50 protein-coding genes, 2 pseudogenes and 1 riboswitch (2 of these 53 running past the window's edge) are annotated in these 57,376 nt (G+C 72.2%); of the genes and pseudogenes, 39 read left to right on the top strand and 13 right to left on the bottom strand.

What is annotated here, in order from left to right; all coding sequences use genetic code 11:
- Nucleotides 1-1,934, bottom strand: partial view of a M4 family metallopeptidase gene (locus tag IH00_RS0114915; protein ID WP_031073645.1) — the 5' portion only. It extends 100 nt beyond the left edge of the window; 1,934 of the gene's 2,034 nt are visible here — the first part of the coding sequence; the start codon lies at nt 1,932-1,934; its stop codon lies beyond the left edge, outside the window.
- A 484-nt stretch (nt 1,935-2,418) separates the two neighbouring features.
- Here IH00_RS0114915 and IH00_RS0114910 point away from each other — a divergent pair, with 484 nt between their 5' ends.
- The gene (locus IH00_RS0114910) at nt 2,419-3,720 is read left to right on the top strand and encodes a Kelch repeat-containing protein (RefSeq protein WP_031073644.1); all 1,302 of its coding nucleotides are present in this window, start codon (nt 2,419-2,421) and stop codon (nt 3,718-3,720) included.
- Between the two features lie 55 nt (nt 3,721-3,775).
- On the opposite strand, the gene IH00_RS0114905 is transcribed toward IH00_RS0114910, so the two are convergent.
- The 3 genes from IH00_RS0114905 to glgX all read right to left on the bottom strand — a co-directional run bounded on the left by IH00_RS0114905 (nt 3,776) and on the right by glgX (nt 9,778).
- On the bottom strand, nt 3,776-5,698 hold the full coding sequence (locus IH00_RS0114905) for an ABC transporter ATP-binding protein (RefSeq protein WP_039946965.1): 1,923 nt from the start codon (nt 5,696-5,698) through the stop codon (nt 3,776-3,778).
- An 11-nt stretch (nt 5,699-5,709) separates the two neighbouring features.
- Nucleotides 5,710-7,485 carry an ABC transporter ATP-binding protein gene (locus IH00_RS0114900; RefSeq protein ID WP_031073640.1) on the bottom strand — a complete coding sequence of 592 codons (1,776 nt, stop codon included), beginning with the start codon at nt 7,483-7,485 and terminating at the stop codon, nt 5,710-5,712.
- Between the two features lie 91 nt (nt 7,486-7,576).
- The gene (glgX, locus tag IH00_RS0114895) at nt 7,577-9,778 is read right to left on the bottom strand and encodes a glycogen debranching protein GlgX (RefSeq protein WP_052411398.1); all 2,202 of its coding nucleotides are present in this window, start codon (nt 9,776-9,778) and stop codon (nt 7,577-7,579) included.
- Nucleotides 9,779-10,152: 374 nt separating this feature from the next.
- On the opposite strand from glgX, the gene IH00_RS0114890 reads away from it, so the two are divergent.
- The 5 genes from IH00_RS0114890 to IH00_RS0114870 all read left to right on the top strand — a co-directional run bounded on the left by IH00_RS0114890 (nt 10,153) and on the right by IH00_RS0114870 (nt 15,999).
- Nucleotides 10,153-11,388: a L,D-transpeptidase gene (locus IH00_RS0114890; protein WP_107064462.1), complete on the top strand. Its 1,236-nt coding sequence runs from the start codon at nt 10,153-10,155 to the stop codon at nt 11,386-11,388.
- A 200-nt stretch (nt 11,389-11,588) separates the two neighbouring features.
- Entirely contained in the window at nt 11,589-12,860 is a 1,272-nt protein-coding gene (locus tag IH00_RS0114885; protein WP_031073634.1) for a L,D-transpeptidase, read from the top strand.
- A gap of 85 nt (nt 12,861-12,945) precedes the next feature.
- Nucleotides 12,946-13,713, top strand: a complete 768-nt coding sequence (locus tag IH00_RS0114880) for an enoyl-CoA hydratase/isomerase family protein (protein WP_031073631.1) — start codon at nt 12,946-12,948, stop codon at nt 13,711-13,713.
- A 246-nt stretch (nt 13,714-13,959) separates the two neighbouring features.
- A complete protein-coding gene (locus IH00_RS0114875; RefSeq protein ID WP_234334855.1) occupies nt 13,960-14,475 on the top strand; it encodes an ATP-binding protein in 516 nt (171 codons plus the stop codon).
- Nucleotides 14,476-14,823: 348 nt separating this feature from the next.
- Nucleotides 14,824-15,999 carry a YncE family protein gene (locus tag IH00_RS0114870; protein ID WP_031073627.1) on the top strand — a complete coding sequence of 392 codons (1,176 nt, stop codon included), beginning with the start codon at nt 14,824-14,826 and terminating at the stop codon, nt 15,997-15,999.
- Nucleotides 16,000-16,053: 54 nt separating this feature from the next.
- Here IH00_RS0114870 and IH00_RS0114865 read toward each other — a convergent pair whose 3' ends face one another.
- Entirely contained in the window at nt 16,054-16,692 is a 639-nt protein-coding gene (locus IH00_RS0114865; protein ID WP_031073626.1) for an N-acetyltransferase, read from the bottom strand.
- 93 nt (nt 16,693-16,785) lie between these two features.
- Here IH00_RS0114865 and IH00_RS0114860 point away from each other — a divergent pair, with 93 nt between their 5' ends.
- Together IH00_RS0114860 and IH00_RS0114855 are read left to right on the top strand one after the other, a co-directional pair.
- The gene (locus IH00_RS0114860; protein WP_031073624.1) at nt 16,786-17,001 is read left to right on the top strand and encodes an EF-hand domain-containing protein; all 216 of its coding nucleotides are present in this window, start codon (nt 16,786-16,788) and stop codon (nt 16,999-17,001) included.
- Nucleotides 16,998-17,957, top strand: coding sequence for a CopD family protein (locus IH00_RS0114855; RefSeq protein ID WP_031073622.1), 960 nt, complete (start codon nt 16,998-17,000; stop codon nt 17,955-17,957). The genes IH00_RS0114860 and IH00_RS0114855 overlap by 4 nt, the downstream gene beginning before the upstream one ends.
- Here the strand turns inward: IH00_RS0114855 and IH00_RS0114850 are convergent, their stop codons facing one another.
- The 4 genes from IH00_RS0114850 to gcvT all read right to left on the bottom strand — a co-directional run bounded on the left by IH00_RS0114850 (nt 17,958) and on the right by gcvT (nt 22,311).
- Complete coding sequence (locus tag IH00_RS0114850) at nt 17,958-19,325, bottom strand: L-serine ammonia-lyase (protein ID WP_031073620.1); 1,368 nt, start codon at nt 19,323-19,325, stop codon at nt 17,958-17,960.
- A gap of 157 nt (nt 19,326-19,482) precedes the next feature.
- Nucleotides 19,483-20,742, bottom strand: a complete 1,260-nt coding sequence (gene glyA / locus IH00_RS0114845) for a serine hydroxymethyltransferase (RefSeq protein WP_031073618.1) — start codon at nt 20,740-20,742, stop codon at nt 19,483-19,485.
- Between the two features lie 17 nt (nt 20,743-20,759).
- A complete protein-coding gene (gcvH, locus tag IH00_RS0114840; protein ID WP_031073616.1) occupies nt 20,760-21,137 on the bottom strand; it encodes a glycine cleavage system protein GcvH in 378 nt (125 codons plus the stop codon).
- A 58-nt stretch (nt 21,138-21,195) separates the two neighbouring features.
- On the bottom strand, nt 21,196-22,311 hold the full coding sequence (gene gcvT, locus IH00_RS0114835; RefSeq protein WP_031073614.1) for a glycine cleavage system aminomethyltransferase GcvT: 1,116 nt from the start codon (nt 22,309-22,311) through the stop codon (nt 21,196-21,198).
- A gap of 168 nt (nt 22,312-22,479) precedes the next feature.
- A riboswitch (glycine riboswitch) is annotated at nt 22,480-22,571 on the bottom strand.
- A gap of 165 nt (nt 22,572-22,736) precedes the next feature.
- Between gcvT and IH00_RS0114830 the strand changes: the two genes are divergently transcribed.
- The 10 genes from IH00_RS0114830 (at nt 22,737) to IH00_RS0114785 (ending at nt 33,344) form a co-directional block, all read left to right on the top strand.
- Nucleotides 22,737-23,498, top strand: coding sequence for an AAA family ATPase (locus IH00_RS0114830; protein WP_420710877.1), 762 nt, complete (start codon nt 22,737-22,739; stop codon nt 23,496-23,498).
- Between the two features lie 76 nt (nt 23,499-23,574).
- Entirely contained in the window at nt 23,575-24,315 is a 741-nt protein-coding gene (locus IH00_RS0114825) for an enhanced serine sensitivity protein SseB (RefSeq protein WP_031073610.1), read from the top strand.
- Between the two features lie 46 nt (nt 24,316-24,361).
- Nucleotides 24,362-25,159: an enhanced serine sensitivity protein SseB C-terminal domain-containing protein gene (locus IH00_RS0114820; protein WP_031073608.1), complete on the top strand. Its 798-nt coding sequence runs from the start codon at nt 24,362-24,364 to the stop codon at nt 25,157-25,159.
- 286 nt (nt 25,160-25,445) lie between these two features.
- A complete protein-coding gene (locus IH00_RS0114815; RefSeq protein WP_031073606.1) occupies nt 25,446-26,444 on the top strand; it encodes an ABC transporter permease in 999 nt (332 codons plus the stop codon).
- A 64-nt stretch (nt 26,445-26,508) separates the two neighbouring features.
- Nucleotides 26,509-28,266: an ABC transporter substrate-binding protein gene (locus tag IH00_RS0114810; protein ID WP_031073604.1), complete on the top strand. Its 1,758-nt coding sequence runs from the start codon at nt 26,509-26,511 to the stop codon at nt 28,264-28,266.
- Between the two features lie 84 nt (nt 28,267-28,350).
- Nucleotides 28,351-29,358, top strand: coding sequence for an ABC transporter permease (locus IH00_RS0114805; RefSeq protein WP_031073602.1), 1,008 nt, complete (start codon nt 28,351-28,353; stop codon nt 29,356-29,358).
- On the top strand, nt 29,355-30,446 hold the full coding sequence (locus tag IH00_RS0114800) for an ABC transporter ATP-binding protein (RefSeq protein ID WP_031073600.1): 1,092 nt from the start codon (nt 29,355-29,357) through the stop codon (nt 30,444-30,446). The genes IH00_RS0114805 and IH00_RS0114800 overlap by 4 nt, the downstream gene beginning before the upstream one ends.
- Nucleotides 30,443-31,645 (top strand): ABC transporter ATP-binding protein, encoded by a 1,203-nt coding sequence (locus tag IH00_RS0114795; protein ID WP_031073597.1) that lies wholly within the window; start codon nt 30,443-30,445, stop codon nt 31,643-31,645. The genes IH00_RS0114800 and IH00_RS0114795 overlap by 4 nt, the downstream gene beginning before the upstream one ends.
- Before the next feature lie 172 nt (nt 31,646-31,817).
- On the top strand, nt 31,818-32,498 hold the full coding sequence (locus tag IH00_RS0114790; protein WP_031073595.1) for a trimeric intracellular cation channel family protein: 681 nt from the start codon (nt 31,818-31,820) through the stop codon (nt 32,496-32,498).
- Between the two features lie 27 nt (nt 32,499-32,525).
- Nucleotides 32,526-33,344: a thioesterase family protein gene (locus IH00_RS0114785; protein ID WP_031073594.1), complete on the top strand. Its 819-nt coding sequence runs from the start codon at nt 32,526-32,528 to the stop codon at nt 33,342-33,344.
- A 116-nt stretch (nt 33,345-33,460) separates the two neighbouring features.
- Here the strand turns inward: IH00_RS0114785 and IH00_RS0114780 are convergent, their stop codons facing one another.
- Nucleotides 33,461-34,156 carry a TetR family transcriptional regulator gene (locus IH00_RS0114780; RefSeq protein WP_031073593.1) on the bottom strand — a complete coding sequence of 232 codons (696 nt, stop codon included), beginning with the start codon at nt 34,154-34,156 and terminating at the stop codon, nt 33,461-33,463.
- Nucleotides 34,157-34,256: 100 nt separating this feature from the next.
- Here IH00_RS0114780 and IH00_RS43365 point away from each other — a divergent pair, with 100 nt between their 5' ends.
- The 3 genes from IH00_RS43365 to IH00_RS0114765 all read left to right on the top strand — a co-directional run bounded on the left by IH00_RS43365 (nt 34,257) and on the right by IH00_RS0114765 (nt 36,043).
- Complete coding sequence (locus IH00_RS43365) at nt 34,257-34,412, top strand: hypothetical protein (RefSeq protein ID WP_199819758.1); 156 nt, start codon at nt 34,257-34,259, stop codon at nt 34,410-34,412.
- 80 nt (nt 34,413-34,492) lie between these two features.
- Nucleotides 34,493-34,762 (top strand): hypothetical protein, encoded by a 270-nt coding sequence (locus IH00_RS0114770; protein ID WP_031073592.1) that lies wholly within the window; start codon nt 34,493-34,495, stop codon nt 34,760-34,762.
- A 111-nt stretch (nt 34,763-34,873) separates the two neighbouring features.
- Complete coding sequence (locus IH00_RS0114765) at nt 34,874-36,043, top strand: cysteine desulfurase family protein (RefSeq protein ID WP_031073591.1); 1,170 nt, start codon at nt 34,874-34,876, stop codon at nt 36,041-36,043.
- Here the strand turns inward: IH00_RS0114765 and IH00_RS0114760 are convergent.
- Nucleotides 36,036-36,731 (bottom strand): N-acetylmuramoyl-L-alanine amidase, encoded by a 696-nt coding sequence (locus tag IH00_RS0114760; protein WP_052411387.1) that lies wholly within the window; start codon nt 36,729-36,731, stop codon nt 36,036-36,038. The two genes, IH00_RS0114765 and IH00_RS0114760, sit on opposite strands and share 8 nt — an antisense overlap.
- Before the next feature lie 72 nt (nt 36,732-36,803).
- Here IH00_RS0114760 and mnmA point away from each other — a divergent pair, with 72 nt between their 5' ends.
- On the top strand, nt 36,804-37,934 hold the full coding sequence (gene mnmA / locus IH00_RS0114755) for a tRNA 2-thiouridine(34) synthase MnmA (protein ID WP_031073589.1): 1,131 nt from the start codon (nt 36,804-36,806) through the stop codon (nt 37,932-37,934).
- 437 nt (nt 37,935-38,371) lie between these two features.
- On the opposite strand, the gene IH00_RS0114750 is transcribed toward mnmA, so the two are convergent.
- Nucleotides 38,372-38,695 carry a DUF427 domain-containing protein gene (locus IH00_RS0114750; protein WP_031073588.1) on the bottom strand — a complete coding sequence of 108 codons (324 nt, stop codon included), beginning with the start codon at nt 38,693-38,695 and terminating at the stop codon, nt 38,372-38,374.
- A gap of 71 nt (nt 38,696-38,766) precedes the next feature.
- On the opposite strand from IH00_RS0114750, the gene IH00_RS0114745 reads away from it, so the two are divergent.
- From IH00_RS0114745 to IH00_RS0114690, 13 genes and pseudogenes are all read left to right on the top strand, one after another.
- On the top strand, nt 38,767-39,306 hold the full coding sequence (locus IH00_RS0114745; RefSeq protein ID WP_031073587.1) for an LOG family protein: 540 nt from the start codon (nt 38,767-38,769) through the stop codon (nt 39,304-39,306).
- Between the two features lie 18 nt (nt 39,307-39,324).
- Nucleotides 39,325-40,023 (top strand): SDR family oxidoreductase, encoded by a 699-nt coding sequence (locus IH00_RS0114740; RefSeq protein WP_031073585.1) that lies wholly within the window; start codon nt 39,325-39,327, stop codon nt 40,021-40,023.
- A 12-nt stretch (nt 40,024-40,035) separates the two neighbouring features.
- Nucleotides 40,036-41,988 carry a tetratricopeptide repeat protein gene (locus IH00_RS0114735; protein ID WP_031073583.1) on the top strand — a complete coding sequence of 651 codons (1,953 nt, stop codon included), beginning with the start codon at nt 40,036-40,038 and terminating at the stop codon, nt 41,986-41,988.
- Entirely contained in the window at nt 41,985-42,989 is a 1,005-nt protein-coding gene (locus IH00_RS0114730; RefSeq protein WP_031073581.1) for a methionine synthase, read from the top strand. Before IH00_RS0114735 ends, IH00_RS0114730 begins: the two co-directional genes overlap by 4 nt.
- A 21-nt stretch (nt 42,990-43,010) precedes the next feature.
- A complete protein-coding gene (gene ligA, locus IH00_RS0114725) occupies nt 43,011-45,194 on the top strand; it encodes an NAD-dependent DNA ligase LigA (protein ID WP_031073579.1) in 2,184 nt (727 codons plus the stop codon).
- Between the two features lie 239 nt (nt 45,195-45,433).
- Nucleotides 45,434-47,536 (top strand): putative bifunctional diguanylate cyclase/phosphodiesterase, encoded by a 2,103-nt coding sequence (locus IH00_RS0114720; protein WP_031073578.1) that lies wholly within the window; start codon nt 45,434-45,436, stop codon nt 47,534-47,536.
- Between the two features lie 225 nt (nt 47,537-47,761).
- Complete coding sequence (gene gatC / locus IH00_RS0114715) at nt 47,762-48,058, top strand: Asp-tRNA(Asn)/Glu-tRNA(Gln) amidotransferase subunit GatC (protein WP_016642027.1); 297 nt, start codon at nt 47,762-47,764, stop codon at nt 48,056-48,058.
- Nucleotides 48,059-48,065: 7 nt separating this feature from the next.
- Nucleotides 48,066-49,559 carry an Asp-tRNA(Asn)/Glu-tRNA(Gln) amidotransferase subunit GatA gene (gene gatA / locus IH00_RS0114710; protein ID WP_031073575.1) on the top strand — a complete coding sequence of 498 codons (1,494 nt, stop codon included), beginning with the start codon at nt 48,066-48,068 and terminating at the stop codon, nt 49,557-49,559.
- A complete protein-coding gene (locus tag IH00_RS0114705) occupies nt 49,556-49,795 on the top strand; it encodes a hypothetical protein (RefSeq protein ID WP_031073572.1) in 240 nt (79 codons plus the stop codon). The genes gatA and IH00_RS0114705 overlap by 4 nt, the downstream gene beginning before the upstream one ends.
- A 16-nt stretch (nt 49,796-49,811) precedes the next feature.
- Complete coding sequence (gene gatB / locus IH00_RS0114700; RefSeq protein ID WP_031073570.1) at nt 49,812-51,323, top strand: Asp-tRNA(Asn)/Glu-tRNA(Gln) amidotransferase subunit GatB; 1,512 nt, start codon at nt 49,812-49,814, stop codon at nt 51,321-51,323.
- Between the two features lie 141 nt (nt 51,324-51,464).
- The gene (locus tag IH00_RS0114695; RefSeq protein WP_031073568.1) at nt 51,465-52,016 is read left to right on the top strand and encodes an SRPBCC family protein; all 552 of its coding nucleotides are present in this window, start codon (nt 51,465-51,467) and stop codon (nt 52,014-52,016) included.
- Between the two features lie 52 nt (nt 52,017-52,068).
- A pseudogene (locus IH00_RS43360) lies at nt 52,069-52,179 on the top strand (IS5/IS1182 family transposase); the annotation flags it as partial.
- Nucleotides 52,180-52,934: 755 nt separating this feature from the next.
- Complete coding sequence (locus IH00_RS0114690; RefSeq protein WP_031073566.1) at nt 52,935-53,486, top strand: EF-hand domain-containing protein; 552 nt, start codon at nt 52,935-52,937, stop codon at nt 53,484-53,486.
- A 457-nt stretch (nt 53,487-53,943) separates the two neighbouring features.
- Here the strand turns inward: IH00_RS0114690 and IH00_RS40230 are convergent, their stop codons facing one another.
- Nucleotides 53,944-54,117, bottom strand: a complete 174-nt coding sequence (locus IH00_RS40230; RefSeq protein WP_078887752.1) for a CsbD family protein — start codon at nt 54,115-54,117, stop codon at nt 53,944-53,946.
- Nucleotides 54,118-54,290: 173 nt separating this feature from the next.
- Here IH00_RS40230 and IH00_RS0114680 point away from each other — a divergent pair, with 173 nt between their 5' ends.
- The 4 genes and pseudogenes from IH00_RS0114680 to IH00_RS0114665 form a co-directional block, all read left to right on the top strand.
- On the top strand, nt 54,291-54,461 hold the full coding sequence (locus tag IH00_RS0114680; RefSeq protein ID WP_031073563.1) for a DUF5670 family protein: 171 nt from the start codon (nt 54,291-54,293) through the stop codon (nt 54,459-54,461).
- A 10-nt stretch (nt 54,462-54,471) separates the two neighbouring features.
- Nucleotides 54,472-55,419: a polyphosphate kinase 2 gene (ppk2, locus tag IH00_RS0114675; RefSeq protein ID WP_031073562.1), complete on the top strand. Its 948-nt coding sequence runs from the start codon at nt 54,472-54,474 to the stop codon at nt 55,417-55,419.
- Nucleotides 55,420-55,614: 195 nt separating this feature from the next.
- A pseudogene (locus IH00_RS44055) lies at nt 55,615-55,806 on the top strand (phospholipase domain-containing protein); the annotation flags it as partial.
- A 176-nt stretch (nt 55,807-55,982) separates the two neighbouring features.
- Nucleotides 55,983-57,376 carry the 5' portion of an MMPL family transporter gene (locus tag IH00_RS0114665; protein WP_031073558.1) on the top strand. Its footprint extends 817 nt past the window's final position, so 1,394 of the gene's 2,211 nt are visible here — the first part of the coding sequence; it begins with the start codon at nt 55,983-55,985; its stop codon lies off the right edge, out of view.

Raw genomic sequence — 57,376 nt, 5'->3', positions numbered from 1 at the left:
GCGTTGACCGTGTACGTGGCCTTCACGTTGTCCGCCGAGTCGGAGGAGCTGAACGGCTTCAGGTTGTAGACCGAGCCGTCCGGGGCCACCAGGTCGACGACCAGGTCGCCGCGCCAGGTGTGGACGATGTCCACGTCGACCTTGAGGGCCGACGGGGCGTTGCCGGCGATGCCGGTGACGTTGACCGTCGAGGTGACCGCCGCGCCGTTGTCCGGGATGGACACGTCCGCGGTGTTCTCGAAGATCTTGCCGGTGCCGGGGTCGCCACCGCCCGGGCGGGAGCCGACGTTGATGCCGGCCCAGGCGTGCTCGACGGCCTTGACCTCGGCGCTGCCGGCGCCGTACAGCTCGGTGGCGACGGCGACCGTGCCGGTGCGCGCGCCCGCGTAGTTCGTGGTGCTGGTGAACTTGGTGGTGAGCGCCTTGAACCAGATCAGCGCGGCCTTGTCCCGGCCGATGCCGGTGACCGCCAGGCCGTCGGAGGTCGGCGAGTCGTAGGTGACGCCGTTGATGGTCTTGGTCCCGCTGCCCTCGGAGAGCAGGTAGAACCAGTGGTTCGCCGGCCCGGAGGAGTAGTGGACGTCGATGCTGCCGATGCCCGAGTACCAGAAGTCCTTGGAGGAGCCGTCCTTGCTCGGCTTGTCCATGTAGCGCAGCGGGGTGCCGTTGCCCCGGATGTCGATCTTCTCGCCGACCAGGTAGTCGCCCTTGTCCTGGGTGTTGTTGGCGTGGAACTCGACGGCGGCCGCGAAGATGTCGGAGGTCGCCTCGTTGAGGCCGCCGGACTCGCCGCTGTAGACCAGCTTGGCCGTGACGGAGGTCAGGCCGTGGGTCATCTCGTGGGCGGCGACGTCGATGGACGTGAGCGGCTTGGCGTTGCCGGAGCCGTCGCCGTACGTCATGCAGAAGCAGCTGTCCTGCCAGAAGGCGTTGACGTAGTTGTTGCCGTAGTGGACGCGCGAGTACGCGCCGACGCCGTCACCGCGGATGCCGCTGCGGCCGTGGACGTTCTTGTAGTAGTCCCAGGTGAGCGCCGCGCCGTAGTGGGCGTCGGCGCCCGCGGTCTCCAGGTTGGCCGGGGTGCCGTCGCCCCAGACGTCGTCGGAGCCGGAGAAGAGCGTGCCGGTGCCCGAGGTGCCGCGGTTGAGGTTGTACGTCTTGTGGTTGCCGCGGGTGGTGTCCGTCAGCGTGTACGAGGGGGCCGTGCCGAGGGTGACCTGGCCGCTGTACTGCGTGTTGCCCGTGCCGGTGTGGACGGCCTGCCACTCGAAGAGCTTCTTGCCCGTGGTGGCGTCGGTGACGACGTGCAGCTCGTTCGGGGTGCCGTCGTGCTGGAGCCCGCCGACGACGGTCTCGTACGCGAGGACCGGCGTGCCCTGGCCCATCCAGACCACCTTGCGCGGCGCGCGCTCGGCGTCCGTCGCCTTGGAGCCCTCGGCGCGGGCGGCGCTCAGCGCCTGCTTCTCCGCGGCGGCCGGGGCGACGTCCGCGCTGGTGTCCACGCCCTTGAGCACCGCACGGGAGGCCTTGACGACGCCCTCGGTCCGGCCCGCCTTCGTCTCGGTGACGACGAGGTCGCCGCCCAGGACGGGGAGGCCGGCGTAGGTGCGCTCGTAGCGCGTGTGGGTGGTGCCGTCGCGGTCCTGGACGACGTCGCGGACGACGAGCTTCTCCTGGCTGCCGAGGCCGAGCTCCTTGGCCTTGGCCGCCTTGTCCGCGTCGGCGGCGCGTATCAGCGCGGTGCGCTGGGCGGGGGAGAGGTCGGCGGGCAGGGCGCCGGGGTCGGCCTTGCCGGCCGACTGCGCCTTCGGGGCGGCCGTCCACGGGTCGTCGGCGGCGGTGGCGGCACCGGTCTGCACACCCACGGTGAGCATGGCGGCGGCGGCGATCAGAGCACCCGTCGCGGTGGCGCGACGGCTAGGCGTGGATCTCACGCAGACTCCTTTTGCGAGGGGGGTTACGGGCGGCTGGGTGGGCCGCCCGGCGGAGCAAACAGAGCTGGTGGAACAGGTGTGCGGAGAACGCTGGAAGAGTGGCAGCAGCGGAGGCTCCCTGTCAGGAGCGCGTCAACAAGTTGGCCGGAAATCGTCCGTTGCCCGAATAGCCATGTTCGTTAAGCGGACGTTTCGCCGGACGCCGCCGCACTGCCGTCCGCTGTTCGCGGACGCCCCGGCGCGCCCGGCGTCCGCCGTCCGGCCCGCATGTTGGCCGTGTGAACGGCGTGTTGAGCGCCGCGAGGACCCGCCCCGCGCGGCCGCCCGGAACTGTGGCTCGTTCCGGGCCCGTCCGTTCCCGGTCGGACGCGCCGGTGTCCGGCGGTACCGCGTCAGTCGTACGGTCGCCACCGGTCCGCGTGTCGCGGAGCGTGATGTCTTAATGGTCCCGAATGTCGAGATCACTGAAAGGCAGGGACCACAGGTGCGGATCTTCTCCAGACCCGACGGACGCCCCCCGACCACCACACGCGGCCACCGGCGGAGCCGGTGGCTCGCCGCCGCCGCGCTGACCTCGGCGCTGGCCGCCCCGGCCGCCCCGGCGCATGCCGCGGCCGACCCCGGCTGGGTGCCCGTCCCGGACATGACCATGGCCCGCACCGGGCACGGCACCACCACGGCGCCCTGCCCCGATGACATCGACGCCCTCGGTGACGACGGCGTCTGCGTCTACGTCGTCGGCGGCCATCCCCTCGAAGCGGCCCTGTCGGCCCACGCGTACAGCCCCGTGACGAAGAAGTGGGCCAAGCTGCCCTCGATGTCCGTGGGCCGCTCGGGGCTCTCGGCCGTCACCGCGCCGTGCCCGCGGGACAGCGAGGCGCTGCACGGCATCTGCGTGTACGCCGTCGGCGGCACCAACGGCGGCGGCTCCCTCACCACCGTCGAGGCGTACAGCCCGGCCACCAACACCTGGGCGGAGGTGGCCCCGATGCCCACCGCCCGCGCGTTCCTCGGCGCCGCGACCGCGCCGTGCCCGCAGGACGTCCAGGGGCTGCGCGGCCTGTGCGTCTACGCCGTCGCGGGCGCCGCCCGCACGGCGGCCGCCGGCTCGGGTACGGGCACGGGCGCGGGTACGGGCACGGGCGCGGGTCATGGCACCGGGACCGGCACGGGCTCCGGCACCGGCACGGGCTCCGGGACCGGTCCCGGCACCGGTTCCGGCAGCGAGACCAGGACGCTCGCCACCGTCGAGGCGTACAGCCCCGCCACCGGCACCTGGGCGACCCTGCCCTCGCTCCCCACCCCGCGCCGCAGCCTCGGCGTCGCCGCCGCCACCTGCCCGCGTGCCGTGGTGTCCCACGCGCCGCTCTGCGTGTACGCCGTCGGCGGCAACGACACGGCCGAACCCGTGAACACCGTCGAGGTCTTCGACCCCGAGTCCCGCGCCTGGGTGAAGCTCCCCTCGGCCCCCACCGCCCGCCGCGGCATGGGCGTCGTCTCCGGCCCCTGCCCCGGCACCTCCACGCTCGCCGGCACCAGCTGCGTGTACGGCATCGGCGGCTCGCCCAGCGCGCAGCTGACCGCCGTCGCCACCACCGAGGTGTTCGCCCCGCGCACCAACGCGTGGTCGGCCCTGCCCCCGCTGCCCGAGGCCCGCTTCGGCTTCACCGCCACGGCGGCCCCCTGCTCCGAGGACCGCTCCCGCACCTGCCTCTACGCCCCCGGCGGCATGGTCGACGCCGCCCCGAGCACCCACATCTCGTCCATCGACCTCTCCCGTCTGTAGGCCCTGCAACCCCTGCGACCCCAGTCCCGGCGCACCGGGGTGAGCCGGAGCGGGCTCACCCCACCAGGCTGTCGCGCCACGCGCGGTGCAGCTCCGCGAAGCGGCCCGTCCCGCCGATCAGCTCGGCCGGCGGGCCGTCCTCCACGATGCGGCCCGCCTCCATCACCAGCACGCGGTCCGCGATCTCCACCGTCGACAGGCGGTGGGCGATCACCACCGCCGTGCGGCCCTTCAGCACCGTGTCCATCGCACGCTGCACCGCCCGCTCGCCCGGGACGTCCAGCGAACTCGTCGCCTCGTCGAGGATCAGCACCGCCGGATCGGCCAGCAGGGCGCGGGCGAAGGACACCAGCTGGCGCTGGCCCGCCGAGATGCGGCCGCCCCGCTTGCGCACATCGGTGTCGTAGCCGTCCGGCAGTGCGGCGATGAAGTCATGGGCGCCGATGGCCTTCGCCGCCCGCTCGATCTCCTCCCGCGTCGCCTCGGGGCGCCCGAGCGCGATGTTCTCCGCGACCGTCCCGGAGAACAGGAACGCCTCCTGCGTCACCATCACCACCCCGCGCCGCAGCTCCGCCACCGGCAGGTCGCGCAGGTCCACGCCGTCGAGCAGCACGCGGCCCCCGGTCGGGTCGTAGAAACGGGCCAGCAGCTTCGCCAGCGTGGACTTGCCCGCGCCGGTCGCGCCCACCACCGCGACCGTCTGCCCCGCCGGGATCGTCAGCCCGAAGCGCGGCAGCACCTCGCCGCCGGTGCGGTACGCGAACCGCACGTCCTCGAAGACCACCTCGCGGCCCGGACTGTCCGCCCGCGCGGGCGGCAGGGCCCGCGGTGCGGCCGGCTCCGGGACCGCCGGCGTCCGGTCCAGCAGCCCCGCGATCTTCTCCAGTGACGCGGCCGCGGACTGGTAGGAGTTGAGGAACATCGCGAGCCGGTCGATCGGGTCGTACAGCCGCCGCACGTACAGCACGGCCGCCGCCAGCACCCCCAGCGCCAGCGTGCCGCTCGCCACCCGGTGGGCGCCCCACAGCACCATGCCCGCGACCGCAGTGTTGGCGACCAGGCGCGAGCCGACGACGTAGCGGGCCATCTCCAGCATCGCGTCGCCGTTGCGGCGCTCGTGGCGGTGGTTCAGCTCCTGGAACCGGGCGTCGTTCGCCCGCTCGCGCCGGAACGCGCGCACCGGCCGGATGCCGTTCATCGTCTCCGCGAACTGCACGATCACCGCCGAGATCGCGGTCGAGCGCTCGCCGAACGCGACCGCGGCGCGCCGCCGGTAGAGGCGTACGAGCAGGTACAGCGGGATGAAGGAGGCCACCGCCACCGCGCCGATGCCCAGGTCGAGCCAGATCAGCAGCAGGGAGATCGAGACGAACGACAGGACGACGCCGACCAGCTCCTGCAGGCCCTCGCTGAGCAGTTCGCGCAGCGCCTCCACATCGGTGGTGGAGCGGGAGATCAGCCGGCCCGAGGTGTACCGCTCGTGGAAGTCCACGCTGAGCGCCTGCGCGTGCCGGAAGATCCGGCCGCGCAGATCCAGCAGGACGTCCTGGTTCACGCGCGCGGCGGTGCGGATGAACGCGTACTGCAGCAGCCCGGCGCCCACCGCGCACACCCCGTACCCGGCGGCGACCACCACCAGTGGCCCGTGCTCCCCGCGGCGCAGCGCCGGTACGGCGGTGTCGATGGCGTACGCGACGAGCAGCGGGCCCGCCTGCACGGCCGCCTGCTGCAGCAGCAGGAGCAGCGCGCTGACGGCGACGCGCAGACGGCGCGGGCGCAGCAGCGACCGCAGCAGCGCCCCGGTCGCCCCCCGCCCGGCCGGCAACGCGTCCCGGTCGAACAGCTCCGCCTCCCCTCCGTCCGCCGGACCGCCCGCGTCCGCGCCCGGCTTCGTCCCCGTGTCCGGCTTCGTCCCCGTGTCCGGCTTCGTGCCCGCGCCCGGCTCCGTGCCGCCGCTGGGCGCCGGGTCGCCCGTCATCGTGCCGTCCGTCATCGCGTACCGCCCGCCGCTCCGTCCGCTCCCGACATCAGCCACGCGTACTGCGTGCTCTCCCGCAGCAGCTCCTGGTGCGTGCCCACCGCGGCGATGCGCCCCTCCGACAGCAGCGCCACGCGGTCGGCGAGCAGCACCGTGGAGGGCCGGTGCGCCACGACCAGGGCCGTCGTGTCCCGCAGGACCTCGCGCAGCGCCGCCTCCACCCGGCCCTCCGTGTGGACGTCCAGTGCCGACAGCGGATCGTCCAGGACCAGGAACCGCGGGCGGCCCACCACCGCCCGCGCCAGGGCGAGGCGCTGGCGCTGGCCGCCCGAGAGGCTCAGGCCCTGCTCGCCGACCTGGGTCGCGGTGCCCTGCGGGAGGTTGTGCACGAAGTCGGCCTGCGCCACGTCCAGCGCCCGCCGCAGTTCGCTCTCGCCCGCGCCCGCCGGTCCCGCGCCCATCAGCACGTTCTCGCCGACGCTCGCCGAGAACAGCGTCGGCTCCTCGAAGGCCACCGCCACCAGTTCCCGCAGCCGCTCCCGCGGCAGGTCCGCCACGTCGGCCCCGTCCAGCAGGATCCGGCCGCCCGTCACCTCGTGCAGCCGCGGCACCAGCGCCGTCAGCGTGGTCTTGCCGGAGCCCGTGGCGCCGACGAGTGCCATGGTCTCGCCGGGGCGCACGTGCAGGTCGATCCCGGCCAGCACCGGCGGCGCGTCGGGCGGCGCGTCCGGATACCGGAAGGTGACGTTCTCGAAGCGCAGGCCCCCGGAGAGCGGACCGGCCGGCGTCCCGGTCCGGGACGCGCCGCCGTCGTCCTCCTCCGGCTCGGCCATCACCTCGAAGTACCGGTCCGCCGCCGTCGCCGCCTCCTGGCTCATCGCCAGCAGGAACCCGATCGACTCCACCGGCCACCGCAGCGCCAGCGCCGTCGTGAGGAACGCCACCAGCGTGCCCGCCGACAGGTCGCCGTCCGCGACCCGGACGGTCCCCAGCACCAGCGCCGCGCCGATCGCCAGCTCCGGCACGATCGTGATGACCGCCCAGATGCCCGCCAGCAGCCGCGCCTTGCCCAGCTCGGTGCCCCGCAGCCGCTCCGCCAGCGAGCGGAAGGCCCGCGCCTGGCTGCGGTGCTGCCCGAAGCCCTTGATGACGCGGATGCCGAGCACGCTCTCCTCGACGACCGTCGTCAGATCACCCACCTGGTCCTGCGCGCGCCGCGCGACCACCGAGTACCGCGTCTCGAACAGCGCGCACACCACGATCAGCGGGACGACCGGCACCAGCAGCACCAGCCCCAGCACCCTGTCCTGCACCAGCAGCACCGCACAGCCCGCCAGCACCGTCACACCGTTCACGAACAGGAACGTCAGCGGGAACGCCAGGAACATCCGCAGCAGCGACAGGTCCGTGGTCGCCCGGGACAGCAGCTGCCCCGACGCCCACCGGTCGTGGAACGCCATCGGCAGCCGCTGCACGTGCCGGTACAGATCGGCGCGCATCGCGGCCTCGACCCCGGCCAGCGGGCGCGCCACCAGCCACCGCCGCAGCCCGAACAGCCCCGCCTCCGCGACCCCGAGCAGCAGCACCATCAGCGCCCCGAGCCCCACACCGCCCGGGTCCCGGTCGGTCACCGGGCCGTCCACCAGCCACTTCAGCACCAGAGGAATGACGAGTCCCAGGCAGGACGCCACGACGGCGATCACCGCCGCGGTGAACCACCGCGCGCGCACGGGACGGACGTACGGCCACAAGCGCAACAGCGAGCGAATGCTTGAACGGTCAGTCATCAGTACCGAGCGTACGGTTCGCCACTGACAACGCTCACGCGGTTTTCGGCCGACCGGCGGCAGGGCCGTACCCCGCCGGCCCGGACGCCGCCTACTCCCGCACGCGCAGCAGCAGCACCGACCTCGCCGGCACCGTCAGCACCTCCCCGCCCGCGTGGACCGTGCCCGGCGCCCCGGACTGGTCCTCCCGCGAGGTGTCCACCACCAGTTCGTACGCAGCGGCCCAGGGCGGCCCGGGGAGCAGGAAGTCCAGCGGTTCGGCGGCCGCGTGCAGGACCGCCAGGAAACTGTCGTCCGTGACCGGCTCGCCGCGCGCGTCCCGCCCCGGGATGTCCCGCCCGGACAGGTACAGCCCGATCGTCGCCGTCCGCGCGTACCAGTCCGCCTCCGTCATCTCCTCGCCGCGCGCGGTGAACCACGCCAGGTCCCGCAGCCCGTCCGCGCCCTGCGGGCGGCCCGAGAAGAACGCCCGGCGCCGCAGCACCGGGTGGGCGTGGCGCAGCGCCAGCAGCCGGGACGTCAGCTCGAGCAGCCCACGCGGGCCCGGCTGCTCCCGCAGCGACCAGTCGACCCAGCCGATCTCGTTGTCCTGGCAGTACGCGTTGTTGTTGCCGCCCTGCGTACGGCCCATCTCGTCGCCCGCGACGAGCATCGGCACGCCCGTGGAGAGCAGGAGCGTGGTGAGCAGGTTGCGCACCTGCCGCCGCCGCAGCGCCGTGACGGCCGGATCGCCGGTCTCCCCCTCGGCGCCGCAGTTCCAGGACCGGTTGTCGTTCGTGCCGTCCCGGTTGCCCTCGCCGTTGGCCTCGTTGTGCTTGTGCTCGTAGCTGACGAGGTCGCGCAGGGTGAAGCCGTCGTGGGCGGTGATGAAGTTGATCGAGGCGTACGGGCGCCGCCCGCCCCACGCGTACAGGTCGCTGGACCCGGACAGCCGGTATCCCATCTCCCGCACGTCGGGCAGGGCGCCGCGCCAGAAGTCGCGCACGGCGTCCCGGTAGCGGTCGTTCCACTCGGTCCACAGCGGCGGGAAGGCGCCCACCTGGTATCCGCCGCTGCCCACGTCCCACGGCTCGGCGATCAGCTTCACGCGCCGCAGCACCGGGTCCTGGGCGATGACCGCGAGGAACGGCGACAGCATGTCGACGTCGTGCATGGAGCGGGCCAGCGCCGCCGCCAGGTCGAAGCGGAACCCGTCGACGCCCATCTCGGTCACCCAGTAGCGCAGCGAGTCGGTGATCAGGCGCAGCACGTGCGGCTGGACGACGTGGAGGGTGTTCCCGCAACCCGTGTAGTCGGCGTACCGGCGGGCGTCCGCGGCCAGCCGGTAGTAGCCGCGGTTGTCGATGCCGCGCAGCGACAGCATCGGGCCCAGCTCGCTCGCCTCGGCGGTGTGGTTGTAGACCACGTCGAGGATGACCTCGATGCCCGCGGCGTGCAGCGCCCGGACCATCCGCTTGAACTCGCCGACCTGCTGCCCCGCCGTGCCCGACGAGCTGTACGCGGCGTGCGGCGCGAAGTAGCCGATGGAGTTGTAGCCCCAGTAGTTCCTCAGCCCCCGCCGCAGCAGGTGGTCCTCGTGCGCGAACTGGTGCACCGGCAGCAGCTCCACCGCCGTCACCCCGAGCCGTACGAGATGCTCGACCGCCGCCGGGTGGGCGAGGCCCGCGTACGTGCCGCGCAGTTCCTCGGGGATGCCGGGGTGGCGCTTGGTGAAGCCCCGTACGTGCAGCTCGTAGATGACGGAGTCGGCCCACGGGGTCTTGGGCCGCCGGTCGTCCGCCCACTCGTCGTCGGGTGCGTCGTCGTGCACGACGACGCCCTTGGGGACGTACGGCGCGGAGTCCCGGTCGTCGCGCACGGTGTCGGCGACGTGCTGCTCCGGCCAGTCCCTGACGTGCCCGTACACCTCCGGCGGCAGCGTGAAGTCGCCGTCCACCGCCCGCGCGTACGGGTCGAGCAGCAGTTTCGCCGGGTTCCACCGGGCGCCCGTCCACGGGTCCCAGCGGCCGTGCACCCGGTAGCCGTACCGCTGCCCGGGCCGCACGCCCGGCACGAAGCCGTGCCAGATCTGGTGCGTCAGCTCGGTCAGCGGTACGCGGCTCTCCGTGCCGTCCGCGTCGAACAGGCACAGCTCCACCGCCTCGGCGCCGCCCGCCCACAGCGCGAAGTTCGTGCCCGCCACCCCGTCCGGTCCGACCCGGAACCGCGCGCCCAGCGGCGTCGGTGCCCCCGGCCACACCGGCGGTCCGGGAGCCGTCCTCGGGCGCCCGTTCAGCTCGCGTACCACCCGCAGTGCGCCCTGTGTGCTCTGCTGAGCACGCCGCACCGCCTCCCGTTCCGCCGCACTCGACACCTGCCGGCTCCCCTTTTTCGTGAGGGCCCGGTCCTCCTCCGGGGCGCCTGTTGGCGGTGCCGGCGGTCGATCGTGCCCGGTTCCCGGTTTCCCGGAGCCCGCGCGCGTTCTCCCTCCCGGCACCGTCGCGCCCCTTCGGCTCACTCGCCCGGGCCCCGTCGGCTCACTCTTCGCACGCGAGCCGCGGCGTCCCGGCCGCGGCTCGCGCATGTGGTCCTCCACCTGTTCTGCCCGCACCGCCCGGCTCCCAACATGCCCCGCGCCGACGTTTCCCCTGGAGGGGGGCAGTCGTTGGGCGGATCGTGAAACACGTGATGAGACGGGCAGGGCTCGGCGCGGTCGCGGCCGTGGCATGGGCAGGACTGATGGCGGGGCTGGCCGGGTGCACGGGGGACAGCGGCCCGCTCCTCGGCGGCATCGGCGCGGGCGACAAGGCCCGGGCGCCCGGTGACACCATCCGGGTGATCCCGGAGGACGGTGCCAAGGGCGTCCCCGCCGACGGCCGCCTGGAGGTGCGGATCCCCAGCGGGCGGCTGGAGCGCGTGCGGGTGATGAAGGTGGAGGACGCCCAGCCGGCCGAGGTGCCCGGTGCCCTCTCCGAGGACGGGCTGCGGTGGCGCCCGGCGCGGGGTACGCGGCTGGCGCTGGCCGCCAAGTACAGCATCGACGCCGTCGCGCTCGACGGGCACGGCCGCCGCTCGGCCCGGCACTCCACCTTCACCACGACGGTGCCCGAGCACCGGTTCATCGGCTACTTCAAACCGGAGAACCGCTCCGTCGTCGGCACCGGCATGATCGTCTCGTTCTCCTTCAACCGGCCGATCGAGAACCGCGCCGCCGTCGAGCGGGCCATCCGGGTGACCTCCCGCCCGCCCGTCGAGGTGGCCGGGCACTGGTTCGGCAAGGACCGTCTCGACTTCCGCCCGCAGGAGTACTGGAAACCGGGCACGCAGGTCACCGTGGACCTGCGGCTGCGCGACGTCGAGGCGGCGCGCGGGGTGTACGGCATCCAGAACAAGACGGTGGGCTTCACCGTCGGCCGTTCCCAGGTCTCCGTGGTGGACGCGGAGGAGCACACCATGGAGGTGCGGCGCGACGGGAAGCTCGTCACCACCCTGCCCATCACGGCCGGGGCGCCCAAGACGACGACGTACAACGGGAAGATGGTGGTCACCGAGCTGTTCGACGTGACACGGATGAACGGTGCCACGGTCGGATTCACAGACAAGAAGACCGGAAAGGGCGAGTACGACATCAAGGACGTGCCGCATGCCATGCGGCTGACCGATTCCGGGACCTTCCTGCACGGCAACTACTGGGCGCCCCCGGCGACGTTCGGCACGGCGAACGTGAGCCACGGGTGCGTGGGGCTGCGCGACGTGAAGGGCGGCAGCGCGGACGCCCCGGCGGGCTGGTTCTTCGACCGCACGCTGATCGGCGACGTGGTGGAGGTGGTCAACTCCCGCGACCGCACCGTCGCCGCCCACAACGGGCTGGGCGGCTGGAACATGGACTGGAAGAAGTGGAAGGCCGGGTCCGCACTGGCCTGAACCGACCCCTCATACCCCCGCCGCATACGGCTGACCTGCGCGACCCGCTCACGTCTCGGACAAGTTGGGACTGAACGGTGACATTCTCGGGCGCTGCGTGGTGCCCGCAATGTGATTATCTATCGCGGTGCGCGCGGTTGGAGCGCGCGGGGGTGCGGGCCTCGGCGATGCCGATGGCCGGTGCGAGGGGAGACAGCATCGTGAACGGGCAGCCGATATCGGGGGCATCGGCCGGGGCGGGCGGTACGCGGCGCGGGGGCGGAAGCGGGGGCGGAACCGGCAGGGGTCCGCTGGCCCTGGTCCTGGGGGTCCTGCTGCTGCTGGTGACGGCGTGCGGGGGCGGTGACTCCGAGAGCGGCAGTGGCAAGGGCGGGGACACGAAGGACCGCGGGAAGGTGGAGAACGCGGCGTCGCAGGCCGTCGTCACCATCGCCCCCAAGGACGGAGCCGAGTCGGTCGCCACCAGCGGCGCCCTGAAGGTCACCGCGGAGAAGGGCACGCTGTCCACGGTCACCGTGGCCGACTCCAAGGGCAACCCGGTCGAGGGCAAGCTGGCGGCGGGGGGCACCAGCTGGGAGCCGGTCCGGCACCTGGCGTCGGGCACCAAGTACAAGGTGCACGCGGTCGCCAAGGACGCCGAGGGGCGCGAGTCCGCCAAGGACACCACGTTCACCACGCTCGTCCCCAAGAACACCTTCATCGGCCACTACACGCCCGAGGACGGCTCGACCGTCGGCGTCGGCATGCCGGTCTCCATCAACTTCACCCGGGGCATCACCGACCCGGAGGCCGTCGAGAAGGCCATCAAGGTGACCGCCGAGCCGTCCGTCCCGATCGAGGGCCACTGGTTCGGCAACGACCGCCTCGACTTCCGCCCGGAGAAGTACTGGGCCGCGGGCACCAAGGTGACCGTGCAGCTGAACCTGGACGGCGTCGAGGGCCGCCCGGGCGTGTACGGCAAGCAGTCCAAGACGGTGAAGTTCACCATCGGCCGCAGCCAGGTCTCCACCGTCGACGCGAGCGCCCACACCATGAAGGTCGTCCGCGACGGCAAGCTGATCAAGACCGTGCCGATCACCGCGGGCGCGCCGTCCACGACGACGTACAACGGCCAGATGGTCATCAGCGAGAAGTACAAGGTGACCCGCATGAACGGTGCCACGGTCGGCTTCGGCGGGGAGTACGACATCAAGGACGTGCCGCACGCCATGCGCCTGTCCACCTCGGGCACCTTCGTGCACGGCAACTACTGGGCGTCCGCCGGCACCTTCGGCTCGGCCAACGTCAGCCACGGCTGCGTGGGCCTGCGGGACGTGCGCGGCGCCTACGACGGCTCGACCCCGGCGGCCTGGTTCTACGACAACTCGATCATCGGCGACGTGGTGGTCGTGAAGAACTCCAAGGACAAGCAGATCCAGCCGGACAACGGTCTGAACGGCTGGAACATGCCGTGGTCGGAGTGGATCAAGTAGGTCCCCGGCATGTACGGGCCCGGTGCCGTCACTGTGACGGACGGCACCGGGCCCGTCGTCGTTAACGGCGGCTAACCTGCCCCGTATGACAGTCACTCTCGAAGTCTCCGAAGGCGTCGGCACCCTCCGCCTGGACCGCCCGCCGATGAACGCGCTGGACATCGCCACCCAGGACCGGCTGCGCGAACTCGCCGAAGAGGCGAGCCGACGCGACGACGTCCGCGCGGTGGTGCTGTACGGCGGCGAGAAGGTGTTCGCGGCGGGCGCGGACATCAAGGAGATGCAGGCGATGGACCACGCGGCCATGGTGCTGCGCTCCAAGGCCCTGCAGGACTCGTTCACCGCCGTCGCCCGCATCCCCAAGCCGGTCGTCGCCGCCGTCACCGGCTACGCGCTGGGCGGCGGCTGCGAGCTGGCCCTGTGCGCCGACTTCCGGATCGCGGGCGACAACGCCAAGCTGGGCCAGCCCGAGATCCTGCTGGGGCTGATCCCGGGGGCCGGCGGTACGCAGCGCCTGGCGCGGCTCGTCGGGCCGTCGAAGGCCAAGGACCTGATCTTCACGGGCCGTCATGTGAAGGCGGACGAGGCCCTCACCATCGGCCTGGTCGACCGTGTGGTGCCCGCGGCCGAGGTCTACGAGCAGGCGCACGCCTGGGCCGCGAAGCTCGCCCAGGGCCCGGCGCTCGCGCTGCGCGCCGCCAAGGAGTCCGTCGACGCGGGGCTGGAGACGGACATCGACACGGGCCTGACCGTGGAACGCAACTGGTTCGCCGGGCTGTTCGCGACCGAGGACCGCGAGCGGGGCATGCGCAGCTTCGTCGAGGAGGGGCCGGGCAAGGCCAAGTTCCTCTGACCACCGCCCTCTTGGGCACCGTTGACCGCCGTGTCAGCCGTGCGGGTGGTTTGGCGGAGCCCGGGGAGGACCCGGCCGCGGCCCTGGCGGCCCCCGGCGGGCGATGCGTGTGACCTGCGTCACCGCAGGTCACCCCCGGGTTCGGCCGACCGCCCTGCCGGAGGCATATGTCACCCGCCTCCCCGGAGTGGCTCGCTCCCCGTGCCGAATCCCGGGGAACCGCCCCGCGGACGCCTCCGGGCGGCCATCATGGTGGGCATGGCGGGGCTGGAAGGTGTGGAACAACCGCGGCAGCGCGGCAGTGCTACGGCCGCCCGGTGGGTGCCGGCCGCGGACGACGAGCGGGCCCTGGAGGCGCTGGAGTTCTTCGGCAATCCCACGGAGGACGAGGTGCGGCTGCCGTCCCGCCCCGAGTCCGCCGCGACGGCCCGGCGGCTGACCCAGTGCGTGGTCCTGCGCCAGTGGGCGCTCGGCCCGCAGATCGCCGAGCACGCGATCCTGCTCGTCTCCGAACTCGTGGGCAACGCCGTCCGGCACACCGGAGCACGGGTCTTCGGGCTGCGCATGCTGCGCCGCCGCGGCTGGATCCGGATCGAGGTGCGCGACCCCTCGCGCGGCCTGCCGTGCCTGATGCCGGTGCAGGAGATGGACACCAGCGGTCGCGGCCTCTTCCTCGTCGACAAGCTCTCCGACCGCTGGGGCGTCGACCTCCAGCCGCGCGGCAAGACCACCTGGTTCGAGATGCGGGTCTCCGACCGCTGAGGCCGGACGCACGAAAGCCCCCTCGCGCCGTGGTACGGCGCCGCGGGGGCTTTCCTGTGGGCGCCGTGGACGGGAAGTGGGGTGTGTCCACGGCGCGAACGCGACCTCGCCCGGGTCAATGGGGGTCGTGCACCGACTATGGCAGACGGGCGGCCTTGCCTCAAAAGACCCTACCGGCTCAAAAGTGTGCAAATCGGGTCAGTGGGGGTTGGAAGTCCAGGTGAGATGGGCCACTGACCTGGAAAACCATGAATAATTATGGGTTCCATCGTAGATTCTTCGGTCTGGCAGGCGGATCCTGAATTCCGGAATCGTTACTGTCCGGGCCTGTCGCGCCATACATCTCGCGTGACCCTCTCGAAGCGATCGAAGAGCCTCCTCGTCGCCGCCGCGCTCGCGGCCCTCGCCGGTTGCGGCGGCGCCGGCCACGACCGTACCGAGGCGCGGTCCACGAAGGCCGCCGTGCCCGCCCCCGTACCGAAGAAGGCCCCTGCCGGACTTCCCGGCATGCCGCCCCTCCTCGACCCCCGGGACGTCTACGCCGCCGACCGGCCCCACATGCTCTCCCCGGTGGTCAAGGGCTTCCCCTCGCGCGTCTACGTGCCCAACACCACCTCTGACACGGTCTCCGTCATCGACCCCGCCACGTACGAGGTCGTCGGGACCATCAAGGTGGGGGTCCAGCCCCAGCACGTGGTCCCGTCCTGGGATCTCAAGACCTTGTGGGTCAACAACAACCGCGGCCACACCCTCACCCCGATCGACCCGCGCACGGGCACCGCGGGCCCACCGGTCGAGGTCCACGACCCGTACAACCTCTACTTCACGCCCCAGGGCAAGTACGCCGTCGTCATGGCCTCCCTCGACCGCGAGCTGGTCTTCCGCGACCCCCACACCATGGAGCGCGTCCACACCGAGCCGGTCTCCTGCTACGGCGTCAACCACGCCGACTTCTCCGCCGACGGCCGGTACTTCATCGTCTCCTGCGAGTTCTCGGGCGAACTGCTGAAGGTCGACACGGAGCGGATGAAGGTGGTCGGCCAGCAGAGGCTGCCCTTCCGGGGCGCGATGCCGCAGGACGTCAAGCTGTCGCCGGACGGGAAGACCTTCTACATCGCCGACATGATGGCGCACGGCATGTGGGTGCTGGACGGCGAGGCGTTCACCGCACCGCGGCTGCTGCCGACCGGCAAGGGCTGCCACGGCCTGTACGTGTCCCGGGACTCCAAGGAGATGTACGTCTCCAACCGCGGCGAGGGGTCCGTCTCCGTCTTCGACTTCGCGCGGGGCGCGCTCACCAAGAAGTGGCACCTGCCGGACGGCGGCTCCCCGGACATGGGCGGCGTCTCCGCCGACGGCAAGGTGCTGTGGCTGACCGGGCGGTACGACGGCGAGGTGTACGCGATCGACACGACGACCGGCAGGCAGCTGGCCCGCATCCCGGTCGGCGGCGGCCCGCACGGCCTCGCGGTCTACCCTCAGCCCGGCCGCTACTCCCTCGGCCACACCGGCGTCTTCCGCTGACCGGCGCACGGCACCGAGCCGGTGCCCGGCCCGCCGGCCACGGCTCGCGGCGGCTCATCCGGCGACGAACAGCGCCTCCGAGCCCACCGGGCGGTAGCCCGCCGCCTGGAAGGCCCGCACGCTGCGCGCGTTGCCCGGCGACTGCTGCGCCCACACCACCGCGTCCGGCACCAGATGCCGGGCGGCGACCGCGAGGGCCCGGCCCAGGCCCCCGCCCCGGGCGGCCTCGTCCACCTCGACAGCGGCCTCCCAGCGGCCCGCGACGCCCCGGCCGAGCACCACCACACCGCCGTCGGCCGCCCAGACCCGTAGGTCGTCCCGGAACTTCCACGCGCGGGCGACACGGGGGTGGTCCGGGTCGGTGATCTCGCGCAGCGCGAGCTGCGGGGCCCCGGGGAGGGCGGGCGCGACCGTCAGCAGGTCGATGGTGTTCATGGAGCGGCCCGTGCGCGCCATGACGGCAGCGAGGAAGGCCGGGTTCATCGCGGCGGAGAGGGCGTCGCTCGCCGTGGCCGCCAGTTCCTGGCGGACCCACCGCGGGTCCTCGTCCAGGAAGACCACCGAATGAGCGGTGAAGGCCAGCACACCGGCGTCCCGCGGGCTCGGCTGCGGCACCACCCGCACCGAGCCGTCGGGCGGGGGGAAGACGCCGCGCGCCGCCGCCGCCAGGATGTCCGCCACCGCATCGCTCATGCCTCCATGGTCCACCACGGCCCCCGGACCGGACACCAGGGCCCTGCCGATAATCTGACCGCCGTCAGTTATGCACCAAGAAGGGGTGGACCTGTGGCGGACATCGAGTCGGCGCGCAAGGCATTCGAGCGGTTCGACGTGAACGGGGACGGGCTGATCTCGGCCGCCGAGTACAAGAGCGTCATGGCGCAGCTGGGTGACTTCAACGTCACCGAGACCGTGGCCCAGGCCGTCATCAACTCCCAGGACGGCAACGGCGACGGCCTGCTCACCTTCGACGAGTTCTGGGCGCACCTCAGCAAGGCGTGACCACGGGCACGGAGGACGGCGCCGTCCGGCGGTCCGGGCGGCGCCGTACGCACGCCCCGCGCGCCCGGCTCGCCGCGGCCGCCGGCCTGCTCGCCGTCCTCGCGGCCGCCCTGTTCGGCCCCGGGATCGCCGCCCAGGGCACGGGCGAGCTGCACATCCCCGCGGCCGGGACCACCACCCTGCTGCGCGTCGCCGTCCTCGCCGCCCTCGCGGTGCACCTCGGCGAACTCGCCGGGGCCCGGCTCGCGGGCCCCGGGCCGCGGCCGTCCCCCTACGCCCTGGGGGCCGCTCTCGGGGGCGCCGCCGCGTCGGCGGGGCAGATCGTGCTGCTCGCCCGCGTGAGCGACCTGGACATCACCGCGGTCTACGGCACGCGGGACGGCGGGCTGCTCCTGGCCATGGCGAACGGCTTCGCCCTCGCGGCCGGCTGCGTGGCGCTGAAGCGGCCCGGGTGGGCCACGGCCCCGCTCGCGCTGGTGATCGGCGCGGAGGCGCTGCGCGCGCACCCCGAGCCGTACACGCCGGAGATCGGCACGGCGCTGACCGTCGTGCACCTGATCGCCGCGTCCCTGTGGACCGGGGGCCTGCTGTACGTGCTGCGCGTGGTGCGGCTGCGCGGCGGGGCGCGGGAGGCGCTGCTGCGGTACGCCCGCCTCGCCAGCTGGCTCTACGCGGCGCTCGCCGTCACCGGCACGTGCTCGGCGCTGCGCCGGCTCCCGGCCGACGTCGTGCTGGGCTCCGCCTACGGGCGGGTCCTGCTGGCCAAGCTGGCGCTGATGGCCGTGGTGAGCGTCCTCGCCGTGGCCGCGCGCCGCCGGCTGGGGCCCCGGGGACGGGACGCGACGGCCCCCGCCCGCACCGAGCTGGCGGTGCTGGCGGGGGTCGTCGTGGTCTCGGCGCTCCTGACGGTCGTACCCGACCCGCACTGGGTCAGTACACGCCTGTCGCTGCGCTGATCAGCACTCGATGATGTTCACCGCGAGACCGCCGCGCGCGGTCTCCTTGTACTTCACCGACATGTCGGCGCCGGTCTCCTTCATGGTCTTGATGACCTTGTCCAGGGAGACCTTGTGGCTGCCGTCACCGCGCATCGCCATCCGCGCCGCCGTGACGGCCTTGACCGCCGCCATGCCGTTGCGCTCGATGCACGGGATCTGCACCAGACCGCCGACCGGGTCGCAGGTCAGGCCCAGGTTGTGCTCCATACCGATCTCGGCGGCGTTCTCCACCTGCTCGGGGGAGCCGCCCAGCACCTCGGCGAGGGCGCCGGCCGCCATCGAGCAGGCCGAGCCGACCTCGCCCTGGCAGCCGACCTCGGCGCCGGAGATCGAGGCGTTCTCCTTGAAGAGCATGCCGATCGCGCCCGCGGCGAGCAGGAAGCGGACCACGCCCTCCTCGTCCGCGCCGGGCACGAAGTTCATGTAGTAGTGCAGGACCGCCGGGATGATGCCCGCGGCGCCGTTGGTCGGGGCCGTCACGACGCGGCCGCCCGCGGCGTTCTCCTCGTTCACGGCCATGGCGTACAGCGTGATCCACTCCATGGCCAGGGCCTGGGCGTCGCCCTCCGAGCGCAGCTTGCGCGCGGTGGTGGCGGCGCGGCGGCGGACCTTCAGACCGCCCGGCAGGATGCCCTCGCGGGACATGCCGCGGTCCACGCACGCCTGCATCACGCGCCAGATCTCCAGCAGGCCCTCACGGATCTCCGTCTCCGTGCGCCAGGCCTTCTCGTTCTCCAGCATCAGGGCGGAGATCGACAGGCCGGTCTCCTTGGTCAGGCGCAGCAGCTCGTCACCGGTGCGGAAGGGGTGCTTCAGGACGGTGTCGTCGAGCTTGATCCGGTCCTCGCCGACCGCGTCCTCGTCGACGACGAACCCGCCGCCGACCGAGTAGTACGTCTTCTCCAGCAGCGTGCCGCCGTCGGCGTCGTACGCCCACAGGGTCATGCCGTTGGCGTGGTAGGGCAGCGCCTTGCGGCGGTGCAGGACCAGGTCCCGGTCGAAGTCGAAGGCGATCTCGTGCACGCCGAGCAGGCTGATGCGCGCCTCGCTCCTGATCCGCTCGACCTGCTCGTCGGCGGTCTCGACGTCGACCGTGCGGGGCGAGTTGCCCTCCAGGCCGAGCAGGACCGCCTTGGGGGTGCCGTGGCCGTGGCCGGTCGCGCCCAGCGAGCCGTACAGCTCGGCCCGTATCGAGGCGGTGTGGGCCAGCAGGCCCTCGTTCTTGAGCCGGCGGGCGAACATCCGGGCCGCCCGCATGGGGCCGACCGTGTGGGAGCTGGACGGGCCGATGCCGATCGAGAACAGGTCGAAGACCGAGATGGCCACGGGGGACTCCTTGGTTGGAAGACGTCGCTGTCTGCCGGGGTGGTGCAGGGACAACGGGTGGGGCGGGATGCGGGGCAAGGGACGGGGCACCGCACTCACTGTCCAGTGTGCGCGGTGCCCCGCAGATCAGTCTGTTGCGTACGTAACGCCGTAAGGGCTACAGACCAGGGTAAAGCGGGTGCTTCGCGGCGAGGGCGGAGACCCGGGCCTTGAGCGCGTCCGCGTCGTAGGACGGCTTCAGCGCCTCGGCGATGATGTCGGCGACCTCGGTGAAGTCCTCGGCCTGGAAGCCACGGGTGGCCAGGGCCGGGGTGCCGATCCGCAGACCCGAGGTGACCATCGGGGGCCGCGGGTCGTTCGGGATCGCGTTGCGGTTGACGGTGATGCCGACCTCGTGGAGCCGGTCCTCGGCCTGCTGGCCGTCGAGCTCGCTGTTGCGGAGGTCGACCAGCACCAGGTGCACGTCGGTACCGCCGGTCAGGACCGACACGCCGTGCTCGGTGACGTCCGGCCGGACCAGGCGCTCGGCCAGGATGCGGGCGCCGTCCAGGGTGCGCTGCTGGCGCTCCTTGAAGTCCTCGCTCGCGGCGACCTTGAACGCCACGGCCTTGGCGGCGATCACGTGCTCCAGCGGGCCGCCCTGCTGACCGGGGAAGACCGCGGAGTTGATCTTCTTGGCGAGCTCGGCGGTGGAGAGGATCACACCACCGCGCGGGCCGCCCAGCGTCTTGTGGGTCGTGGTGGTGACCACGTGGGCGTGCGGCACCGGGTTGGGGTGCAGACCCGCCGCGACCAGGCCCGCGAAGTGGGCCATGTCGACCATCAGGTACGCGCCGACCTCGTCCGCGATGCGGCGGAAGGCGGCGAAGTCCAGCTGGCGGGGGTAGGCGGACCAGCCGGCGACGATCAGCTTCGGCTTGGACTCCTTGGCCAGGCGCTCGACCTCGGCCATGTCGACCTGGCCGGTGGCGTCGTCGACGTGGTACGGGACCACGTTGTAGAGCTTGCCGGAGAAGTTGATCTTCATGCCGTGGGTCAGGTGCCCGCCGTGGGCGAGGTTCAGGCCCATGATGGTGTCGCCCGGCTTGAGCAGCGCGAACATCGCGGCGGCGTTCGCCTGGGCGCCCGAGTGCGGCTGCACGTTCGCGTGCTCGGCACCGAACAGGGCCTTGATGCGGTCGATGGCGATCTGCTCGACCACGTCGACGTGCTCGCAGCCGCCGTAGTAGCGGCGGCCGGGGTAACCCTCGGCGTACTTGTTGGTGAGGACCGAGCCCTGGGCCTCCATGACCGCGACCGGGGCGAAGTTCTCCGAGGCGATCATTTCCAGGGTGGACTGCTGGCGGTGGAGCTCGGCGTCGACAGCGGCGGCGACGTCCGGGTCCAGCTCGTGGAGAGGGGTGTTCAGAAGCGACATCGGGAAGGTCCTTAGCCTTAAGAGCCGGAGAACTCGGTGTACTCGTCGGCGGAGAGCAGGTCCTTCGGCTCCTCGCTGACGCGCACCTTGAAGAGCCAGCCGCCCTCGAAGGGGGCGGTGTTCACCAGCGACGGGTCGTCCACGACTTCCTGGTTGACCTCGGCGACCTCACCGGTCACGGGCGAGTACAGGTCGCTGACGGACTTGGTCGACTCCAGCTCACCACAGGTCTCGCCCGCGGTCACCGTCTCGCCGACCTCCGGGAGCTGGACGTACACGACGTCGCCGAGGGCGTTCGCCGCGTGCTCCGTGATGCCGACCGTCGACACGCCGTCCTCGGCGGCCGACAGCCACTCGTGCTCCTTGCTGTAGCGCAGCTGCTGGGGGTTGCTCATGACTGGGATTCTCCTGTACGCGGGGGAGTGCTGGTGAACGGGGGAGTGGTGCGCGGCGTCACTTCTGGCGCTTGTAGAAGGGGAGCGCCACGACCTCGTACGGCTCATGGGTACCGCGGATGTCGACGCCGACGCCCGGCGTCCCCGGTGCGGCGTGCGCCGCGTCCACGTACGCCATGGCGATCGGCCTGCCCAGCGTCGGGGACGGCGCGCCCGAGGTGACCTCGCCGATCACCGTGCCGTCCGCGACCACCTGCATCCCGGCGCGCGGGACCCGGCGGCCCTCGGCGACCAGGCCCACGAGCTTGCGCGGCGGGGCGATCCGCGCCCGCTCGGCGGCGGCGGCGAGCGCCTCGCGGCCCACGAAGTCGCCCTCCTTCTCGAACTTGACCACCCGGCCCAGCCCCGCGTCGAAGGGGGTCAGGGACGTGCTCAGCTCGTGCCCGTACAGCGGCATGCCCGCCTCCAGGCGCAGCGTGTCGCGGCAGGACAGCCCGCACGGGATCAGGCCCGCGTCCCGGCCCGCCTCCGTCAGCGCCTGCCACAGCTTCTCGGCGTGCTGCGGCTCCACGAACAGCTCGAAGCCGTCCTCGCCGGTGTAGCCCGTCCGGGCGATCAGCGCGGGCACGCCCGCGACGGTGCCCGGCAGCCCGGCGTAGTACTTCAGCCCGTCCAGGTCGGCGTCCGTGACCGACTTCAGGATGCCGGGCGACTCCGGGCCCTGGATGGCGATCAGCGCGTACGCGTCCCGGTCGTCACGCACGGCGGCGTCGAAGCCCGCGGCCCGCTCGGTGAGCGCGTCCAGCACGACCTGCGCGTTGGAGGCGTTGGCGACGACCATGTACTCGGTCCCGGCGAGGCGGTAGACGATCAGGTCGTCGAGGATCCCACCGTCCTCCCGGCAGATCATCGTGTACCGGGCGCGGCCGACGGCTACGCCGCCGATGTTGCCGACCAGCGCGTGGTCGAGCAGGGCGGCGGCCTGCGGACCGGTCACGGTGATCTCACCCATGTGGGAGAGGTCGAAGAGGCCGGCCTTGGTCCGGACGGCGTTGTGCTCGTCACGCTCGCTGCCGTACCGCAGCGGCATGTCCCAGCCCGCGAAGTCGGTCATGGTCGCGCCGAGCGCCCGATGCACGGCATCGAGGGCGGTGAGGCGTGGGGCAGTGCTCATGGATGTGGCTCCCAGGTCCCAGGACGGGCATGGCTCGAAGACGGTCCTCCCCATCTGTCATCGGAACCTGAGAGGTTCACCGTGACCGTACGGAGGTGTGGAGACGCGTGCGGTCCTCGGCTTGCACCTTGGGTGGAGCCGCCGCGGCGGCCCGCTTTTCAGATCTGCCTCATCCGCGCGGTACGGGGCCTGAGAGATTCAAGGGAGGAACTTGCTCCTTCGGCGCCCGGGCGGACCCGGAACTCTCCCGCGCGGATTCAAGCGGCCGGTATGCGGTTGTGGCGGTCGCACACCTGTGTGTGCGCCGGCGCGCACATCATTGCACGCGGGGTCTGATCGGCAAATCGCTTGTGCCTTATTACCCGTTCTTTACACTTCTTGGGCAAGGGTCGGGGTAGGCCGAGCCCGAGCAGGGGGAGTGAGCGATGACGTTGCAGCGGTGGGGTTCCACCCGGCGCGGTCCGGTGGGGAGCGCCTGTGCGGCGACCGGCGCGCACACGGGTGCCATGCCGGGTGCCGTGACCCGGGCGGCCATGCCGGGTGCCGTGCCCCGGGCGGCCGTATCCGGAGTGGTGACCGGTGCCGTGCCGACGCGCCGCCGCCCGGCACCGGCCGCGCCCGTCCTGCGCGACCTGCGGGACCGCGCGGGACGCTGCCCGCGCACCCTCGGCTTCGCCGACGGCGACCTGGTGGTCGTCTCCGGCCTGCCCGGCAGCGGCAAGTCCACCCTCATCGCCCGCGCGGCCGGCGGACGTGGCATCGACTCGCAGGACACCCGCGAGCGCTGGGAGGCCCGGATGCCCCGGTTCCTGCCGTACGCCGTGTACCGCCCGCTCGTCCGCATCGCCCACTACGCCGGGCTCCACCGCGCGCTGCGCTCCGGCGCCGGCGTGGTCGTCCACGACTGCGGCACCCAGGCCTGGGTGCGGCGCTGGCTCGCCCGCGAGGCCCGCCGGCGCGGCAGGGCCCTGCACCTCGTCCTGCTCGACGTCACCGCCGAGGTGGCCCGCGAGGGCCAGCGCCACCGGGGGCGCGGTGTGTCCGGGTACGCCTTCGCGCGGCACCGCAGGGCGGTGGGGCGGCTGGTGCGGGACGCCGAGAAGGGGGTCCTGCCCGGCGGCTGCGCCTCCGCCGTGCTGCTGGACCGCCCGGCCGCGGCGGCGCTGACCCGCATCACGTTCGGCTGAGCCGCGGCCCGGGCGCTAGGGTGCTGGCGCAGACCCCGCGCGGGTGGGACGCGCGGGCGGGGACGAGGGGACACCAGTGGACACTGCCTGGCCGGTCAACGAGCTCGAAGAGGTGCTCGCCGCCTCGCTCGGCAACCCGGCGGCCGGAGGCCGGCTCGTCGAGGTGCTGGGCCGCAGCCCCGTCTGGGTGCCCCTGCCCGAGGGCGGCGGCCCCGACAGCGCCGATCTGGACCTGCCGATGCTGGAGCTCGACGGCCAGGCGTACGTCCCCGTCTTCAGCTCCGAGCAGCAGTTCCTGCACTGCGTGGGCCCCCACATGGCGTACACCGTCGCGCCCGCCGTCGAGTTCGCCCGTGGCCTGCCCCCGCAGGTCGGCATCGCGGTGAACCCCGGCGGGGCCGTCGGCGCGCCCCTCCCGCCGCCCGCGGTCGCCGAGCTGTGCCGGGCCGGCCGCACGCCCCTGGACGGCCCCGCGAGCGGCGGCCGGGTGCGCCTGTCCGAACCGGACTGGCAGGAGGACCCGGTCGACTTCCTGTCCGCCGCGGCCGCCGAGTTCCGTGCCACCGGTACCGTGCTCACCGCCCGTCGCGCCCTCGCGAGCGTCGAGGGGGACGCCCCGTCGCTCTTCATCGGCGTGCAGCTCTCCTCCTGGGAGGGCGCCGACCGCAACGCGCCCATGGACGCGCTCGGCCGGGCACTGGGCCGCGTCCAGGTGCCCTGGCCGGTCAACCTGGTCCTGCTCGACATCGCGCAGGACCCGGTCGGCGACTGGATGCTGGAGAAGGTGCGGCCCTTCTACCAGCGCGAGCAGGTGTAGACGCACATAAGCTGGTGCGGTGGATCGACGAGGGGCGGGACCCAGGGTGAGCGCGCAAGGCACCGCGGCGGCCGGGCAGGCAGCCGGGCGGATCGAGCAGCTGCTGAGCCAGGTCACGCCCGGACGCTACGACCAGTACGAGGCGCTGCTGGCGGCCCTCGCCGACGCCCCGCTGTGGATGCTGCTCTGGCACGGCCGGGCCGGCGCGCCCGACGCGCAGTACGGGAACATGGAGGTCGACGGCCTCGGCTACGCGCCGTGCGTCACCTCCGCCCAGGAGCTCGCCGTCTCCGGCTGGAACCGCGCCCACGAGGTCATCACCGGCCGTGACATCGCCCGCGCCCTCTACCCCGACCGCTGGGGCATCTGGCTCAACCCGCACGCCCCCGGTGGCGGCGTCGGCATCCCGTGGCCCGACCTGCGCCGGATCGCCACCGGGCTGGACCGGATGCCCGCGGGGCCGCTGAAGCTCTCCGAACCCGCCATCCAGATCCCCCAGTTCTACGCCCTGCTCACGCAGAACGCCCACCGCACGCCGGCCGTGCGCTCGCTGCGCCGCGCCTGGGTGCAGCCCGCGCTCGGTTCCCCGTACCTCGCCATCGGCCTGGACCTGTACGACACGACGCAGGCGTCCGTCGACGCGGTGCGCACCATGATGAGCCAGTCGATCGCGGCCGTCCCGGACGGGTTGCCCGTCTCGACGGTCGCCATGTCCGACGAGTACGACCCGGTGACGATGTGGCTGCGGGCCAACGCCCGGCCCTTCTACGACCGCGAGGCCCACGTGACCGCGCCCGTCGCGGGCGGGTACGGCTATCCCCCCGGCGCGCCCCGCACGCCCTGACGCGTGTCCGTTCTGCCGAAATACCGCCCGAGTTGGTCCGCTGAGCCGATCAACCGGTCCGCATAACGGAAGCCACCGGACCGCATCACGGTTGCGCAAACATTCCCCGCCAGGTCTGGCGGGTGATCGCGAACCCATTGAAGACTCCCCCCAACCAGGGGGCGTCGCACATACGTGCAGCGCAACGCGCACCTCCTGAGCACCTGCACCACGGACCGCATCGCAGACCCGGGCGGCCCGTAGAGGCGCTGCCGGCGACCGTCGGCACGGGCGAGCACGAGGGACGATGACCGCACCCATGGAGACCACCGGAGCACAGGCCGAGGCAGCGCCTGAGGCCGTACTCGCAGGCGTCAAGTCCAAGCAGATCGAGGGCCGTTCACTCGGACAGATCGCTTGGACCCGCTTCAAGCGGGACAAGCTGGCCGTCACCGGCGGAGTCGTCGTCATCCTCCTCATCCTGGTCGCGGTGCTGTCCCGGCCGCTCCAAACGCTCCTCGGCCTCGACCCGAACGCCCTCCAGCAGGACCTGATCGACCCGAACACCTCGCTGCCCAAGGGGTCGTTCGGCGGCATGAGCCTGGACCACCCGCTGGGCGTCGACCCGAAGTTCGGCCGCGACATCCTCGCCCGCATCCTCGAGGGGTCCTGGGTCTCGCTGGTCGTCGCCTTCGGAGCCACGGTCCTGTCCAACGTCATCGGCGTGGTGCTCGGCCTGATGGCCGGTTACTACGGCGGCCGCGTGGACACCTTCATCAGCCGGCTCATGGACACGTTCCTCGCGTTCCCGCTGCTGCTGTTCGCCATCGCCATCTCGGCGACCCTGCAGGGAGGTGCCTTCGGCCTGGAGGGCCTGCCCCTCCACATCAGTGTGCTCATCTTCGTCATCGGCTTCTTCAACTGGCCCTACATGGCCCGTATCGTCCGCGGTCAGACGCTGGCGCTGCGGGAACGCGAGTTCATCGACGCCTCGCGCGGGATGGGGGCCCGCGGCCCGTACATCCTCTTCCGCGAGCTGCTGCCGAACCTCGTAGGACCCATCACCGTCTACGCCACGCTGCTCATCCCGACCAACATCATCTTCGAGGCGTCGCTCAGCTTCCTCGGGGTCGGTATCCAGCCGCCGCAGGCCTCATGGGGAGGCATGCTCCGGGAGGCGGTCACGTTCTTCGAGGTCGACCCGCAGTTCATGCTCGTCCCCGGCCTCGCGATCTTCATCACCGTACTGGCCTTCAACCTGCTCGGTGATGGCCTTCGGGACGCTCTCGATCCGCGCAGCCGCTGAAGGCCGCGCACCACCGGGATCGTTCCCGATCAATTGTCGGAACAAAAAGGGGAGTTCGACGAAAATGCGAAGGTCAGCAGTGGCCGCACTCGCGGTCGTCAGCAGTGCGAGCCTGCTCCTCGCGGGCTGCAGCAAGGCGGACGACGGCAGCGGCGAGGACGGCGCCAAGGGCAATGCCAAGGCGAACGCGGCGACGACCGGGGTCGTCAACGTCTCGGACAAGACGGGCGGCACGGTCACCTACGCGATGGCCGACGCCCCCGAGTCGTTCGACCCGGGCAACACGTACTACGCCTTCCTCTACAACTTCAGCCGCCTCTACGCGCGTCCGTTGACGACCTTCAAGCCGGCCCCCGGTGAGAAGGGCAACGAGCTCGTGCCGGACCTCGCCGAGTCGATGGGCGTCCCGAGCGACGGCGGCAAGACGTGGACGTACAAGCTCCGCAAGGGCGTCAAGTACGACGACGGCACGCCGGTCACGGCCAAGGACGTCAAGTACGCGGTCGAGCGCTCCAACTTCGCGCGTGACGTGCTCTCCAACGGCCCCAACTACTTCCAGACGCTGCTGGACGGCGGGGACAAGTACAAGGGCCCGTACAAGGACAAGAGCGACAAGGGCCTGGCGTCCATCCAGACCCCGGACGACCACACCATCGTCTTCAAGCTCAACCAGCCGTTCGCGGACTTCGACTACCTGGTCAGCGCCCCGCAGACCGCTCCGGTGCCGAAGGCCAAGGACAAGGGCGCGCAGTACACCTCCTCCGTGGTCTCCTCGGGCTCGTACAAGTTCGAGACCTACCAGGAGGGCAAGCAGGTCGTCCTGACCCGCAACGAGCACTGGGACGCCAAGACCGACCCGCTGCGCAAGCAGTACCCGGACAAGATCGTCCTGAACATGAAGGTCAACCAGGCCACCATCGACAAGGACCTGATGGCCGGTGAGATCATCGCCGACCTGAAGGGCGCGGGTGTCGACGCCCAGACCCAGGCGCAGGTGATGGCCAAGGAGGACCTCAAGGCCAACACCGACAACGCGTACGGCGGCCGCCTCGTCTACACGGCGATCAACACCAAGGTGAAGCCGTTCGACAACGTCGAGTGCCGCAAGGCCGTGCAGTACGCCATCGACAAGGTCTCCGTGCAGACCTCGATGGGCGGGCCGATCCGCGGCGAGATCGCCTCGACGATCATGCCGAACGACCTCCCCGGCTACCAGAAGTTCGACCTGTACCCCACCGAGGGCAACAAGGGTGACGTGGCGAAGGCCAAGCAGCACCTGAAGGCCTGCGGCCAGGAGAAGATCTCCACCTTCATCTCCGCGCGCAGCGAGCGCCAGAGCGAGGTCGACGCCGCCACCGCCGTCGTCGCGGCGCTGAAGAAGGTCGGCATCGACGCCAAGATCAAGCAGTACCCGGGCAGCAAGTACTTCACGGACTACGCGGGTGTCCCCTCCTTCACCAAGAAGGAGAACATCGGCCTGATGATGATGCAGTGGGGCTCCGACTGGCCGACCGGCTACGGCTACCTGAAGCAGATCCTGCACGGCAAGGCCATCAGCCAGTCCGGCAACACCAACCTCTCCGAGCTGGACGACCCGGCGATCAACAAGCTGTTCGACCAGGCCATCGCGAACACCGACAAGGCGGCGCGTGACGCGGCCTACGCGGAGATCGACAAGAAGGCCATGGAGCAGGCGGTCATCGTCCCGCTGACCTACTTCAAGGTCCTGCACTACCGCTCGCCGTACGGCACCAACATGACGGCCTCCTCGGCCTGGAGCGGTCAGTACGACTACCTCAACATCGGCACCACGAAGAAGTAGCCCCGGAAGGCAGGTGAAGGCATTGGTGCCCGCGGTTCCCCGCGTCCCCCGACGCGCGGCCCGCGGGCACCGGCGCCGGTCCCCGTGATCTCGTACATCATCCGCCGGCTGATAGCAGCGGTGATCCTGCTGCTGGTCGTCACGGCGGTCACCTTCGGCATCTTCTTCGTCCTGCCGAAGCTGGCCGGACAGACCGCCGATCAGCTGGCCCAGCAGTACATCGGCAAGAACCCCACGCCCGAGGACATCGCGGCGGTCAAGCGGAACCTTGGCCTCGACGAACCGGTCTACGTGCAGTACTGGGACTTCGTCAGGGGACTCGTCGGCGGCGCCACCTACGACCAGGGGCCGACCACCGTACGGTGCGACGCCCCCTGCTTCGGGTACTCCTTCAAGACCCACATGGAGGTCTGGCCGGAGCTCGTCGACCGGCTGCCGATCACCATCTCGCTCGCCATCGGTGCCGCGCTGCTGTGGCTGGTCTCCGGCGTCCTGGTCGGCGTGGTCTCGGCGCTCAAGCCCGGCTCGTTCTTCGACCGGGCCGCCATGGGCGGTGCGCTCGCCGGCGTCTCGCTGCCCATCTTCTTCACCGCCCAGCTGTTCCTGCTGCTCTTCAGCTACAAGCTGGAGATCTTCGGACGGACCTACGTGCCGTTCACCGAGAACCCCTCGCAGTGGGCGAACACCCTCTTCCTGCCGTGGTGTTCGCTGGCCCTGCTCTACGCGGCCATCTACGCCCGCCTCACCCGCTCCGGGATGCTGGAGGCGATGAGCGAGGACTTCATCCGCACCGCGCGCGCCAAAGGCCTGCGCGAGCGCCGGGTGGTCGCCAAGCACGGCCTGCGGGCCGCGCTCACCCCGATCGTCACCGTCTTCGGCATGGACATCGGCCTGCTGCTCGGCGGTGCGGTCATCACCGAGTCCGTGTACTCGCTGCACGGCATCGGCGAGTACGCGGTGCAGTCGATCGTCGCCAACGACCTGCCGCCGATCCTCGGCGTCACCCTGCTCGCCGCGTTCTTCGTCGTCTTCCTCAACCTCGTGGTTGACCTTCTGTACGCCGTCGTCGACCCGCGCGTGAGGGTGTCATGACCGAACTGACCAAGAGCGGCGCCGCGGTGGGCGAGCCGGTGCAGAGCCCGCCGTCGCGGGCCTTCCTCGACGTACGCGACCTCAAGGTCCACTTCCCCACCGACGACGGCCTGGTCAAGTCCGTCGACGGCCTCTCCTTCCAGCTGGAGAAGGGCCGCACACTGGGCGTCGTCGGCGAGTCCGGCTCCGGCAAGTCCGTCACCTCGCTCGCGATCATGGGCCTGCACCGGCTCGGCGCACGCGGCAAGAACGTACGGATGAGCGGTGAGATCTGGCTCGACGGCAAGGAGCTGGTGAACGCCGACCCCGACGAGGTGCGGCGGCTCCGCGGCCGCGAGATGGCGATGATCTTCCAGGACCCGCTGTCCGCGATGCACCCGTACTACACGGTGGGCAGCCAGATCGTGGAGGCCTACCGAGTCCACCACAAGGTGCCGAAGAAGGTCGCCCGCGCCCGGGCCGTCGAGCTGCTGGACCGTGTCGGCATCCCCGAGCCCGGCAAGCGCGTGGACTCCTACCCGCACGAGTTCTCGGGCGGCATGCGCCAGCGCGCGATGATCGCGATGGCGCTCGTCAACAACCCCGAGCTGCTCATCGCGGACGAGCCGACCACCGCGCTGGACGTGACCGTCCAGGCGCAGATCCTGGACCTGATCCGGGACCTGCAGAAGGAGTTCGGCTCGGCGGTCATCATCATCACCCACGACCTGGGCGTGGTCGCCGAGATCGCCGACGACATCCTGGTGATGTACGGCGGGCGCTGCGTGGAGCGCGGGCCGGTCGACACGATCTTCTCCGCGCCGAAGCACCCCTACACCTGGGGCCTGCTCGGCTCGATGCCCCGCATCGACCGGGAGCAGACCGACCGGCTCATCCCGGTCAAGGGCCAGCCGCCGTCCCTGATCAACGTGCCGAGCGGCTGCGCGTTCAACCCGCGCTGCCCGTACGCGGACGTGCCGAAGGGCGGGATCACCCGCACCGAGCGTCCGGACCTGCGTGAGGTGGGCTCCGGCCACTTCTCCGCCTGCCACATGCCGCAGGAGGAGCGCACGCGGATCTGGACCGAAGAGATTGCGCCGAAGCTGTGACCAACGAACCGACCAACACGACCGGCACCTCCTCCGACGCCCTGCTGAAGGTCGAGGGCCTGGTCAAACACTTCCCCATCAAGAAGGGCGTGCTGCGGCGGCAGGCCGGCGCGGTGAAGGCGGTCGACGGCATCGACTTCGAGGTGCGCCGGGGGGAGACCCTGGGCGTGGTCGGCGAGTCGGGCTGCGGCAAGTCCACGATGGGCCGGCTGATCACGCGTCTGCTGGAGCCCAGCGGCGGCAGGATCGAGTTCGACGGCACGGACATCACGCACCTGAAGACGGCCGGGATGCGGCCGCTGCGGCGCGACATCCAGATGATCTTCCAGGACCCGTACGGCTCGCTGAACCCGCGCCACACCATCGGCACCATCGTCTCCGCGCCCTTCCGGCTGCAGGGCGTGGAGCCCGAGGGCGGCGTGAAGAAGGAGGTCCAGGGCCTCCTGGAGCGGGTCGGCCTGAGCCCGGAGCACTACAACCGCTACCCGCACGAGTTCTCCGGCGGACAGCGCCAGCGCATCGGCATCGCCCGCGCCCTGGCGCTGAAGCCGCGGCTCGTGGTCGCGGACGAGCCGGTCTCCGCGCTGGACGTCTCCATCCAGGCGCAGGTCGTGAACCTGCTGGACGACCTCCAGCAGGACCTCGGGCTCACGTACGTGATCATCGCGCACGACCTGTCGGTCGTCCGGCACGTCTCGGACCGGATCGCGGTGATGTACCTCGGCAAGATCGTGGAGCTGGCGGACCGGACCTCGCTGTACGAGGCGCCGATGCACCCGTACACCAAGGCCCTGATGTCGGCGGTGCCGGTCCCGGACCCCAGGCGCCGGCACGCCAGGAGTGAGCGCATCCTGCTCAAGGGCGACGTGCCGTCGCCGATCTCCCCGCCGAGCGGCTGCCGCTTCCACACGCGGTGCTGGAAGGCGACGGAGGTCTGCAAGGTCCAGGAGCCCCCGCTGCTGGAGCTGGCCCCGGGCCGCCGGGTCGCCTGTCACCACCCGGAGAACGCCCCCGACCAGGTCCCGGGCGACGCGCTGCTGGCCTCCGCGGGCGAGGCGATCGAGATCGTCCCGGCGACGAAGGCGGTGGCGGAGGCGGCGGAGGCCGGAACCGAGGCCGCGGCTTCCGCTTCCTCTTCGCAGGGCGGGACCCCGGCTTCCGGGGCGTCGCCGCGGGACGAGGCCCCGGAGAAGCTCTGATCCGTCCGGACGCGGTGCGGGGGCCCGGCCCCCGGCCGCGGGTCCGCCTCCCGGGCGCTGCCGCCGCGGCCGGGGCGCGCCCCCGGATGCCGGCGCACCCGCCGGGTGAGGTCGCGGCGGGCCGGACGTCCGGCGGAGCGGAGCCTTCCGCGGGAGGCGGCACAATTGTGCGGTGCTCCAGGAATTGTTCACGCCGTCCGTCCAACACGCGCTCGACCTCGCCGGGATCTTCGTCTTCGCGATCTCCGGCGCGCTCCTTGCGGTCCGCAAGAACTTCGACGTGTTCGGCATCGCCGTCCTCGCCGAGGTCACGGCGCTCGGCGGCGGGCTCTTCCGGGACCTCGTGATCGGCGCGGTGCCGCCCGCCGCCTTCACCGATCTCGGGTACTTCGTCATGCCCCTGGTCGCGACCGTCCTCGTCTTCTTCCTGCACCCCCAGGTCGAGCGCACCCAGACCGCTGTCAACGTCTTCGACGCCGCGGGCCTCGGGCTCTTCTGCGTCTCCGGGACGACCAAGGCGTACGAGCACGGGCTCGGGCTGACGTTCTCCGCCGTGCTCGGGCTCGCCACCGGGGTGGGCGGCGGCGTGTTGCGCGACGTCCTCGCCAACGAGGTCCCGTCGCTGCTCCGCTGGGACCGGGATCTCTACGCCGTGCCCGCCATCGTCGGCGCCACGATGGTGGCGCTCTGCATCCGCTTCGACATGCTGAACCCCTTCACCAGCGGCCTCGCGGCCCTGACCACGTTCGTGCTGCGACTCCTCGCCCTGCGCTTCCACTGGCGGGCGCCGCGGGCCTGGAACCGCCGTTCCGCCCGCTCCGAGGACGAGCTCCCCAGGAAAGCTACCGCTTAGTATTTTTCTGCTGTACGGTTCCGAGCCATGGACAGCGAGTTCGACCGCGACACCGCGGTGACCCTCCGCGAGCCGGGCGTCTACGACGCCGAGCTCTCCGCCGGCTGGACGATCATCTCCGCGGTCAACGGCGGCTACCTGCTCGCCCTGCTGGGCCGCGCCCTCGGGGAGGCCCTGCCGCACCCCGACCCGTTCACCGTCTCGGCGTACTACCTCACGCCCTCCGTGCCCGGCCCGGCCGTCATCCGGACCGAGACCGTCCGCACCGGCCGGACGCTCTCCACGGGTCAGGCGTCCCTCTTCCAGAACGGGCCGGACGGCGCCGAGGTCGAGCGCATCCGGGTCCTCGCCTCCTACGGCGACCTCGACACGCTCCCCGACGACGTCCGCACCTCGGCCAAGCCGCCGGCCATCCCGCCCCGCGAGCACTGCCTCGGCCCCTCGGACGGCCCGGCGCCCATCCCCGGCTCCTCGGCCATCACCGAGCGCCTCGACATCAAGCTCGACCCCGCGACCCTGGGCTGGGCGCTCGGCGCGCCCTCCGGGAAGGGCGAGATGCGCGGCTGGTTCGGACTGGCCGACGGCCGCGACCCCGACCCGCTGTCGCTGCTCCTGACCGTCGACGCGCTGCCCCCGACCTCGTTCGAGCTCGGCCTGACCGGCTGGACCCCGACCGTCGAACTCACCACCCACATACGCTGCCGCCCGGCCCCCGGCCCGCTGCGCGTCGCCATCACCACCCGCAACCTCGCCGGCGGCTTCCTGGAGGAGGACGCCGAGGTCTGGGACAGTGCCGACCGTCTGGTCGCCCAGTCCCGCCAGCTGGCCCGCGCACCGCGCGGGTAGCCGCGCCACCGAGCTCGCCGAGCGCCTCGACGCCCCGTACGCACCACCCGCCGGGACGTCGGGGCGCTCTTCCGCGTCGTGGCGTCCGGGGTGCCGGGCTCGGCGGACGGGGTCGGTCAGTCCAGCCAGTGGCGGCGCCCCAGGGCGACCAGCCGCAGCTGCCGGCGTGCGGTCCGCGCCACGCGCTCGTGCTCCCCGCGGTCCCGTGCCGCCCGGCCCTGCGCCTCGTGGTTCCGGGCGTCGCCGCCCCCTGCCTCGCGGTCGGGGCCGACGGCCAGGAACGCCGAGGCGGTCATCACCATGTGGTCCACGTACAGACCGGCGAGCATGAGCAGATCGTCCCGGTCCCAGCCGCGGGACTCCGGCTGCCGAGCCAGCTCGTCGGCCACCTCCCGGACGAACAGGTCGAGTTGACCGCCGATCGCCTCCCGTACGCGCCGCACGCCGCCGTGCCGCTCGCGGACGATGAACCGGACGTGGGCGGGGTACCCGTGGACCAGGTCGGCGATCAACTCGACTGCCGCGGCGATCCGTTCGCCGCTGTCCCCGGTCGTCGCCAGTGTCGTACGGAGGGTCTCGTGCAGACTGCCGAGGGCCTCGTCGACCAGCGCGACACCGAGGTCGGCGGTGTCGCGGAAGTGGCGGTAGAAGGCGGCCGGGGCGACGCCGACGGCGCGGGTGACCTCGCGCAGGCCGAGGCTGCTCAGGCTCTGCTCCTCCAGCAGCAGCAGGGCGGCGTCCAGCAGGGCCTGACGGGTCTTCTGCTTCTGGGCCCGGCGGATCCCGGTCCCCGTCCCGGCGGCGTGACTCATTCCATGAGTAAACAACCGTTGCCCGCGACGCGACAGTCATCGCATTCGTTAGACTGGGTAGTCAGTGAACAACTGTTTCCGATTCAGGAGGTTGTTTCCGATGCTCTTCCTCGTGGCAGCCCTGCTCCTGCTGGGGGTGCTCATGGGGTCCGTGGCCCATGTGCCCCTGCCCGTCACCGTCGTCGCGGCCGCCGTCATCGGCGCCTGGCTGCTCGTCTTCGCCGCGCGCGAGCGGCGGCGGCACCGCCACCACTGACGCACCGCCACCACTGACGCACCACCACGGAACGTCACCGCGGTGGCTGACGCCACCGTCCTCACCGAAGGAGCGTCGTCATGGAACTCACCGCACCGCCCCGGCGCCGCACCGGCATCCGGGACGCCGACGGCATGGCCGTCGCCGCGTTCGTCCTGGGACTGCTGGGGCTGCTGGTCCTCAACATCATCCTCGGGCCCATCGCCATCGGACTCGCCCTGCTGGCACTGCGCCGCGGTACCGCGCGCCGCGGGCGCGCCCTGCTCGGCCTCGGCCTCGGCATCGCGGACCTGGTGGTCCTCGCCGCGCTGGCCTCGGCCGACGGCACGCTCTCCTGGAACCTCGGCTGACGGCCCCGGGTCCGCCCGCGGCCCCCGCCGCGCGGACCGCGCGCCGACCGGGTGCCGACCGCACCGGGCGGCCTCCGGCGGCCCCGGGGAGCCTCGTAGAATCGAGGCACCATGGCCTACCTCGACCACGCCGCGACCACTCCGATGCTCCCGGAGGCGATCGAGGCGATGACCGCCCAGCTCGCCGTCACCGGCAACGCGTCCTCGCTGCACGCCGCCGGCCGCCGGGCCCGCCGTACCGTCGAGGAGGCCCGCGAGATCCTCGCCGAGGCGCTGGGGGCGCGCCCCAGCGAGGTCGTCCTCACCTCGGGGGGTACGGAATCGGACAATCTCGCCGTCAAGGGCCTGTACTGGGCCCGGCGCGATGCCGACCCGCGCCGCGTGCGGGTATTGGCCAGCCCCGTCGAGCACCACGCCGTCCTCGACGCCGTGCACTGGCTCGGCGAGCACGAGGGCGCGACCGTCGAGTACCTGCCCGTCGACGTGTACGGACGCGTCCACCCCGACGCGCTGCGCGAGGCCGTCGAGCGGGACCCGGAGAGCGTCGCCCTCATCACCGTGATGTGGGCCAACAACGAGATCGGCACCGTCATGCCGGTCGCCGAACTCGCCGCCGTGGCCCGCGAGTTCGGCATCCCCCTGCACTCCGACGCGGTCCAGGCGTTCGGCCAGGTCCCGGTCGGCTTCGCCGCCTCGGACCTCGCCGCCCTGACCGTGTCCAGCCACAAGATCGGCGGTCCGTACGGCATCGGCGCCCTGCTGCTGGGACGCGAGCACAGCCCCGTCCCGGTGCTGCACGGCGGCGGCCAGGAGCGCCACGTCCGCTCCGGCACCCTCGACGTCCCGGCCGTCGCCGCCTTCGCCGTGGCCGCGCGACTGGCCGCCGAGCGCCGCGAGGAGCACGCCCGGGACATCGGCGCCCTGCGCGACCGGCTGATCGACGCCGTCCGCGCGGCCGTCCCGGACGCCGTCCTCGGCGGGGACCCGGACGCGGCCGGCCGCCTGCCCGCCAACGCCCACTTCGCCTTCCCCGGCTGCGAGGGCGACTCGCTGCTGCTGCTGCTGGACGCCCAGGGCATCGAGTGCTCCACCGGCTCCGCCTGCACGGCCGGCATCGCCCAGCCCAGCCATGTGCTGCTGGCCACCGGGACCGACCCCGACCTGGCCCGCGGCACCCTGCGCTTCACGCTCGGCCACACCTCCACCGACGCGGACGTGGAGGCCGTGGCGAAGGCCATCGGCCCGGCGGTGGAGCGGGCCCGCACGGCCGGTCTCAGCTAGGGCCCGTCCTCCGGACCCTCCCGGGCCCGCCCGCCTCGGCCGGCGGCCGCTCCGCCGCGGCCCGTACCAGGCGCATGTACCGGTCCCAGTCCCAGTGCGGGCCCGGGTCGGTGTGGTCGGTGCCCTCCACCTCCACGTGGCCGATGATGTGCTCCCGGTCGACCGGTATCCCGTACCGGGCGCATATCCCCGCCGTCAGCCGCGCCGACGCCTCGTACATCGCCGCCGTGAAGTCCTGCGGGCGGTGCACGAAACCCTCGTGCTCGATGCCGATGCTGCGCTCGTTCATGTCGCGGTTGCCGGCGTGGAAGGCCACGTCCAGCTCGCGGATCATCTGGGCGACGTGGCCGTCCTTGCGGACGACGTAGTGGGTCGCGGCGCCGTGCCCGGGGTTCTTGAACACCTTCAGGGCCGTGGGATAGCTGCCCTGGACGACATGGATCACCACCCGGTCGATCGTGTAGTCGTCCGGCCGGTCGGCCCGCCGCCAGTTCGCCCGCGCCGCCGCCGTCCACTCCGCGCCCTTGTGGTCCAGCTCGCCCTCGACGCGCTTCTTCTCCATGCCGGGCAGCCGCCACCAGGCACGTCTCAGTTCGTCCCGGGCCAGCACGGCCGTACCGACGACGGCCGCGCCACCACCGATCAGCACCGCGCGGCGGCCGACTCCCCGCCTGTGAGCACTCCCCATGTGATCGTCAACGCATGCGCATGCGTATTCGGTTCCCGTGTCCTTCCGCCCGCCCCGTACCCTGGTGGGGCTATGACTGAGACTCCCCAGCGCCCCCTCCGCGTCCTCGCCGCCATGTCGGGCGGCGTGGACTCCGCCGTCGCCGCCGCCCGTGCCGCCGAAGCCGGGCACGACGTCACCGGGGTGCACCTGGCCCTGTCCGCGAACCCGCAGTCCTTCCGCACCGGCGCCCGCGGCTGCTGCACCATCGAGGACTCGCGCGACGCGCGCCGCGCGGCCGACGTCATCGGCATCCCGTTCTATGTGTGGGACCTGGCCGAGCGGTTCCGCGAGGACGTGGTCGAGGACTTCGTCGCCGAGTACGAGGCCGGCCGCACCCCCAACCCGTGCCTGCGCTGCAACGAGAAGATCAAGTTCGCGGCGCTGCTCGACAAGGCGCTCGCGCTGGGCTTCGACGCGGTCTGCACCGGCCACTACGCCACGGTCGTGACCCGCGAGGACGGCAGCCGGGAGCTCCACCGCGCCTCCGACATGGCCAAGGACCAGTCGTACGTCCTCGGCGTGCTCGACGAGCGCCAGCTCGCCCACGCCATGTTCCCGCTGGGCGACACGCTCACCACCAAGGACGAGATCCGCGCGGAGGCGGAGCGGCGGGGCCTGGCGGTGGCGAAGAAGCCCGACAGCCACGACATCTGCTTCATCGCGGACGGCGACACCCAGGGCTTCCTGGCGTCCCGGCTGGGCAAGGCGGAGGGCGACATCGTCGACGAGTCCGGCGCCAAGGTCGGCACGCACGAGGGCGCGTACGGCTTCACCATCGGCCAGCGCAAGGGCCTGCGCATCGGCCACCCGGCGCCCGACGGAAAGCCGCGCTACGTGCTGGACATCTCGCCCGTGGACAACCGGGTGACCGTCGGCCCCGCCGAGGCACTGGACGTCACCGCGCTGACCGCGATCAAGCCCCGCTGGTGCGGCACGGCCCCCTCGGGCCCCGGCACGTACACGGCCCAGCTGCGCGCCCACGGCGGCGAGACCCCGGTGACGGCCTCCCTGGAGGGCGGAGAACTGCACGTCACCTTCGATGAACCGGTCCGCGGCGTGGCCCCCGGCCAGGCGATCGTCCTGTACGACGGCACCCGCGTGGTCGGCTCGGCGACCATCGCCACGACCACGCGGCGCAGCGCGGCGCCGGCCACGGCCTGATCCCGGGGCGGCCGCGGCCCGCGTCGCTCCGCCGCCACTCCGCGCTCGCGGAGAAACGCTCCGGCACCTGCGGCGCCACCGCGTGCACCTGGCCGGTCAGCGTGCGTGCCGCCGGGCGCGGCGCCGCCTCCGCGACCGCGCGCGCCGCGTCGCGTCGCGCGGCTCCGTCCTCGCGCGCCCACGGCGTACGGCCGGTGTCCGCGCTGCCGCCGCGCCCGCGCCGGCCGGAGGTGTCCGCGGTGACGCGCGATGCCGGCAGCCCGGCGAGCGGCGCGTCACCCGCCCCGGTGCTCAGCTCCCCGCCCGCCAGGATCAGCGGCGCTCCCGCTTCCGCGCCCGTGCGCGAGGCGCGTGCCGTCGGCCGACTCGATCGCCCCGCTCGGGTCCTCCGTGCGGGGGCGGACCGGCGCCCGCGGCGGAGCCCCGACGCCGGCCGGTCACACCACGTCGGTCCGGTAGAAGCAGAGGTGGCCGGCGATGGCGGCGACATCCGGCGACGGGTCGGGATACGCCCACGCCACGTCCCTCGCCCCGTCCAGGGACCAGTACGACGCCGTGCCCTTGAACGGGCAGTACGTCTGCGTGTCGGACGGGGACAGCAGGTCCGTGCGGACGTCCGCCACGGGCAGGTAGTAGCGCACGGGACAGCCCGTCTCGCGCAGCACGAGCGGCCGCCGGCTCTCCGCCACCAGCCGCCCGTCGAGGACGACGCGCACATGGTCGGTGCCCGGTTCGATGGTGATGCGGTGTCCTGTCGTCATGGCCGGTGCAACGGCGGTGACCGGCCGTCGATTCCCGGGCCGTGGTGCCGGCAGGCCCGTAGGGTTGCGTCGTGAACATCTGTGTCTTCCTCTCCGCCGCCGACCTCGACGAGCGCTACACGGTCCCGGCCCGCGAGTTCGCCCAGCTGCTCGGCAAGGCCGGCCACACCCTCGTGTGGGGCGGCTCCGACGCCGGCCTCATGAAGGTCGTCGCGGACGGCGTCCAGGAGGCCGGCGGCCGGCTCGTCGGCGTCTCCGTGGAGTTCCTGTCCCACAAGGCCCGTCCCGGGGTCGACGAGATGGTCGTCGCCAAGGACCTCGCCGAGCGCAAGGCGCTCCTGCTGGCCAAGGCCGACGCGATCGTGATCATGGTCGGCGGCACGGGCACACTCGACGAGGCCACCGAGATCCTGGAGCTGAAGAAGCACGGCCTGCACGGCAAACCGGTCGTGCTGCTCAACACCGCCGGGTTCTACGACGGACTGAAGGAGCAGTTCCGGCGGATGGACGCCGAGGGCTTCCTCCCCGTGCCCCTGACGGACCTGGTGTTCTTCGCGGAGGACGGCGTCGCCGCCCTCGCGTACCTGGAGGAGAGCGCCGGGCTCCGGTAGCGGGCCGGGAGTGCGAGCATGGCCCGTATGGCTACACATCTGATCACCGGCGCAGGGTCCGGCATCGGCGCGGCCGTCGCGCGCCGGCTGCACGAGCGGGGCGACGACCTCGTGCTGCTGGCACGTGACGCCGGACGCGCCAAGGAACTGGCCGGCGCCTACCCCGGCGCCCGTACGCTCGTCGGCGACCTCGCCACCCCCGACCGGCTCTCCTGGGCCTTCTCGCACCAGTCCCTCCCGGACCGCCTCGACTCGCTGCTGCACGTCGCGGGCGTCGTCGACCTCGGCCGGGTCGGCGACCTGACCCCCAGGACGTGGCGCCACCAGCTCGACGTGAACCTGGTCGCCCCCGCCGAGCTGACCCGGCTGCTCCTGCCGCAACTGCGGCTTTCCCAGGGGCACATCGTGTTCGTCAACTCGGGCGCCGGGCTCAACGCCCATGCCGAGTGGGCCGCGTACGCCGCCTCCAAGCACGGCCTGAAGGCGCTGGCCGACGCACTGCGCCACGAGGAGCACCCGGCCGGCGTACGGGTCACGTCCGTCTATCCGGGCCGTACGGCCAGCCCCATGCAGGCCAAGGTCCACCAGCAGGAGGGCAAGGAGTACGACGCCTCCCGGTGGATCGACCCGGAGTCGGTCGCCACCGCGATCCTCACCGCCCTGGACCTGCCGCGCGACGCGGAGATCAACGACCTGACGGTGCGACCGGGACGATAGGGGGCCGCGGGGATGGGGGATTTCGTTCGCAACGTCGTCACCGGGGGCCGGCAGGAGACGCTGATCCAGGCGGGCCGCATCGAGCACCTCGTGGTGGGCGATGCCCGCGCGGTGCCCGAGGAGGTGACCGTCGCGCCGCCGTGGGGTGATCGCGGCACCCCGCTGCGCGGTCGCGAGGAACTGCTGGGGCGGCTCATGGCCGAGCCGGGCGTCCACGTGCTGTACGGGCTGGGCGGCGTCGGCAAGACGAGCCTCGCCCTGGAAGCCGCGCACCGCCACCGCGAGCGGGGCGCGCCGGTGTGGTGGGTCGCCGCACAGGACGGCACCCGGCTGTCCGGGGGCATGCGGGCCGTCGCCCGGCACTTGGGGGCGACCGACGACGACCTGGCCGCCGGGCTCACCGCCGACCTGCTGTGGCAGCGCCTGGACCGGCTCGACGGTCCGTGGCTGCTCGTGGTCGACAACGCCGACGACCTGGGCCTCCTGGACGGTCCGGGGCGGCTCGCGTCCGGCACCGGCTGGGTGCGCCCCCACAGCGCCCCGCGCGGGCTGGTCCTGGTGACCACGCGCGACGGCGACCCGGCCGGCTGGGGCCCGCTGCCGGTGCTCCACCCGGTCGGGCCGCTGGCCCGCGCGGAGGGCGCACAGGCGCTGCACGACCGGGCGGGGGAGAGCGCCGGCCGGTCCGAGGACGCGGCCCGGGTGGCCGTACGGCTCGGAGGGCTGCCGCTCGCCCTCGACACGGCCGGGCGCTACCTGGCCTCGGTCAACGAACGGCCCCCGTTCCTCCGGGGCGCCGACGAGCCCGCCTCGTACGCCGCGTACCTGGCGGCCATCGGCAGCGGTGACCTGACCGTCGACGGCGACGGGACGCTGGCCCGTATCTGGGACATGTCGCTCGCCCTCGCCGAGGCCCGCGGGCACACCTGCGCCCGGCCGGTGCTGCGCCTGCTGGCCGGCTTCGCCGACGCGCCGGTCCCGCTGCGGATCCTCGACCCCGCCCGCGTCCCGGGGACGACCCCCGCGGGCCTGTGGGGTGCCCTCCAGGCCCTGGACCGGCTCGGCCTGGCCGAACTGCGCGACGGCGACGGCGACCAGCCGGTCGTCGCCCTGCACCCCCTGGTGCGGGACGCCCACCGGACGGACGCCGCCCGGGCCCTGGCCGAGGACCTGGCGGCGCGCGCCGCCGCCGCCGACCGCCGGCCGGAGGACCCCGCCCGGTGGCCCTTCTGGTCGCTGCTGCTGCCGCACCTGCTGGAGCTCGAACCGGGGGACGGCTCGCCCGAGCACCTGTGGGTGGGGGCGCTGTGCGCGGCCGACCACCTGACGCGCACCGGCGCTCCGGAGCGGGGGCTGGCGGCGGTGCGGCCGCTCGCGGCGCGGGCCCCGCAGATGCTGGGCGCCGCGCACCGGCTGAGCCACTGGGCGCGCTCCCTGGAGGTGAGCGCGCTGCTCGACGCGGGGCAATCCGCGCAGGCGCGGGCGGCGTGCGGGGCACTGCTGCGGGACTGCGAGGAGCACTTCGGCCCGGACGGGCCGGTGACCCTGCGCACCCGCCACCTGTACGCGGTGGCGGCCCAGCAGACCGGCGACATGGCGGCGGCCCGGGACGCCTACGGAAAGGTGCTGGAGGTGTACGTCCGGCTGCTGGGCCCCACCGACCGGCACTCCCTGGCCACCCGGCACAACCTCGCCATGCTGCACCACCTGGACGGTGACCCGGCCGGCGCCCGCGCCGAGTACGAGGCCGTCCTCGCCGCGGAGACGGAGACGCTGGGCGCCGAGCACCCGAGCACCCTGACGACCCGGCACAACCTGGCCACCGCGCTCGCCGACTGCGGGGAGACGGAACGGGCGGTCGCCGAGTACGCAGCCGTCCTGGAGGCCCGCTCCCGCGTCCTCGGCTCCGAGCACCGGGAGACGGAGGCCACCCGCCTCATGCTGGCACGTACGCTGCCGGGGTGAGCGAGAACAACGACTTCAGCTGGGGCCCGGCCACCGGGATCGGGTCCATGCCGGGCGGCGACGCGCGCGAGGCCGCCAAGACGGTCGTGGGGTCCTTCGAGGACTTCCCCCACCTCCCGGAGCTGCCGGCCCGCGGCCCCGGCGCGGACATGGTCGGGCGGACCATCGGGCTGCTGGTGGAGATGTACGCGCACGTCGAGCCGAGCGGCTGGCGGATCAGCGACCGGCCCGGCCGCGACACCCGCCGGGCCAGGTCCTGGATGGGCGAGGACCTGGACGCCCTGGAGGAGTTCACGCAGGGGTACGAAGGCGTCGTGAAGGTCCAGGCCGTGGGCCCTTGGACGCTGGCCGCCGCGCTGGAGCTGCGGGGCGGGGAGGCCGCGCTGGGCGACCCGGGCGCGTGCCGGGACCTGGTCGCGTCGCTCGCCGAAGGGCTGCGGGCCCATCTCGCGGAGGTGCGGCGCCGGGTGCCCGGCGCGCGGGTGGCGCTCCAGCTGGACGAGCCGTCCCTCACCGCCGTCCTGCGCGGGCAGGTCAGGACCGCCAGCGGGTACCGCACCCACCGGGCGGTGGACCGCCAGGTCGTCGAGGGCGCGCTGCGGGACGTCGTCGCGGTCCACGACGGCCCGGTGGTCGTCCACTCGTGCGCGCCGGACGTGCCGTTCGCGCTGCTGCGCCGGGCGGGCGCCACGGCCGTTTCGTTCGATTTCAACCTCCTCACGGAGCGTGACGAGGAGCAGATCGGTGAGGCGGTCGAGAGCGGGACGCGGCTGTTCGCGGGCGTCGTGGCGTCCACCGACGGCCCATTGTCGGACCCTGCCGGTAGCGTCATGGGTGTCAGGACGCTGTGGCGCAGGCTGGGGCTGCCTCCGGGGACTCTCGCCGAGTCGCTGGTGATCACCCCGACGTGCGGGCTGGCGGGCGCCTCGCCCGCGTACGCCCGGGCGGCGCTCGCCCACTGCGTCAAGGCGGCGAGATCGCTCGCGGACAACCCTGAGTAACGTCGTAACGGGAGGAACACGGTGGCTGTCGAACAGCAGGACGCGGTGCCGGCCGAGGCACGGGAGAAGCACGCGCAGCTGGCCGAGCAGGTGGAGGAGCACCGCTTCCGCTACTACGTGAAGGACCAGCCCGTCATCAGCGACGCGGAGTTCGACCGGCTGCTGCGCTCGCTGGAGGCGATGGAGGAGGAGTATCCGGAGCTGCGGACGCCCGACTCGCCGACCCAGAAGGTCGCCGGGGCGTACGAGACGGAGTTCACCGCCGTCCAGCACCGCGAGCGGATGCTCTCGCTGGACAACGCCTTCGAGGACCTGGAGCTGGCGTCCTGGGCGGACCGGGTCGCCAAGGAGGTCGGCACCTCGGACCACCACTTCCTGTGCGAGCTGAAGGTCGACGGCCTCGCCGTCAACCTGACGTACGAGAACGGCCGGCTCACCCGCGCGGCGACGCGCGGCGACGGGCGGACGGGCGAGGACATCACGCCGAACATCCGCACCATCGCCGACGTCCCCGAGCGGCTGAAGGGCGACCGGATCCCGGCCCTCGTCGAGATCCGCGGCGAGGTCTACTTCCCGATGGAGAAGTTCGAGGAGCTCAACGCCCGGCTGGTGGAGGCCGGTGACAAGCCGTTCGCCAACCCCCGCAACGCCGCGGCCGGTTCGCTGCGCCAGAAGGACCCGAAGGTCACGGCGACGCGCCCGCTGCACATGGTGGTGCACGGCATCGGCGCCCGCGAGGGCCTTGAGATCCGCCGCCTGTCGGAGGCGTACGAACTGCTGCGGGAGTGGGGCCTGCCGACCGCGCGGCACAACAAGGTCGTCGACGGCATCGACGGCGTGCGGGAGTTCATCGCGTACTTCGGGGAGAACCGGCACTCCGTGGAGCACGAGATCGACGGTGTGGTCGTCAAGCTCGACGAGATCCCGCTCCAGGGGCGGCTGGGGTCCACCTCGCGCGCGCCGCGCTGGGCGATCGCCTGGAAGTACGCGCCGGAGGAGGTCAACACCAAGCTGGTCAACATCCGCGTGGGCGTGGGCCGTACGGGCCGGGTGACGCCGTACGCGCAGGTGGAGCCGGTGACGGTCGCGGGCTCGGAGGTCGAGTTCGCCACCTTGCACAACCAGGACGTGGTCAAGGCCAAGGGCGTGCTCATCGGTGACACGGTGGTGCTGCGCAAGGCCGGTGACGTCATCCCGGAGATCCTCGGGCCGGTGGTGGACCTGCGGGACGGCACCGAGCGGGAGTTCGTGATGCCGGCGGAGTGCCCGGAGTGCGGTACGCCGCTGCGGCCGATGAAGGAGGGCGACGTCGACCTGCGCTGCCCCAACGGGCGCACCTGCCCGGCGCAGCTGCGGGAGCGGCTGTTCTACCTGGGCAGCCGCAAGTGCCTCGACATCGAGAACTTCGGCTACGTGGCGGCGGCCGCGCTCACCAAGCCGCTGGAGCCCGCGGAACCGCCGCTGGTGGACGAGGGCGATCTGTTCGACCTCACCATCGAGCAGCTGCTGCCCATCAAGGCGTACGTCCTGGACCAGGACAGCGGTCTGCCCAAGCGGGACGCCAGAACGGGTGAGGAGAAGGTCGTCACGGTCTTCGCCAACCAGCAGGGCGAGCCCCGCAAGAACGCGCTGGCGATGCTGGAGAACATCGCGGCGGCCAAGCAGCGGCCGCTCGCCCGGATCATCACGGGCCTGTCGATCCGTCATGTCGGTCCGGTGGCGGCGGAGGCGCTGGCGCGGGAGTTCCGCTCGATCGACCGGATCGAACAGGCCACCGAGGAGGAGCTGGCGGCGGTCGAGGGCGTCGGGCCGACCATCGCGGCCTCGCTCAAGCAGTGGTTCGAGGTGGACTGGCACCGGGAGATCCTGCGCAAGTGGCGGGCGGCGGGCGTCCGCATGGAGGAGGAGAGCTCCGGGGAGGACGAAGGCCCGCGTCCGCTGGAGGGGCTGACGGTGGTCGTCACCGGCACCCTGCAGAACCACACCAGGGATGGCGCAAAAGAGGCGCTCCAGAGCCGCGGAGCGAAAGTGACCGGTTCCGTTTCGAAGAAAACCGCCTTCGTGGTGGTGGGTGACAACCCTGGTTCAAAGTACGACAAGGCCATGCAACTGAAGGTTCCGGTTCTGGACGAGGACGGGTTCGCTGTCCTGCTGGAACAAGGGCCTGACGCGGCGAAGGAGGCGGCGGTACCCGTCGAACAGTAGGCCGGGGACAAGCCACGGAACGACCGGAAAACGTCACCCGTTCAGCGCATACCAGATGGATAAGGGTGGCCGGGTCGCATTCGGGCAAGAGCTGTAGAGCGGTGCCCGTCGGAGCCTTCCGCGGCCTACTGTTGAGACGTGCGTTTGTCGTGCACGGCCGCGGGGTCCGGTTCCGGCCGTGGTGGCATGACGACGGGCCATCACGTGGCAACGGCACAGCCGGCTGTGAGAGGGACGGAATGAAACCGACCGAGAGTGCCGCCCCGGTCTCACGGCCGCGTGCCCGCGCGGCCTGCACGGGTATCGCGGCGCGCCTCCCCGCCACGGCGGTGGCCCTGGCCGCGCTCCTCCTGGCGACCGGCATCACCAGCGCGGTGCGCGAGGGCCACGGACTCTTCCCCGGCGGCACGGCGGGCTGGTCGCTCGCCGTGCTCACCGGCATCATCGTCGCCCACCTCGTGGCCCTCGGCCGCGACCGCTGGTGGGGCGGCACGGGATCGGGCGCCGCGCTGACGCTCGCCGTCCTCCTGCTGTACGGGTGGCTGCCGGCCGGACTGGTGAGCCTCGCCGTCGTCGTGCTGGTCGGCGCGGCGCGACGGCACCGCTGGCGGCAGGGGCTGCTGCACGGCGCCGCGGACATCCTGGGCATCGGTGTGGCCGCGCTCGTGCTCGCCGCGTTCGGGGACGTGCCGAGCGTCGAACGACCGTGGCAGCCCCTCGAATGGGGGATCGAAGCCGTACCGGAAGTGGCGCTGGCGGCGGTGGCGTATCTGGTGGTGACCCGGCTCATGCTGTGGTACACGCTGGCCCCGCAGGGCGGCGGCCTGCCGACGGCCGCCCGTACGGCCCTGCTGCGCCAGGGGCTGGTCGCCGTCGCGCTGCTCGGCATCGCCCCCCTGATCTGCGCCGTGGCCGTCTCCCTGCCCGTGCTGCTGCCGCTGTTCGCCGTCCCGCTGATCGCACTCGACTCCACCCTGTGGATCGCGCGCGCCCGGGCGGAGGAACAACTGCGCGACCCGCTCACCGGGCTGCCGAACCGTCAGTGGCTGCTGGAGCGCACCTGGACCGCGCTGGAGGACGCGGAGGGCGAGGGCCTCAGGACGGCCCTGGTCCTGATCGACCTCGATCGGTTCCGGTCGGTCAACGACACGCTCGGTCATCTGGCGGGCGACCGGCTCCTCCTCCAGATCGCCGACCGGCTGCGGCTGGCCCTGCCGCGCGGGGCCGAGGCGGCCCGCCTCGGCGGGGACGAGTTCGCCGTCCTGCTCCCGACCGCCGACTCCACGACGAGCGCCCAGCGGATCGCCCGGCAGCTCGCCGCCGAACTCTCCTCGCCGCTCGACCTCGACGGGCTGACGCTCGTCCTGGAGGCCAGCGCGGGCGTCGCGGTCTTCCCCGACCACGCGACCGACGCCGAAGGGCTCCTGCAGCGCGCCGACGTGGCGATGTACCAGGCCAAGCGGGACCGTACGGGCGTGGAGGTGTACGAGTCCAAGCGCGACTCCAACACCCCCGACCGGCTCGGGCTCCTCGGCGACCTGCGGCGCGCCCTGGACGCCGGCGACGTCGAACTGCACTACCAGCCCAAGGTCGGGTTCGACGGGCACGTGGCCGGCCTGGAGGCCCTCGTGCGCTGGGTGCACCCCGAGCGCGGACGGGTCCCTCCCGACGAGTTCATCGCCATCGCGGAGACCTCCGGCCTGATGCCGCACCTCACGGAGTACGTCCTGGAGACGGCCCTCGGCCAGGTCGCGAAGTGGCGCGCCCAGGGCCTGGAGGTCCCCGTCGCGGTGAACGTCTCCCCGCGGGACGTCCACAGCCCCGGCTTCGCGGGCGCGGTCGCCGCGCGGCTCGCCCGGCACGGCGTCCCGGCCGGGGCGCTGCAACTGGAGATAACCGAGCACGTCCTGCTGGAGGACCCCCAGCGCGCCGCGGACACTCTCGCGGGCCTGACCGGCCACGGCGTGAAGATGTCCCTGGACGACTTCGGCACCGGCTACTCCTCCCTGGTCCACCTGCGCCGCCTCCCGGTCAGCGAGCTGAAGATCGACCGCTCCTTCGTGGCACGCCTGGCCGTCGACACCGAGGACGCCGAGATCGTCCGCTGCACGGTCGACCTCGCCCACTCGCTGGGCCTCCTCGTGGTCGCCGAGGGCGTCGAGGACGACGAGACGTGGGAGCGCCTGCGGGACCTCGGCTGCGACGCGGTCCAGGGCTGGCTGGTCGCCGCGGCGATGCCGCCGGCCGAGACCACCGCCTGGCTCCGCGCCCGGGACGCCCCGGCACCCCGGCCCACCGCGGAACTCCCGCCCCCGAAGGACGCCGGACAGGTGGTCCAGTAACCGCCGCACCCGCCGCGCGCCGGGCGGCCCCGCCCGGCCGGCGCCGCCGCCGCGGGTCACGGGACGCAGGGCCCGGGAGCAGGTGGCGCAGCAGGGGTGCACACGGCCGATCCGGGGACGCGCGGACAGCGCCGCGGGGCCCCCGGGGAAACCGTTTCACGGGCATGGGGCCCGGCCCCATAGGATTGGGCCAAAACCATCACACTCACCCCTGAGGATCGCTGCATGCCTGGCATCACGCGCGAGGAGGTCGCCCACCTCGCACGGCTGGCGCGTCTGGAGCTGAAGGACGAAGAGCTCGACCACTTCGCCGGACAGCTCGACGACATCATCGGCGCGGTCGCCCGCGTCTCCGAGGTCGCCGACCAAGACGTACCGCCGACCTCCCACCCGCTGCCGCTGACCAACGTCATGCGCGCGGACGAGGTCCGTCCTTCGCTCACCCCCGAGCAGGCGCTCTCCGGCGCGCCCGCCCAGGAGCAGCAGCGTTTCAAGGTGCCGCAGATCCTGGGGGAGGACTAACACCGCCATGACGGACATCATCAAGCTCACCGCCGCCGGGATCGCGGAGAAGATCGCATCCGGCGAGCTCACCGCCGTCGAGGTCACCGAGGCCCACCTCGCCCGCATCGAGGCCGTCGACGAGAAGGTCCACGCCTTCCTGCACGTCGACCGCGAGGGCGCGCTCGCCCAGGCCCGCGCCGTGGACGAGAAGCGCGCCAGGGGCGAGAAGCTCGGCCCGCTCGCGGGCGTGCCGCTCGCGCTGAAGGACATCTTCACCACCGCGGACATGCCGACCACCGTCGGCTCGAGGATCCTCGAGGGCTGGATCCCGCCGTACGACGCGACGCTCGTGCGGAAGCTGCGCGCCGCCGACGTCGTCATCCTCGGCAAGACCAACATGGACGAGTTCGCCATGGGGTCGTCCACCGAGAACAGCGCGTACGGGCCGACCGGCAACCCGTGGGACCTCACCCGCATCCCCGGCGGCTCCGGCGGCGGCTCCTCCGCCGCCCTCGCGTCGTACGAGGCCCCGCTCGCCATCGGCACCGACACCGGCGGTTCCATCCGCCAGCCCGCCGCCGTCACCGGCACCGTCGGCGTCAAGCCGACCTACGGCGGCGTCTCCCGCTACGGCATGGTCGCCTTCTCCAGCTCCCTCGACCAGGGCGGCCCCTGCGCCCGTACGGTCCTGGACACGGCGCTGCTCCACGAGGTCATCGGCGGCCACGACCCGCTCGACTCCACCTCCATCGACGCCCCGGTCCCGCCGGTCGTCGAGGCCGCCCGCAACGGCTCCGTGCAGGGCATGCGCGTCGGCGTCGTCAAGCAGTTCCGCGGCGAGGGCTACCAGGCCGGCGTCGTGCAGCGCTTCGACGAGTCCGTCGAGCTGCTCAAGGAGCTGGGCGCCGAGATCGTCGAGCTGGACTGCCCGTCCTTCGACCTCGCCCTCTCCGCGTACTACCTGATCGCCCCGTCCGAGTGCTCCTCCAACCTCGCCCGGTTCGACGGCCTGCGCTACGGCCTGCGGACCGGCGACGACGGCACGCGCTCCGCCGAGGAGGTCACCGCCCTCACCCGCGAGGCCGGCTTCGGAGCCGAGGTCAAGCGCCGCATCATGCTCGGCACGTACGCGCTCAGCTCCGGCTACTACGACGCGTACTACGGCTCCGCGCAGAAGGTCCGCACGCTCATCACCCGGGACTTCGAGAAGGCCTTCGAGCAGGTCGACGTGATCGTCTCCCCGACGACGCCGACCACCGCCTTCCCGATCGGCGAGCGTGCCGACGACCCGATGGCGATGTACCTCGCCGACCTGTGCACCATCCCGACCAACCTGGCCGGCAACGCCGCCATGTCGCTGCCCTGCGGCCTCGCCCCGGAGGACAACCTCCCGGTCGGCCTGCAGATCATCGCCCCCGCCATGAAGGACGACCGCCTCTACACGGTCGGTGCGGCCGTCGAGGCCGCCTTCGTGGCACGCTGGGGCCACCCGCTGCTGGAGGAGGCTCCGTCGCTGTGAGCGCACTGACCAAGGCCAAGGGCTTCAAGAAGTCCAAGACCGGTACGTATCTGTCCATCGGCACCACCGCGTTCGGCGCCCTCAGCGTGGTCAAGCAGCTGCGCAAGGCCCGCACCGAGAGCGACACGCTGCTGCTGCTGGACGCCGTCGTGTCCGCCGCCGCCATCGCGACCGGCCTCGCCATCCTGGTGCGCGAGCTGAAGCGCGTCGGCGACGACGACGTCCTGTTCGGCTGAGAGGGAAAGTTTCACCGTGACCGTCATCACCGAACTGGTGCCGTACGACGACGCCCTCGCCGCCTACGACCCCGTCATGGGCCTCGAGGTGCACGTCGAACTCGGCACCCGCACCAAGATGTTCTGCGGCTGCTCGACCGAGCTGGGCGCCGAGCCCAACGCGCAGACCTGCCCCACCTGCCTCGGCATGCCCGGCTCGCTCCCGGTCGTGAACGCGACCGCGGTCGAGTCCGCCATCAAGATCGGCCTCGCCCTCCACTGCGAGATCGCCGAGTGGTGCCGCTTCGCCCGGAAGAACTACTTCTATCCGGACATGCCGAAGAACTTCCAGACCTCCCAGTACGACGAGCCGATCGCCTTCAACGGCTACCTGGACGTCCAGCTGGAGGACGGTGAGGTCTTCCGCGTGGAGATCGAGCGCGCCCACATGGAGGAGGACACCGGCAAGTCGACCCACGTCGGCGGCGCCACCGGCCGGATCCACGGCGCGTCCCACTCCCTGCTCGACTACAACCGCGCCGGCATCCCGCTGATCGAGATCGTCACCAAGCCGATCGTCGGCGCCGGCGAGCGCGCCCCCGAGGTGGCCAAGGCGTACGTCGCCGAACTGCGCGAGCTCATCAAGGCGCTCGGCGTGTCCGAGGCCCGCATGGAGATGGGCCAGATGCGCTGCGACGTGAACCTGTCGCTGCGCCCCCGGGGCACCGAGAAGTTCGGCACCCGCAGCGAGACGAAGAACGTCAACTCGCTGCGCTCCGTCGAGCGGGCCGTCCGGTTCGAGATCAGCCGCCACGCGGGCGTGCTGAACGCGGGCGGCACGGTCATCCAGGAGACCCGCCACTTCCACGAGGAGGACGGCTCCACCACCTCCGGCCGGGTGAAGGAGGAGGCCGAGGACTACCGGTACTTCCCGGAGCCCGACCTCGTCCCCGTGGCCCCGTCCCGCGAGTGGGTCGAGGAGCTGCGCGCCACGCTGCCCGAGCTGCCGCGCGTGCGCCGCAACCGGCTGCGCGAGGAGTGGGGGATCTCCGAGCTCGACATGCAGGCGATCCTCAACGCGGGCGCGGTCGACCTGATCGTCGCCACGACCGAGGCGGGCGCCCCGGCCGACCAGGCCCGCAAGTGGTGGATGGGCGAGCTGGCCCGTAACGCCAACGAGTCCGGCACCCCGCTGGACGAGCTGGCCATCACCCCGGCCGAGGTCGCCCGTGTCTCCGCGCTCGTCGCGTCCGGCGACCTCAACGACAAGCTGGCCCGCCAGGTCATCGAGGGCGTGCTGGCGGGCGAGGGCGACCCCGACACGGTCGTCGAGAAGCGCGGCCTGAAGGTCGTCTCCGACGAGGGCGCGCTCGGCGCGGCCGTGGACGAGGCGATTGCCGCCAACGGCGCCATCGCGGACAAGATCCGCGGCGGCAAGGTGGCCGCGGCCGGCGCCCTGGTGGGTGCCGTCATGAAGGCCACCCGCGGCCAGGCGGACGCCGCCCGCGTGCGCGAGCTGATCCTGGAGAAGCTCGGCGTCGAGGGCTGACCCACCTCACCGGCCCCCGTGCTCCCTCGCGGAGCACGGGGGCCGAGTCGTATCCGGCGAACGGTGCCCGCGCGCCGGCCGGTCCGGGATGATGATCCGCCGACGTGCTGTTGCGCGGAGGATCACCACTGAGGAGGACACATGCGTTACGCAGATGGGCCCCGGGTCGAGTGCGACGTCCACGTGGGGGCGCCACCGCAGCGGGTCTGGGAGCTGGTGACCGACATTCAGCTGCCGGCCAGGCTGAGCCCCGAACTGCAGCGTGCGGAGTGGACGGACGCGGCGACGACTGCTCCGGCGCTCGGGGAGACCTTCGTCGGGCACAACCGCCACCCCCTGCTCGGCGAGTGGCGGACGATGTCCCGCGTGGTGGAGCTGCGGGAGCAGCGGGTGTTCGGCTGGGCCGTGGTGGATCCGGACGGCGTCTTCGGGGGCGGCGCCCCGGACTTCGACCGGCCCCTGGCCACGTGGCGCTTCACCCTGAGCCCCGAGGCCGGAGGCACCCGGCTGCACCAGTCGGCCCGGCTGGGGCCGGCGCGTTCCGGGGTCAGCCTGGCCATAGACCGGATGCCGGACCGGGAGGAGCAGATCGTGTCCTCCCGCCTGGAGGAGCTCCGGGCGAACATCGAGGCGTCGCTACGGGGCATCAAGGCGCTGGCGGAGACCGCCGAGGGCCAGAGCGTGTCTCTTTGATCGGCTGGTCGGTTGATCGGACAGGTCCGTCCGATCAGTGATCACTGATGCGATGCGGGACCGGATCGAGCCGCTGATGCCGGCCGATCCGGTCCGTGGGCGGCGATGGGCCGGCCACCGCCGAACCCTGGAAGCCATCGCATGGAAGTACCGCACCTGCTCGCACTCCAGCGGGGCCGTGACGGCGATGCCCGCGTTGTTGACCAGCCTCCACGGTCCGGCGTCACCGGCCAGGTCCGTGACCTCGTGCACGGCTGCCTGAACCGACTTCTGTCCGTCACGTCGACGACCAGCGGGGTCCGCCGCCCCATGGCGGCAACGCGCAACCGCTCCCCGTCCTCGGGGCGTCGTACCCCTGCGATGACATGGAAGCCCACCCGGACAGGTGGAGCGCGCAGGCTTCCCCCAGTCCGGACGAGGCTCCTGTGATCAGCACGACCCGGCCCGCCGGAGGGGCGTCGGACCCGACGGCTTCAACACGCGCTCACTCCAGTTCAGGACACAGGGGCGGAGGCGCCGCGCCCAGTGACCGGCCGGCGAGCCGTCTCACTCGCTCTGCCATGACGACGCCTTGCACGGAGATCCGGTGCATCGCCTCTCGGCACGCCGTGTCCGTCGCCGCAACACGGTAGTGACGGGCAGTCCCTGGAGACCTCTCCGCGAACCCGAGCAGGGGTACCCGGGCGGCGTTCGCGACAGGAACGCGCAGGCGGCGAAGCACGGCGCCGACGCACAGCCCTCACCCTGCTGGCATCGGGTTCCCCCTCACGCCGCCAACATCCACCAACAGGGCCACAGTGAGGGGGGCACGGTCGCCCGAAGGGATGAAGGGCGGGCTCGATGTGTTGCGGCCTCACGAGGGGCCCAGTGATGATCAACATGCCAATCTCTCCCACACGCACGCCAAAGGGACGCAGTATGACTATTGCGGCGCAGGACTTCATCACCACCAAGCTCGAACGTACGTTCGAAGCGCTGGATGGCAACAACGACGGCTATGTCGACGGGTCGGACTACCAGAAGCTCGCCGACCGCCTCCTGGAGGCCTACAAGCTCGGCAAGGACGACCGTCGGGCCAGGGCGCTCCACGCCTTCGTCCAGACGTACTGGCTGGAGCTGCTTCGTCACATCGGCGCACAGGAGAACCGGCTCACGAAGGACCAGTTCGTCACCGCTCAGTACCTCGCGAGCGTCGACACCAGCCGGCTCAACATGGTCGAGGGCAGTGGTCATGTGATCTTCGACGTCATCGACGTCGACGGCGACAACGAGATCAGCAAGGCCGAGTTCACCCGCTTCCTCAAGGACGTGTGGAGGAGCGACTCGCCCGAAGCGATGTCCATGTTCTCCAAGCTGGACACCGACGGGGACGGGGTGATCTCCCGTCAGGAGTTCATCCGTGCGCAGCGTGAGCACTACCTCTCGGGCAACCCTGACGCGCCGGGCAGCCTCTTCTTCGGGCACGTCTGAGTCGGTACGGGTGAGCCGGCCCCCAACCGTACTCACTACGGGGGCTGACTCACCTGACGAACGGGGTCATGACGGTGCGACTCGCTCCACTGCGAGGAGCCGAGGTGTAGTCACCTGCGCGGCCCAACCACTCCAGGTGTCCACCAGCTCGACGTCGACGCTGCCCAAGGGTCTGGGCCGACGCCTGGCCCACCTCGCACCGTCATGGCCGCGCGCGGTTCGGGGTCGCAGCTTCCCGGCCCCGCCGAAATCCCGGGGTGAACCCGTGCCGGAAGGGCGGGCCGAGGGCGAGGGGGCCCGGGTTCCCGGGCCGGGCGAATCGTTCCGGCAGCGCCGGCCGAGCGCGACGGGCCCCCTTTCCCGGCCCGGGGGCCGTGCCGGAAGGGCGGGGCCGCGCACGCGAGGGGGCCGTCCCGGCATCCATGCCGGAACGGCCCCCGGAAGAGCGAGCTTCCGCCTACCGCTTGAAGGCGTCCTTGCCCTTCTCCTTCGCCTGCCGGACGTCGCCGCGGGCCTGCTCGGCCCGGCCTTCCGTCGCCAGTTCCTCATTGCCCGACGCCCGGCCCGCGGCCTCCTTCAGCTTGCCCTTGGCCTGCTCGGTCTTCGCCTTGGCCTTTTCGTTTGCCGACACGAGGATCACTCCTTCGACGGGAACAACGACAACCTTCCGCGTAACCGGCCGCGCGTCCGGCAAACGCATCCGTCACCCGAAGGGACGCCTTCACCGCACACCCGCACGGAATCGGCCACGGAAGGTGTGTCACCCGAAAGGCGGGGCATACGGCGGATCGGAGGTGGAAAACAATGGTCCCTTTGCTTCTCGTTCTTCTGCTCGCCCTGATCCTCTTCGGTGCGGGTTTCGCCCTGAAGGCTCTGTGGTGGATCGCCGTCATCGTCCTGGTGGTCTGGCTGCTCGGCTTCGTCATGCGCTCCGCAGGTCCCAGTGGGACACGCGGCCGCTGGTACCGCTGGTAGGCGAGTACCGGTGGACCCGGACAAGGAGCTGCTGGGCGGGCTGACCGTTGACGACAGCCGGCCCGAGCAGCCGATCCTGCTGGACGGGCAGGGCATGCCCCTGCGCACGTGGCAGGAGAACTACCCGTACGACCGCAAGGTGCGGCGCGGTGAGTACGAACGCACCAAGCGCGTGCTGCAGATCGAGCTGCTGAAGCTCCAGCGGTGGATCAAGGACACCGGTGGACGGCTCGTCGTGGTCTGCGAGGGCCGGGACGCCGCGGGCAAGGGCGGGACCATACAACGGTTCATGGAACGCCTGAATCCCCGCGGCGCCCGGGTCGTCGCGCTGGACAAGCCCACCGAGCGGGAATCCGGGCAGTGGTATTTCCAGCGTTACATCGCCCACCTGCCCGCCCCCGGTGAGATCGTCTTCTTCGACCGGTCCTGGTACAACCGGGCCGGAGTGGAAAAGGTGATGGGATTTTGCTCGCAGGACGAGTACGAACTGTTCCTGCGGCAATGCCCGCAATTCGAGCGGATGCTGGTCGAGGACGGGATTGTCCTCGTCAAATTCTGGTTCTCGGTTTCCCGGTCGGAACAGCGCACGCGGTTCGCGATCCGTCAGGTGGATCCCGTCCGGCAGTGGAAACTCTCCCCGACCGACCTGTCGTCCCTCGACCGCTGGGACGAGTACACCACGGCGAAGGTCGCCATGTTCCGGGCGACCGACACGACGGAGGCGCCGTGGACGGTCGTCAAGAACAATGACAAGCGCCGCGGCCGTCTGGAGGCCATGCGGCACCTGCTGTGGCGCATCGACTACGACCGGAAGGACCCCGAGGCGGTCGGCACTCCGGACCCGCTGATCGTCGGGGCCGCGCAGACCCTGCTCGAACCGGGTGAGGAGGACAGCGTCCTGTCGCCCACCCCGCTGGCGGACAACATCACCGGCCCGGGGGAGCACCCCCGCACGTAGGGGGCACCCCCGCGGACGCTTGGTGCATGGCCTTGCCGCCCCCGCAGTGGGGGCGGCAAGGCCATGCACGGGACCGGACTGTCCCGTGGGGGGTGCGGTGCTTCTGCCCCGAGTCCCGTCGATCATGCCTGTCCGGTGCGGACCGGTTGCGGCACGGTGCCGACCGGGCCCGATGACGCGTGCGACCGTCCGGCCGTCGGGCACGTCGACGAGGCGAACCCGGGGCACCGGACCCGGACGATCACCGCCGAGCCCGGCCGGACCCGTACCGTCGTGCACTCCGCCGCCGACGCACACGACCGGTGCGACGTCGAGGTCACCGGCCCGGAGGGCTTCCGCCGCCGCCTCATGGGGCGCATCGAGAACGGCTGTCCGGGTGTCTCCGGCCGGACACCTCACCGGGCGTGGCCTTTCTCACAGCCCCTCACCGGCGCGTATCGCTGTGAGTAAGGCCACGAAAAGGGCAAACGATCACTTTAGGCTGCCAGAGTGACCGTACGAAATTCATGTGTTCTATACGGGCAATCCCCGATATAGGGGCACGAACCACAGGGAGCAACCCGTTGGCAGCCCTCGCCCGGTGGTGCATCGATCATCGCCTCGTCGCCGTCCTGCTCTGGCTTCTCGCCTTCGGCGGCGTCTCGGCGGCCGCGAGCATCGCCGGCCCCGCGTACTCCAATGACTACGGGGTCTCCGGCACCGAGTCGGGGCGGGCCGCCTCCCTCCTCGAGGAAGGCTTCCGGGGCACCGGCGGGGACAGCAACACCATCGTCTGGCACACCGACCGCGGCAGTGTCCGCGCCACCGGTGTCGAGGAGCGCGTCACCGGCATGCTGGACGAGGTCGCCGAGCTGCCCGGCATCGCCGCCGTGATCAGTCCGTACGACGACGAGGGCGCCGGCGGGATCAGCGAGGACGGCCGGACCGCCTACGCCACCGTGACTTTCGACAAGCCGGCCGAGGACATCACCGAGGGTGAGGCCCGGGCCGTCGTCGACACCGCGCGCCAGGCCGCCGGCGACGGCGTCCAGGTGGAGCTCGGGGGCAGTGCCATCGCCCTCACCGAGGCGCCCGCCTCGCACACCGCCGAGATCGTCGGCGTGGCCGTCGCCGCCGTCGTCCTCTTCCTGGCCTTCGGCTCGCTCGCCGCCAGCCTGCTGCCGATCGCCACCGCCCTCGTCGGCGTCGGCACCGCGTACGCGGGCATCGTGCTGCTCGGCCACGCCATGACGGTCGCCGACTTCGCGCCCATGCTGGGCATGCTCGTCGGACTGGGCGTCGGCATCGACTACGCGCTCTTCATCGTCACCCGGCACCGCAAGAACCTCAAACGCGGTCTGCCCGTCGCCGAAGCCGCCCGGAACGCCGTCGCCACCACCGGCCGGGCGGTCGTCTTCGCCGGAGCCACCGTCTGCATCGCCCTGCTCGGCATGCTCATCCTGCGGCTCGGCTTCCTCAACGGCGTCGCCATCGCCGCCTCGCTCACCGTCGTCCTGACCGTCGCCGCGTCCGTCACGCTGCTGCCCGCACTGCTGTCCTTCATCGGGATGCGCGCCCTGTCCCGCCGCGAGCGCCGCAAGCTCGCCGAGCACGGCCCGCAGCCCGAACCGCCGACCGGCTTCGCCGCCCGCTGGTCCGCCTTCGTCGAACGCCACCCCAAGCTCCTCGGCGGCATCGCCGCCGTCGTCATGCTGGTCCTGGCCCTGCCCACGCTCGGCCTGCACCTCGGTACCTCCGACCAGGGCAACCATCCAGCCACCACGACCACCCGCAAGGCGTACGACCTCCTCGCGGACGGCTTCGGCCCCGGGGTCAACGGCCCCCTCACCCTGGTCGCCGAGCTCGACGGCGCCGACGACCGGCTCGCCCTCACCGCCCTGCCCGAGGCGCTGCGCGACACCCCGGGCGTGGAGACGGTCAGCCCGGTCGCCTACAACGCGAGCGGCGACACGGCCGT

Origin of the sequence: Streptomyces sp. NRRL S-118, assembly GCF_000716335.1 — a bacterium.
In the GTDB taxonomy this organism is placed as follows: Bacteria; Actinomycetota; Actinomycetes; order Streptomycetales; family Streptomycetaceae; genus Streptomyces.
Note: the sequence above shows the minus strand (reverse complement) of the source record. Positions and strands in the feature narration are given on the sequence as shown.

Excerpts from the sequence above, each read along its gene's own strand:
- IH00_RS0114905 (WP_039946965.1), bottom strand. The coding sequence starts at position 5,698 with ATGACGGGCGACCCGGCGCCCAGCGGCGGCACGGAGCCGGGCGCGGGC.
- IH00_RS0114900 (WP_031073640.1), bottom strand. The coding sequence starts at position 7,485 with ATGACTGACCGTTCAAGCATTCGCTCGCTGTTGCGCTTGTGGCCGTAC.
- IH00_RS0114890 (WP_107064462.1), top strand. The coding sequence starts at position 10,153 with ATGAGACGGGCAGGGCTCGGCGCGGTCGCGGCCGTGGCATGGGCAGGA.
- IH00_RS0114880 (WP_031073631.1), top strand. The coding sequence starts at position 12,946 with ATGACAGTCACTCTCGAAGTCTCCGAAGGCGTCGGCACCCTCCGCCTG.
- IH00_RS0114865 (WP_031073626.1), bottom strand. The coding sequence starts at position 16,692 with ATGAGCGATGCGGTGGCGGACATCCTGGCGGCGGCGGCGCGCGGCGTC.
- glyA (WP_031073618.1), bottom strand. The coding sequence starts at position 20,742 with ATGTCGCTTCTGAACACCCCTCTCCACGAGCTGGACCCGGACGTCGCC.
- gcvH (WP_031073616.1), bottom strand. The coding sequence starts at position 21,137 with ATGAGCAACCCCCAGCAGCTGCGCTACAGCAAGGAGCACGAGTGGCTG.
- gcvT (WP_031073614.1), bottom strand. The coding sequence starts at position 22,311 with ATGAGCACTGCCCCACGCCTCACCGCCCTCGATGCCGTGCATCGGGCG.
- IH00_RS0114830 (WP_420710877.1), top strand. The coding sequence starts at position 22,737 with ATGACGTTGCAGCGGTGGGGTTCCACCCGGCGCGGTCCGGTGGGGAGC.
- IH00_RS0114815 (WP_031073606.1), top strand. The coding sequence starts at position 25,446 with ATGACCGCACCCATGGAGACCACCGGAGCACAGGCCGAGGCAGCGCCT.
- IH00_RS0114810 (WP_031073604.1), top strand. The coding sequence starts at position 26,509 with ATGCGAAGGTCAGCAGTGGCCGCACTCGCGGTCGTCAGCAGTGCGAGC.
- IH00_RS0114800 (WP_031073600.1), top strand. The coding sequence starts at position 29,355 with ATGACCGAACTGACCAAGAGCGGCGCCGCGGTGGGCGAGCCGGTGCAG.
- IH00_RS0114785 (WP_031073594.1), top strand. The coding sequence starts at position 32,526 with ATGGACAGCGAGTTCGACCGCGACACCGCGGTGACCCTCCGCGAGCCG.
- IH00_RS0114780 (WP_031073593.1), bottom strand. The coding sequence starts at position 34,156 with ATGAGTCACGCCGCCGGGACGGGGACCGGGATCCGCCGGGCCCAGAAG.
- IH00_RS43365 (WP_199819758.1), top strand. The coding sequence starts at position 34,257 with ATGCTCTTCCTCGTGGCAGCCCTGCTCCTGCTGGGGGTGCTCATGGGG.
- IH00_RS0114770 (WP_031073592.1), top strand. The coding sequence starts at position 34,493 with ATGGAACTCACCGCACCGCCCCGGCGCCGCACCGGCATCCGGGACGCC.
- IH00_RS0114765 (WP_031073591.1), top strand. The coding sequence starts at position 34,874 with ATGGCCTACCTCGACCACGCCGCGACCACTCCGATGCTCCCGGAGGCG.
- IH00_RS0114760 (WP_052411387.1), bottom strand. The coding sequence starts at position 36,731 with ATGGGGAGTGCTCACAGGCGGGGAGTCGGCCGCCGCGCGGTGCTGATC.
- mnmA (WP_031073589.1), top strand. The coding sequence starts at position 36,804 with ATGACTGAGACTCCCCAGCGCCCCCTCCGCGTCCTCGCCGCCATGTCG.
- IH00_RS0114750 (WP_031073588.1), bottom strand. The coding sequence starts at position 38,695 with ATGACGACAGGACACCGCATCACCATCGAACCGGGCACCGACCATGTG.
- IH00_RS0114740 (WP_031073585.1), top strand. The coding sequence starts at position 39,325 with ATGGCCCGTATGGCTACACATCTGATCACCGGCGCAGGGTCCGGCATC.
- IH00_RS0114735 (WP_031073583.1), top strand. The coding sequence starts at position 40,036 with ATGGGGGATTTCGTTCGCAACGTCGTCACCGGGGGCCGGCAGGAGACG.
- IH00_RS0114720 (WP_031073578.1), top strand. The coding sequence starts at position 45,434 with ATGAAACCGACCGAGAGTGCCGCCCCGGTCTCACGGCCGCGTGCCCGC.
- gatC (WP_016642027.1), top strand. The coding sequence starts at position 47,762 with ATGCCTGGCATCACGCGCGAGGAGGTCGCCCACCTCGCACGGCTGGCG.
- gatA (WP_031073575.1), top strand. The coding sequence starts at position 48,066 with ATGACGGACATCATCAAGCTCACCGCCGCCGGGATCGCGGAGAAGATC.
- IH00_RS0114695 (WP_031073568.1), top strand. The coding sequence starts at position 51,465 with ATGCGTTACGCAGATGGGCCCCGGGTCGAGTGCGACGTCCACGTGGGG.
- IH00_RS0114690 (WP_031073566.1), top strand. The coding sequence starts at position 52,935 with ATGACTATTGCGGCGCAGGACTTCATCACCACCAAGCTCGAACGTACG.
- IH00_RS0114680 (WP_031073563.1), top strand. The coding sequence starts at position 54,291 with ATGGTCCCTTTGCTTCTCGTTCTTCTGCTCGCCCTGATCCTCTTCGGT.